At 66.9% G+C, this 56,017-nt stretch carries 53 protein-coding genes, 1 tRNA gene and 1 riboswitch (2 of these 55 running past the window's edge); of the genes, 38 read left to right on the forward strand and 16 right to left on the reverse strand.

Annotated features, from left to right (window positions below):
* On the forward strand, nt 1-284 hold the 3' portion of the coding sequence (locus tag SB751_RS15675) for a thiamine phosphate synthase (protein WP_313818087.1). 886 nt of this gene lie to the left of the window's left edge; the window shows 284 of its 1,170 coding nt (coding positions 887-1,170); the start codon falls outside the window, past its left edge; it ends in the stop codon at nt 282-284.
* A 109-nt stretch (nt 285-393) separates the two neighbouring features.
* Nucleotides 394-828: a PaaI family thioesterase gene (locus SB751_RS15680; protein ID WP_144199125.1), complete on the forward strand. Its 435-nt coding sequence runs from the start codon at nt 394-396 to the stop codon at nt 826-828.
* A gap of 6 nt (nt 829-834) precedes the next feature.
* On the opposite strand, the gene SB751_RS15685 is transcribed toward SB751_RS15680, so the two are convergent.
* Both SB751_RS15685 and thiD read right to left on the reverse strand, forming a co-directional pair.
* Nucleotides 835-1,251, reverse strand: a complete 417-nt coding sequence (locus tag SB751_RS15685) for a PGDYG domain-containing protein (protein ID WP_144199123.1) — start codon at nt 1,249-1,251, stop codon at nt 835-837.
* Nucleotides 1,252-1,260: 9 nt separating this feature from the next.
* Nucleotides 1,261-2,112, reverse strand: coding sequence for a bifunctional hydroxymethylpyrimidine kinase/phosphomethylpyrimidine kinase (gene thiD / locus SB751_RS15690; RefSeq protein ID WP_144199121.1), 852 nt, complete (start codon nt 2,110-2,112; stop codon nt 1,261-1,263).
* Between the two features lie 98 nt (nt 2,113-2,210).
* Nucleotides 2,211-2,282: riboswitch (S-adenosyl-L-homocysteine riboswitch) on the forward strand.
* A gap of 110 nt (nt 2,283-2,392) precedes the next feature.
* Here thiD and ahcY point away from each other — a divergent pair.
* From ahcY to SB751_RS15710, 4 genes are all read left to right on the forward strand, one after another.
* Nucleotides 2,393-3,811 (forward strand): adenosylhomocysteinase, encoded by a 1,419-nt coding sequence (gene ahcY, locus SB751_RS15695; protein ID WP_144199117.1) that lies wholly within the window; start codon nt 2,393-2,395, stop codon nt 3,809-3,811.
* 80 nt (nt 3,812-3,891) lie between these two features.
* Nucleotides 3,892-4,239 carry a phage holin family protein gene (locus SB751_RS15700; protein ID WP_092291458.1) on the forward strand — a complete coding sequence of 116 codons (348 nt, stop codon included), beginning with the start codon at nt 3,892-3,894 and terminating at the stop codon, nt 4,237-4,239.
* Between the two features lie 12 nt (nt 4,240-4,251).
* Nucleotides 4,252-5,082, forward strand: coding sequence for a methylenetetrahydrofolate reductase [NAD(P)H] (gene metF, locus SB751_RS15705; RefSeq protein WP_144199115.1), 831 nt, complete (start codon nt 4,252-4,254; stop codon nt 5,080-5,082).
* Nucleotides 5,083-5,120: 38 nt separating this feature from the next.
* The gene (locus tag SB751_RS15710) at nt 5,121-5,882 is read left to right on the forward strand and encodes a Mut7-C RNAse domain-containing protein (RefSeq protein ID WP_250025010.1); all 762 of its coding nucleotides are present in this window, start codon (nt 5,121-5,123) and stop codon (nt 5,880-5,882) included.
* Here SB751_RS15710 and SB751_RS15715 read toward each other — a convergent pair.
* A complete protein-coding gene (locus tag SB751_RS15715) occupies nt 5,879-6,472 on the reverse strand; it encodes a 5-formyltetrahydrofolate cyclo-ligase (protein WP_144199111.1) in 594 nt (197 codons plus the stop codon). The two genes, SB751_RS15710 and SB751_RS15715, sit on opposite strands and share 4 nt — an antisense overlap.
* A gap of 118 nt (nt 6,473-6,590) precedes the next feature.
* On the opposite strand from SB751_RS15715, the gene SB751_RS15720 reads away from it, so the two are divergent.
* The 4 genes from SB751_RS15720 to SB751_RS15735 all read left to right on the forward strand — a co-directional run bounded on the left by SB751_RS15720 (nt 6,591) and on the right by SB751_RS15735 (nt 11,776).
* Entirely contained in the window at nt 6,591-8,576 is a 1,986-nt protein-coding gene (locus SB751_RS15720; protein WP_144199109.1) for a lytic transglycosylase domain-containing protein, read from the forward strand.
* Nucleotides 8,577-8,660: 84 nt separating this feature from the next.
* A complete protein-coding gene (locus SB751_RS15725) occupies nt 8,661-9,683 on the forward strand; it encodes a complex I NDUFA9 subunit family protein (protein WP_092291468.1) in 1,023 nt (340 codons plus the stop codon).
* A gap of 145 nt (nt 9,684-9,828) precedes the next feature.
* Nucleotides 9,829-10,518, forward strand: a complete 690-nt coding sequence (locus SB751_RS15730) for a glutathione S-transferase family protein (protein WP_092291470.1) — start codon at nt 9,829-9,831, stop codon at nt 10,516-10,518.
* A 7-nt stretch (nt 10,519-10,525) separates the two neighbouring features.
* Complete coding sequence (locus SB751_RS15735) at nt 10,526-11,776, forward strand: multifunctional CCA addition/repair protein (RefSeq protein WP_144199107.1); 1,251 nt, start codon at nt 10,526-10,528, stop codon at nt 11,774-11,776.
* 10 nt (nt 11,777-11,786) lie between these two features.
* Here the strand turns inward: SB751_RS15735 and SB751_RS15740 are convergent, their stop codons facing one another.
* Together SB751_RS15740 and SB751_RS15745 are read right to left on the reverse strand one after the other, a co-directional pair.
* Complete coding sequence (locus SB751_RS15740; protein ID WP_144199105.1) at nt 11,787-11,981, reverse strand: DUF2905 domain-containing protein; 195 nt, start codon at nt 11,979-11,981, stop codon at nt 11,787-11,789.
* 12 nt (nt 11,982-11,993) lie between these two features.
* Nucleotides 11,994-13,172, reverse strand: a complete 1,179-nt coding sequence (locus SB751_RS15745; RefSeq protein ID WP_410748217.1) for a class I SAM-dependent methyltransferase — start codon at nt 13,170-13,172, stop codon at nt 11,994-11,996.
* Nucleotides 13,173-13,188: 16 nt separating this feature from the next.
* Here SB751_RS15745 and SB751_RS15750 point away from each other — a divergent pair, with 16 nt between their 5' ends.
* The 3 genes from SB751_RS15750 to ttcA all read left to right on the forward strand — a co-directional run bounded on the left by SB751_RS15750 (nt 13,189) and on the right by ttcA (nt 15,479).
* Nucleotides 13,189-14,007 carry an SDR family oxidoreductase gene (locus tag SB751_RS15750; protein WP_144199103.1) on the forward strand — a complete coding sequence of 273 codons (819 nt, stop codon included), beginning with the start codon at nt 13,189-13,191 and terminating at the stop codon, nt 14,005-14,007.
* A 64-nt stretch (nt 14,008-14,071) separates the two neighbouring features.
* Nucleotides 14,072-14,464, forward strand: coding sequence for a dihydroneopterin aldolase (locus tag SB751_RS15755; RefSeq protein WP_144199101.1), 393 nt, complete (start codon nt 14,072-14,074; stop codon nt 14,462-14,464).
* A gap of 70 nt (nt 14,465-14,534) precedes the next feature.
* On the forward strand, nt 14,535-15,479 hold the full coding sequence (gene ttcA / locus SB751_RS15760; protein ID WP_144199098.1) for a tRNA 2-thiocytidine(32) synthetase TtcA: 945 nt from the start codon (nt 14,535-14,537) through the stop codon (nt 15,477-15,479).
* On the opposite strand, the gene SB751_RS15765 is transcribed toward ttcA, so the two are convergent.
* Nucleotides 15,472-16,284: a DUF6279 family lipoprotein gene (locus SB751_RS15765; RefSeq protein ID WP_144199096.1), complete on the reverse strand. Its 813-nt coding sequence runs from the start codon at nt 16,282-16,284 to the stop codon at nt 15,472-15,474. The two genes, ttcA and SB751_RS15765, sit on opposite strands and share 8 nt — an antisense overlap.
* A gap of 254 nt (nt 16,285-16,538) precedes the next feature.
* Here SB751_RS15765 and glmU point away from each other — a divergent pair, with 254 nt between their 5' ends.
* From glmU to SB751_RS15810, 9 genes are all read left to right on the forward strand, one after another.
* Nucleotides 16,539-17,909 (forward strand): bifunctional UDP-N-acetylglucosamine diphosphorylase/glucosamine-1-phosphate N-acetyltransferase GlmU, encoded by a 1,371-nt coding sequence (gene glmU / locus SB751_RS15770; RefSeq protein ID WP_211943041.1) that lies wholly within the window; start codon nt 16,539-16,541, stop codon nt 17,907-17,909.
* A gap of 107 nt (nt 17,910-18,016) precedes the next feature.
* Nucleotides 18,017-19,855: a glutamine--fructose-6-phosphate transaminase (isomerizing) gene (gene glmS / locus SB751_RS15775; RefSeq protein ID WP_144199092.1), complete on the forward strand. Its 1,839-nt coding sequence runs from the start codon at nt 18,017-18,019 to the stop codon at nt 19,853-19,855.
* A 211-nt stretch (nt 19,856-20,066) separates the two neighbouring features.
* Nucleotides 20,067-22,289, forward strand: a complete 2,223-nt coding sequence (locus SB751_RS15780; protein ID WP_211943042.1) for a catalase — start codon at nt 20,067-20,069, stop codon at nt 22,287-22,289.
* Between the two features lie 235 nt (nt 22,290-22,524).
* Complete coding sequence (gene ribA / locus SB751_RS15785) at nt 22,525-23,121, forward strand: GTP cyclohydrolase II (RefSeq protein ID WP_144199088.1); 597 nt, start codon at nt 22,525-22,527, stop codon at nt 23,119-23,121.
* Nucleotides 23,122-23,298: 177 nt separating this feature from the next.
* Nucleotides 23,299-23,754: a PA2169 family four-helix-bundle protein gene (locus SB751_RS15790; protein ID WP_144199086.1), complete on the forward strand. Its 456-nt coding sequence runs from the start codon at nt 23,299-23,301 to the stop codon at nt 23,752-23,754.
* A 263-nt stretch (nt 23,755-24,017) separates the two neighbouring features.
* Nucleotides 24,018-24,506: a bacterioferritin gene (gene bfr, locus SB751_RS15795; RefSeq protein ID WP_144199084.1), complete on the forward strand. Its 489-nt coding sequence runs from the start codon at nt 24,018-24,020 to the stop codon at nt 24,504-24,506.
* A 99-nt stretch (nt 24,507-24,605) separates the two neighbouring features.
* Nucleotides 24,606-24,680: transfer RNA gene (locus SB751_RS15800), tRNA-Cys, on the forward strand.
* Between the two features lie 328 nt (nt 24,681-25,008).
* Nucleotides 25,009-25,452 (forward strand): GNAT family N-acetyltransferase, encoded by a 444-nt coding sequence (locus tag SB751_RS15805; protein ID WP_144199082.1) that lies wholly within the window; start codon nt 25,009-25,011, stop codon nt 25,450-25,452.
* A gap of 95 nt (nt 25,453-25,547) precedes the next feature.
* Nucleotides 25,548-26,531 carry a quinone oxidoreductase family protein gene (locus SB751_RS15810; protein WP_211943043.1) on the forward strand — a complete coding sequence of 328 codons (984 nt, stop codon included), beginning with the start codon at nt 25,548-25,550 and terminating at the stop codon, nt 26,529-26,531.
* 15 nt (nt 26,532-26,546) lie between these two features.
* Here SB751_RS15810 and dmeF read toward each other — a convergent pair whose 3' ends face one another.
* Both dmeF and SB751_RS15820 read right to left on the reverse strand, forming a co-directional pair.
* Nucleotides 26,547-27,560 (reverse strand): CDF family Co(II)/Ni(II) efflux transporter DmeF, encoded by a 1,014-nt coding sequence (gene dmeF, locus SB751_RS15815; protein WP_410748218.1) that lies wholly within the window; start codon nt 27,558-27,560, stop codon nt 26,547-26,549.
* Between the two features lie 94 nt (nt 27,561-27,654).
* Entirely contained in the window at nt 27,655-28,572 is a 918-nt protein-coding gene (locus SB751_RS15820) for a LysR family transcriptional regulator (RefSeq protein ID WP_144199076.1), read from the reverse strand.
* 163 nt (nt 28,573-28,735) lie between these two features.
* Between SB751_RS15820 and SB751_RS15825 the strand changes: the two genes are divergently transcribed.
* Together SB751_RS15825 and SB751_RS15830 are read left to right on the forward strand one after the other, a co-directional pair.
* A complete protein-coding gene (locus SB751_RS15825) occupies nt 28,736-29,614 on the forward strand; it encodes an alpha/beta fold hydrolase (RefSeq protein WP_144199074.1) in 879 nt (292 codons plus the stop codon).
* Nucleotides 29,615-30,058: 444 nt separating this feature from the next.
* Nucleotides 30,059-30,646 (forward strand): acyloxyacyl hydrolase, encoded by a 588-nt coding sequence (locus SB751_RS15830; RefSeq protein ID WP_144199072.1) that lies wholly within the window; start codon nt 30,059-30,061, stop codon nt 30,644-30,646.
* A gap of 18 nt (nt 30,647-30,664) precedes the next feature.
* Here the strand turns inward: SB751_RS15830 and SB751_RS15835 are convergent, their stop codons facing one another.
* A complete protein-coding gene (locus SB751_RS15835) occupies nt 30,665-32,104 on the reverse strand; it encodes a PLP-dependent aminotransferase family protein (protein ID WP_144199070.1) in 1,440 nt (479 codons plus the stop codon).
* 300 nt (nt 32,105-32,404) lie between these two features.
* On the opposite strand from SB751_RS15835, the gene SB751_RS15840 reads away from it, so the two are divergent.
* Both SB751_RS15840 and SB751_RS15845 read left to right on the forward strand, forming a co-directional pair.
* Nucleotides 32,405-33,736, forward strand: a complete 1,332-nt coding sequence (locus SB751_RS15840) for an aspartate aminotransferase family protein (protein WP_211943045.1) — start codon at nt 32,405-32,407, stop codon at nt 33,734-33,736.
* Between the two features lie 27 nt (nt 33,737-33,763).
* Nucleotides 33,764-35,290 (forward strand): CoA-acylating methylmalonate-semialdehyde dehydrogenase, encoded by a 1,527-nt coding sequence (locus SB751_RS15845; RefSeq protein WP_410748219.1) that lies wholly within the window; start codon nt 33,764-33,766, stop codon nt 35,288-35,290.
* 57 nt (nt 35,291-35,347) lie between these two features.
* Here SB751_RS15845 and SB751_RS15850 read toward each other — a convergent pair whose 3' ends face one another.
* The 3 genes from SB751_RS15850 to SB751_RS15860 form a co-directional block, all read right to left on the reverse strand.
* Nucleotides 35,348-35,638 (reverse strand): contact-dependent growth inhibition system immunity protein, encoded by a 291-nt coding sequence (locus SB751_RS15850; RefSeq protein ID WP_144199064.1) that lies wholly within the window; start codon nt 35,636-35,638, stop codon nt 35,348-35,350.
* A 6-nt stretch (nt 35,639-35,644) separates the two neighbouring features.
* The gene (locus SB751_RS15855; protein ID WP_144199062.1) at nt 35,645-36,475 is read right to left on the reverse strand and encodes an RNase A-like domain-containing protein; all 831 of its coding nucleotides are present in this window, start codon (nt 36,473-36,475) and stop codon (nt 35,645-35,647) included.
* Between the two features lie 227 nt (nt 36,476-36,702).
* Nucleotides 36,703-37,119, reverse strand: a complete 417-nt coding sequence (locus SB751_RS15860; RefSeq protein ID WP_144199060.1) for a hypothetical protein — start codon at nt 37,117-37,119, stop codon at nt 36,703-36,705.
* Nucleotides 37,120-37,269: 150 nt separating this feature from the next.
* On the opposite strand from SB751_RS15860, the gene SB751_RS15865 reads away from it, so the two are divergent.
* Complete coding sequence (locus SB751_RS15865; RefSeq protein WP_211943047.1) at nt 37,270-38,679, forward strand: amino acid permease; 1,410 nt, start codon at nt 37,270-37,272, stop codon at nt 38,677-38,679.
* Here the strand turns inward: SB751_RS15865 and SB751_RS15870 are convergent.
* On the reverse strand, nt 38,625-40,082 hold the full coding sequence (locus SB751_RS15870) for a PLP-dependent aminotransferase family protein (RefSeq protein WP_410748220.1): 1,458 nt from the start codon (nt 40,080-40,082) through the stop codon (nt 38,625-38,627). The two genes, SB751_RS15865 and SB751_RS15870, sit on opposite strands and share 55 nt — an antisense overlap.
* A 177-nt stretch (nt 40,083-40,259) precedes the next feature.
* Between SB751_RS15870 and SB751_RS15875 the strand changes: the two genes are divergently transcribed.
* The 4 genes from SB751_RS15875 (at nt 40,260) to SB751_RS15890 (ending at nt 45,572) form a co-directional block, all read left to right on the forward strand.
* The gene (locus SB751_RS15875) at nt 40,260-40,598 is read left to right on the forward strand and encodes a DUF2917 domain-containing protein (protein WP_144199054.1); all 339 of its coding nucleotides are present in this window, start codon (nt 40,260-40,262) and stop codon (nt 40,596-40,598) included.
* 234 nt (nt 40,599-40,832) lie between these two features.
* Nucleotides 40,833-44,144 carry a fused isobutyryl-CoA mutase/GTPase IcmF gene (icmF, locus tag SB751_RS15880; RefSeq protein WP_410748221.1) on the forward strand — a complete coding sequence of 1,104 codons (3,312 nt, stop codon included), beginning with the start codon at nt 40,833-40,835 and terminating at the stop codon, nt 44,142-44,144.
* A gap of 84 nt (nt 44,145-44,228) precedes the next feature.
* Nucleotides 44,229-44,666, forward strand: coding sequence for an HIT family protein (locus tag SB751_RS15885; RefSeq protein ID WP_410748222.1), 438 nt, complete (start codon nt 44,229-44,231; stop codon nt 44,664-44,666).
* 51 nt (nt 44,667-44,717) lie between these two features.
* Nucleotides 44,718-45,572 (forward strand): 3-hydroxybutyryl-CoA dehydrogenase, encoded by an 855-nt coding sequence (locus tag SB751_RS15890; protein ID WP_144199048.1) that lies wholly within the window; start codon nt 44,718-44,720, stop codon nt 45,570-45,572.
* A gap of 44 nt (nt 45,573-45,616) precedes the next feature.
* On the opposite strand, the gene SB751_RS15895 is transcribed toward SB751_RS15890, so the two are convergent.
* Nucleotides 45,617-46,285, reverse strand: coding sequence for a Crp/Fnr family transcriptional regulator (locus SB751_RS15895; protein ID WP_211943053.1), 669 nt, complete (start codon nt 46,283-46,285; stop codon nt 45,617-45,619).
* Nucleotides 46,286-46,516: 231 nt separating this feature from the next.
* Between SB751_RS15895 and SB751_RS15900 the strand changes: the two genes are divergently transcribed.
* From SB751_RS15900 to SB751_RS15930, 7 genes are all read left to right on the forward strand, one after another.
* The gene (locus tag SB751_RS15900) at nt 46,517-48,481 is read left to right on the forward strand and encodes an AMP-dependent synthetase/ligase (RefSeq protein WP_250025015.1); all 1,965 of its coding nucleotides are present in this window, start codon (nt 46,517-46,519) and stop codon (nt 48,479-48,481) included.
* 13 nt (nt 48,482-48,494) lie between these two features.
* Entirely contained in the window at nt 48,495-49,415 is a 921-nt protein-coding gene (locus SB751_RS15905) for an ABC transporter ATP-binding protein (protein ID WP_144199044.1), read from the forward strand.
* 10 nt (nt 49,416-49,425) lie between these two features.
* A complete protein-coding gene (locus tag SB751_RS15910) occupies nt 49,426-50,340 on the forward strand; it encodes a branched-chain amino acid ABC transporter permease (RefSeq protein ID WP_144199042.1) in 915 nt (304 codons plus the stop codon).
* Nucleotides 50,341-50,360: 20 nt separating this feature from the next.
* The gene (locus tag SB751_RS15915; RefSeq protein WP_144199040.1) at nt 50,361-51,437 is read left to right on the forward strand and encodes a branched-chain amino acid ABC transporter permease; all 1,077 of its coding nucleotides are present in this window, start codon (nt 50,361-50,363) and stop codon (nt 51,435-51,437) included.
* Nucleotides 51,438-51,496: 59 nt separating this feature from the next.
* Nucleotides 51,497-52,834, forward strand: a complete 1,338-nt coding sequence (locus SB751_RS15920) for an ABC transporter substrate-binding protein (RefSeq protein ID WP_144199038.1) — start codon at nt 51,497-51,499, stop codon at nt 52,832-52,834.
* 72 nt (nt 52,835-52,906) lie between these two features.
* Nucleotides 52,907-53,722 carry an ABC transporter ATP-binding protein gene (locus SB751_RS15925; RefSeq protein WP_144199036.1) on the forward strand — a complete coding sequence of 272 codons (816 nt, stop codon included), beginning with the start codon at nt 52,907-52,909 and terminating at the stop codon, nt 53,720-53,722.
* 20 nt (nt 53,723-53,742) lie between these two features.
* The gene (locus SB751_RS15930) at nt 53,743-54,993 is read left to right on the forward strand and encodes a phenylacetate--CoA ligase family protein (RefSeq protein ID WP_144199034.1); all 1,251 of its coding nucleotides are present in this window, start codon (nt 53,743-53,745) and stop codon (nt 54,991-54,993) included.
* Nucleotides 54,994-54,999: 6 nt separating this feature from the next.
* On the opposite strand, the gene SB751_RS15935 is transcribed toward SB751_RS15930, so the two are convergent.
* Nucleotides 55,000-55,512 carry a YbaN family protein gene (locus tag SB751_RS15935; RefSeq protein WP_377731806.1) on the reverse strand — a complete coding sequence of 171 codons (513 nt, stop codon included), beginning with the start codon at nt 55,510-55,512 and terminating at the stop codon, nt 55,000-55,002.
* A 40-nt stretch (nt 55,513-55,552) separates the two neighbouring features.
* Nucleotides 55,553-56,017 carry the end of an NAD(P)H-dependent flavin oxidoreductase gene (locus SB751_RS15940; protein WP_144199030.1) on the reverse strand. It continues 513 nt past the right edge of the window, so 465 of the gene's 978 nt are visible here — the last part of the coding sequence; its start codon lies beyond the right edge, outside the window; its stop codon occupies nt 55,553-55,555.

Below are 56,017 nucleotides of genomic sequence, written 5' to 3' on the forward strand. Positions count from 1 at the left end.
GCGTGGCCGCCATCGGCCCCAGCTATCTGGCGCTCGGGGCCATTTTCCCGACCACGACCAAGGTCATGCCGACCGCGCCGCAGGGCATGGGCCGCTTCCGGGCCTATGTGGCGCTGATGCAGCCGGTGGTGCCCGCGCTGGTGGGCATTGGCGGGGTCAACGGGAGCAACCTGCGCGAGGTGCTCGACGTGGGCGTCGGCAGCGCCGCCGTGGTGCGGGCGGTTACCGAGGCCAGCGACGTGCCGGCGGCGGTGGCCTCCCTTACCGCATTGTTTGGGCGCTGACCGCCCAGCCGGCTGGCACGGCCCCTGAAATCCGCATATCCTCTCCGCTCCACCGACACAATGGATCGAGGTTCCGCCATACGGAACCCGGAGCAGAGAGGAAACAGCCGTGAACGAGATCAAGCCCGCCGCCCCTGGCACGCCGGAAAAGCCGTATTTCGGCATCGACATTCCGCTGATGCGGCATCTGGGCCTGCAGCCGGAACATATGGAAGAGGGGATGTGCCGCACGCGCCTGCCGGCCAATCCGTCGCTCGTGAACAGCCGGGGCGATGTGCACGGCGGCACGCTGATGGCCGTGCTCGATTTCACGCTCAGCGGCGCGGCGCGCTCCTACTCGCCGCTCGATGTGGGCGTGATCACCATCGACATGTCCACGCATTTCCTCGCCGCCGCGCGCGGCGAACTGACCTTCGAGTCGCGCTGCATCCGGCGCGGCGCCAAGATCGCCTTCTGCGAAGGCGAGGCGCGTGACGCGGCCGGCACCGTGGTGTGCGTGGCCCGCGCCGCGTTCAAGCTCGTGCAGCTGGCCGGCGGCAACTAAGTCCGCCTAGTCCTCCATTCGGCGGTACACCGCCAGGAAGCGCGCGCGCTCGGTGATGCCATAGTCGCCGGGCGCGTATTGCATCAGCCAGTCGCCGGCCTTGCCGGTCAGCACGTCGCCCCCGGCCGAGCGCGCGATGGCGAACGGCGCCGCCATCTCCTTCGCCAGCACCGGCACCGGCCGGTTGCGCCAGCCACCGCCGTCCACGGGCAGGTAGCGCGCGTCGAAGCGGTCGCGCGAGACCACCCAGCGGTCGCCCGTGGCGCCGGTCACGATGGCGTCGCCGGGCTGGTAGCGGTTGGGGCCTTCCCGGCTCACCAGCTCGCCGGGCTCTGCGGCAAACGTCACCTGGACCACTTCCTCCTTGATATAGCGGGCCGCGGCCGGATCGGTGCGCAGGTCGATATCGCTCAAAGTCTGCATGGTCGGTCCTCAGCCCAGCGCGCGCGGCGCGAAGGCATGGTTCAGCGGGCCGTTGCCGGCCCCGATGCGCAGGCGGGCCCCGGCGGCGATGGCCTGCGCGACGTAGTCCAGCGCGGTGCTGATGGCGTCGGCCAGCGCGTCGCCACGGGCCAGTTGCGCGGCGATGGCGGCCGCCAGCGTACAGCCGGTGCCGTGCAGGTTCGGCGTGTCGATGCGCGGATGGGTGAACACGCGCACCGTGCCGTCGGCCAGCATCAGCAGGTCATCCAGCCCCCGGCCGTGCGGGCCATCGTTCCGATCGGCTTCCAGATCGTCTTCCAGATGGCCGCCCTTGAGCAGCACGGCCCGGCAGCCTAGCGCGAGCAGGTCCGCGGCGGCGGTTTCCATGTCCGCGCGGCGCGCGATGCGGCGGCCGAGCAGGTAGGAGGCTTCCGGCAGGTTGGGCGTGACCACCAGCGCACGCGGGAACAGCAGCCGCACCATGGCCTGGCTGGTGGCGTCGTCGGAGAGCGTGGCGCCCGAGGTGGAAATCATCACCGGGTCCACCACCAGCTGGCGGATGCCGTGCCGGTCCACCGCATCGGCCACGGCCTCGACGATGGCGGCCGTGCCGAGCATGCCGGTCTTGGCGGCGTCCACGCCAATGTCCGTGGCGACGGCATCGATCTGGGCGGCCACCAGGTCGGCCGGAATGGCGTGCACGCCAGTCACGCCGAGCGTGTTCTGCGCCGTGATGGCGGTGATCGCGCTCATGCCGAAGCAGCCGAGTGCGCTGAAAGTCTTCAGGTCTGCCTGGATGCCGGCACCGCCGCCGGAGTCGGAACCGGCGATGGTCAGCGTGCGGGGTGGCGTGGAAAGCATGTGGGCGGGCAGGATGGCAGGGAGGCTGGAAGTGGAATAGACGGGAAAAAAGTCCGTTTCTCGCGCCGCAGGCGCGGACAGGCACGCTACAATACCGCCACTCCGAGGAGCGTTGCAACGGATGGCCCTCATCCGCCAGGCTCGGAATGTTTCAACGGCGCTCGCTGATCCGTGGTCCGCACGGAGGCGAGTCGACCTATCCGCCCGTTCCGCAATTCGCGCGGGATGCGGCCGTTGTCCCCCCTCGTCACCTGCGTGCCACTCTTCACCGGAGTGAAACATGAACGCTGTGACCGAACTCAAGCAAGACTACCTCGTGGCCGACATCGGCCTGGCCGGCTGGGGCCGCAAGGAAATCGCCATCGCCGAGACCGAAATGCCGGGTCTGATGGCCATCCGTGACGAATTCGCCGCCGCGCAGCCGCTCAAGGGCGCCCGCATCGCCGGTTCGCTGCACATGACCATCCAGACCGCCGTGCTGATCGAGACGCTGGTGGCACTGGGCGCCGACGTGCGCTGGGCCTCGTGCAACATCTTCTCGACGCAGGACCACGCCGCCGCCGCCATCGCCGCGTCCGGCGTGCCGGTTTTCGCGTTCAAGGGCGAGTCGCTCAAGGAATACTGGGACTTCACGCACCGCATCTTCGACTGGGCCGACGGCGGCACGCCGAACATGATCCTGGACGACGGTGGCGACGCCACGCTGCTGCTGCACCTGGGCGCCCGTGCCGAGAAGGATGCGTCGCTGATCGCCAAGCCGACCAGCGAGGAAGAAACCTACCTGTTCGCCGCCATCAAGGAAAAGCTGGCCAAGGACCCGAGCTGGTACAGCCGTAACCTGGCCGCCATCCGTGGCGTGACCGAGGAAACCACCACCGGCGTGCACCGCCTGTACCAGATGGCACAGCGCGGCGAACTGAAGTTCCCGGCCATCAACGTGAACGACTCGGTGACCAAGAGCAAGTTCGACAACCTGTACGGTTGCCGGGAATCGCTCGTGGACGGCATCAAGCGTGCCACGGACGTGATGATCGCCGGCAAGGTGGCCGTGGTGGCTGGCTACGGTGACGTGGGCAAGGGCAGCGCCCAGGCCCTGCGCGCGCTGTCGGCCCAGGTCTGGGTGACCGAGATCGACCCGATCTGCGCGCTCCAGGCTGCCATGGAAGGCTACCGCGTGGTGACCATGGACTACGCCGCCGAGCACGGCGACATCTTCGTCACCTGCACCGGCAACTACCACGTCATCACGCATGACCACATGGTCAAGATGAAGGACCAGGCCATCGTCTGCAACATCGGTCACTTCGACAACGAGATCGACATCGCCTCGGTGGAAAAGTACCAGTGGGACGAGATCAAGCCGCAGGTGGACCACGTGGTGTTCCCGGACGGCAAGAAGATCATCCTGCTGGCCAAGGGCCGCCTGGTGAACCTGGGCTGCGCCACGGGCCACCCGTCGTACGTGATGAGCAGCTCGTTCGCCAACCAGACCATCGCCCAGATCGAACTGTGGGCCGAGCGTGACAGCGGCAAGTACCCGGTGGGCGTGTACACGCTGCCGAAGCACCTGGACGAGAAGGTGGCGCGCCTGCAACTGAAGAAGCTGAACGCGCAGCTGACCGAGCTGACCGACCAGCAGGCCGCCTACATCGGCGTGCAGAAGCAGGGTCCGTACAAGGCCGACCACTACCGCTATTGATTGGCGGGAGGTGTCCCCCTCTCCCGTGCGCGGGGAGGGGGAATTCGACAGGCAACCTGGAAAAGGGAAAAGGAGTCGCAATGAGACTGTTGGCCGTTTGGATCATCAACGCCGCCTCGCTGTTCCTGGTCGGAAGCGTCATCTCCGGCATCTCGCTGGGCGGGTTTGGCTCGGCGATGATCGCCGCGCTGGTGCTGGGCCTCGTCAACACGCTGATCCGGCCTATCCTGGTCATTCTGACGCTGCCGGTCACGCTGCTGACGCTGGGCCTGTTCATCTTCGTCATCAACGCGCTGCTGTTCCTGTTCGTCGGCAACCTGCTGTCGGGCTTCGTGGTGCAGGGCTTCGGCGCCGCGCTGCTGGGCTCCATCCTGTACAGCGTGATCTCGTGGGTGCTGTCGAGCCTGTTGCTCGGCGACCGCGACTGAGACTTTATTCGCATGACAGACCGCTACTACAGCTTCGAATTCTTCCCGCCGAAGACGGCGGAAGGCACGGAGAAACTGCGCAACACGCGCGCGCAGCTGGCTCCGCTGCAACCCAAGTACATCTCGGTGACGTTCGGCGCCGGCGGCACCACGCAGCAGGGCACGCTGGACGCCGTGCTGGAGATCCAGCGTGACGGCATCGAGGCCGCGCCGCACCTCTCGTGCGTGGGCTCCACGCGCGACAGCATCCGCCAGATCCTGAAGACGTACCGCGACGGCGGCATCCGCCATATCGTCGCGCTGCGTGGCGACATGCCGTCCGGCATGGGCGAAATCGGCGAATTCCGATACGCCAACGAACTCGTGGAATTCATCCGCGCCGAGACCGGCGACTGGTTCCACATCGAGGTGGCGGCGTACCCCGAGTACCACCCGCAGGCCAAGTCGCCGCGCCACGACCTCGACAATTTCGTCCGCAAGGTCCGTGCAGGCGCCGATTCGGCGATCACCCAGTACTTCTACAATGCCGACGCCTACTTCCGCTTTGTGGACGAGGTGCGCGCGCAGGGCGTGGACGTGCCGATCGTGCCGGGCATCATGCCGATCACGAACTACTCGCAACTAATGCGTTTTTCGGAAATGTGCGGTGCCGAAGTACCGCGCTGGGTGGCCAAGCGGCTGGAGTCGTTCGGCGACGACCGGGAGTCCATCCGCGCATTCGGCCTGGACGTGGTGACGGGTCTCTGCGAGCGGCTGCTGGCAGCCGGCGTGCCGGGCCTGCACTTCTACACGCTCAACGCGGCCGGCGCCACCAAGGCGGTCTGGGAACGTCTGAAGCTGTAACTTCCATCGGACGGGGTCATGGGGGCATACTGCGCCCCATGGTTCCCGCCACCGTCACCGCCACCTTCCGCTTCTACGAGGAGCTGAACGATTTCCTGGCGCACACCCGACGCCACCAGGACATCGTCGTGCCCTGCGCCCGCGCGGCCACGGTCAAGCACATGATCGAGGCGCTTGGCGTGCCGCACACCGAGGTGGAGTTGATCCTGGTCAATGGCGAATCGGTGCCGTTCGACCGCCCCCTGCAGGACGGCGACCGCGTGGCCGTCTATCCCACCTTCGAGGCGTTCGACATCTCGCCGCTGCTGCGCGTGCGCGATCAGCCACTGCGCGAGACCCGTTTCGTTGCCGATGCCCATCTGGGCGGCCTGGCGCACCTGCTGCGCATGACCGGCTTCGATACGCTCTACGACAATCATTTCGAAGACAGCGAGATCGCGCGGATTGCCGCCGAGGAGGGCCGCATCGTGCTCACGCGCGACCGCGAACTGCTCAAGCGGCGTGGGGTGACGCACGGCTGCTATGTGCGGGCGATCAAGTCGTCGCTCCAGGTGCGGGAGGTCTTCCGGCGGCTGGACCTGGCCCGCAGCGCGCGGCCGTTCGCGCTGTGCCTGGACTGCAACGTGCCGCTGCACCGGATCGACAAGTCTGACGTGGATGGCCGCGTGCCCGAGGGCGTGCTGGCGCGGCACGCGCGCTTTGTTACCTGCACGCACTGCCGGCGGGTGTTCTGGGAAGGGTCGCACTGGCGCAAGATGCGCGCGCTGGTGGACGAATTGCTAGGGGAAGCGAACGCTTAAAACGCGCCGCCTTCGGTGACGATCCAGTCCATCGGCAGGTCGTGCGGCTGGGCCTGCAAGGGAATCTCGCAGGCCGCGAAGCCGATGCCGATCGCCACTGGGGTGTCTGCGCGGGCCGCCAGCGTGCGGTCATAGAAGCCGCCGCCGTAGCCGAGGCGGAACTTATCGCGGCTGAAACCGACACAGGGAATGAGCAGCGCGTCGGGCAACACGGCCTCGGTGCCATCGGGCACGGGAATGTCGTAGTGGCCGGCGCGCATTGTCGTCTCGGGCGTCCAGGCGTGGAAGTCCAGCGGCGTGCCGGGGCGGCTGACCACGGGCAGCGCGGCCTGGCGGCCCGGCATGCCGTCCAGCCATTGGGCGATGACGGCGCGTGCGTCGAATTCGCCCTGGATCGGCCAGTAGAAGCCCACGCGCCGCGCGCCAAGGCGTTCGAGCAGGGGCGCCAGCGCGGCGCCGATGCGCGCGTCGGCATTGGCGCGATCCGGCAGGCCGGCGCGCAGCGCGAGCAGCCGCCGGCGCAGCGCGCGGCGCTCTTCGAGGAATGGCAGGTTTTCTGCCCCGTTGTCTGGGGCCTGTTCAGGCTGCATGGCGTGCAATAATGGCCGGCACCGCGATCGATCGATGGATCGACATCCGAATACCAACACGCGCGGGGCGCGACCGGGAATCCCGGCGCCGCGCGCGGACCAACAAGGGATAGCAAGAATGCCGAAGGGAGTATATCTGCGCCGTGCGCAACGCGCCGCGTGGCTGGCAGGGCTGGGGGCGTTGACAGGTGCATTGCTGGCCACGCCGGCCTACGCCCAGAAGCGCCCGGCGCCGCAGCCGGCCGCGTTGACCATCCCCAGCAATCCGGACGAGGCCTTTGTCGCGCTGCGCGAGGCCGCCCGCAAGAACGATGTGGACCGCACGGCCGCCATCTCGGCCACGCTGGTGGACTACCCAATTCCGTCGTACGTGGAGTATTTCCGCATCAAGCCGCAGATGTTCGATGCCAGCGGCCTGGCCCGCATCGACGCGCCCGACGAGCAGGTGCGCGTGTTCCTGAAGCGCTACCAGGGCGAGGCGATTGCCGACCGGATGCGCAACGACTGGCTGCTGGTGCTGGGCAAGAAGCGCGACTGGGCGAACTTCGACGTCGAATACCCGCAGTTCGTGCTCAAGGACGACACGCAGGTGGAGTGCTACGCGCTGCTGTCGAGTGCGCTCAAGGGCAAGAACGTGGCCGCCGAATCCCGCGCGGTGCTGGCGGACCCGCGCTACTACGGCGAGGGCTGCGTCGACCTGATCAGCTACCTGGCCCAGAGCCAGCAGATCCAGCGCAGCGACGTGGCGTTCCAGGCACGCCAGGCGCTCGAGCTGAATTTCACCACGCTGGCGGCAAAGATCGCCGCAACCGTGCCGGATACACCATCGGCGCCCACGGCGCCGGGGGCGCGCGTGGACAGTGACACGCTGGCCACCGTGGTCAAGATGGCCCGCAGCGATCCGGCCCAGGCTGCCGCCTACCTGACCGCCACGGGCGGCGCGCTGTCACGCGACGAGCAGGGCGCCGGCTGGGGCGTGATCGGCCAGTACGCGGCCAAGAAGCTGATGCCGGAAGCGGCTGGCTACTACAAGAACCAGATGACGCTGGGCGGCAACCAGTGGCTGTCCGACGAATCGCAGGAATGGCGCGTGCGCGCCGCGCTGCGCCAGGGCGACTGGAAGCAGGTGCGCCAGGCCGTGGAACTGATGCGCCCCGAGCTGCGCACCAAGGACCCGGCATGGATCTACTGGTACGCCCGCGCGCTCAAGGCCGATGGCCGTACCGCGGACGCGCAGACGCAGTTCCAGACCATCGCCGGCCAGTTCAACTTCTACGGCCAGCTGGCCACCGAGGAACTTGGCAACCGCATCACGCTGCCGGCGCGCACCACGGTCTCGGATGCCGAGGCCATGGCCATGCGTACGCGGCCCGGCTTCGTGCGCGCGCAGAAGTTCTATGAACTGAACCTGCGCTTTGAAGGCAATCGCGAGTGGAACTGGGAGCTGCGCAGCATGAGCGACCGCGAACTGCTGGCCGCCGCCGAGTACGCGCGCAAGATCGAACTGCTCGACCGCACCGTCAACACGGCCGACCGCACCAAGGCGGAGCACGATTTCTCGCTGCGCTTTGTGATGCCGTACCGGGACATCATGCAGCGCGCGACCGATGACGTGGGCCTGGACATGGCCTGGGCCTATGGCCTGATCCGCCAGGAATCGCGCTTCATCATGAATGCGCGCTCGTCGGCCGGCGCGCATGGCCTGATGCAGGTGATGCCGGCCACGGCCAAGTTCGTGGCGCGCAAGATCGGCATGACCGACTTTTCGCCGTCGATGATGAGTGACCCCAATATCAACATCCTGCTCGGCACCAGCTACATGAGCATGGTGCTGACGGACCTGGACAGCTCGTGGACCCTGGCCTCGGCGGGCTACAACGCCGGCCCGGGGCGGCCCAAGAACTGGCGCAGCAGCCTGTCCCGGCCGGTGGAAGGCGCGATCTTTGCAGAGACGATTCCGTTCACGGAAACGCGAACTTATGTCAAGAATGTGCTTTCCAACGCTACGTACTATGCTGCATTGATGAGCGGCCGGCCCCAGTCTCTCAAAGACCGCCTGGGAACAGTCGCACCGTCCTCGATCACGACCACCAGCCTGCCTTGATGTAAGCGGGGCCAGCAGGGGGCGCCGTGACCCCGGGCGCGCATCGTGAGATGCCAGCGTTACGTGACCGTCACGGAGCCCACCATGCTGACCAGCAATGTCCTTGTGATCGGTGGCGCCGGATTCATCGGCAGCCACCTCGTCTCCCGCCTTGCCGGCGCGGCCTCCGCCTCCGGGGTGCCGCGCAACCCCGCCACCAATCCCGACAGCCCCATCGCGCCCGAGCGCATCCTGGTGGGCACGCGCCATGCCGAGCATGCCCAGCACCTGTTGCTGCTGCCGCGCGTGGAGGTGTGCGAGCTGGGCCTGGCCGATGCCGCCGCGCTGGACGACGCCATCGGCTCGGTCGGCATGGATGGCATTGTGGTCAATCTCGTTGGCGTGCTGCATGGCGACCGGGGCGACCCATATGGCCCCCAGTTCGCCGCCGCGCATGTGGACCTGCCGCGCCAGATCGTGGCTTCCTGCCAGCGCACCGGCGTTCGCCGGCTGATCCACATGAGCGCGCTCGGCGCGGACCCGCAGGGGCCGTCGATGTACCTGCGCAGCAAGGGCGAGGGCGAGCGCGTGGTGCGCGAGAGCGGGCTCGACTGGACCGTCATGCGGCCGTCGGTGGTGTTCGGGCCGGACGACCACTTCCTGAACCTGTTCGCCCAGATGCAGCAGATGGCGCCGGTGGTGCCGCTGGCCTGCGCCCAGGCGCGCTTCCAGCCGGTGTTCGTGATGGATGTGGTGGAGGCTTTCCTGCGCGCGATGGTCAATCCGGCCACGGTGGGCCAGGTCTACGAGGTGGGCGGGCCGCAGGTCTATACGCTCGAGGAGCTGGTGCGCTTCGCGGGGCGGGCGTCGGGCCATCCGCGCCCGGTGATCGCGCTGCCTGATGCGCTCGCGCGCGTGCAGGCGGCCGTGCTCGAACACATGCCCGGCGGGCCGGTCATGTCGCGCGATAACCTGGACTCGATGCGGCTGGACAACGTGCTGCACGCGCCGATGTCAGCCGAACTCGGCCTGGAGCCGTCCAGCCTGGAGTCCGTGATGACCGATGTGCTGGGTGGCCGCAACCGCGAGGCGGCACTCCAGGCCATGCGGGAGAGCGTGCATCGCTGACACCGCCAGGCCGCCCCCTCCGACGCCGATGTGACTTGCGCTCACAGCCTTGCGAGCGCAATTCATTTGGAGGTGGCGCGGCCCAATGGCTAGAATCATCGGTTCAGGCCATTTTCCCTCCCCCGCCCCCCCCCAAGGATTCGCGATGAAACTCGTCATCGGCAACAAGAACTACTCGTCCTGGTCGCTGCGCCCCTGGCTGCTGCTGCGCCAGGCTGGCATCGCGTTCGAGGAGATTCCCGTGCGGCTGGGCACGCCCGGCTTCGCCGCGCAGATCGCCCAGTACTCGCCGGCCGGCAAGGTGCCGACGCTGGTGGATGGCGACATCACGGTCTGGGATTCCCTGTCGATCTCGGAATACCTGGCTGAACGCTTCCCCGAGAAGGCCCTCTGGCCGGCCGACCCCGCTGCGCGCGCGCTGGCCCGTTCGGTCTGCGCCGAGATGCATTCTGGCTTCGCCAACGTGCGCAACCAGCTGCCGATGAACGTGACCGCCGTGCTGCCCGGCTGCGGCTGGAACGTGGCCGTGCAGCGCGAGGTGGAGCGCATCGCCGCGATCTGGACCGACCTGCGCACGCGCTTTGGCGCCGAAGGCCCGTTCCTGTTCGGCACCTTCACGGTGGCGGACGCGTTCTACGCGCCCGTGGTCTCGCGCTTCGCCACCTACGGCATCCACCTGCCCGACGCGGCCAAGCAATACGCCGATTTCATCCTCGCCCTGCCGGCCATGCAAGAATGGATCGCCGCCGCGCGCGAGGAACGCGATTTCCTGGCCGACGACGAGCCGTACCGCACCGTGCCGGACCATCCGGACGCCATCATCATCCATCACTAGGAATTTCATGCAGGTCTATGCCGTGGGCGGCGCCATCCGCGACCAGTTGCTGGGCAAGCCAAGCCAGGACCGCGACTACGTGGTGGTGGGCGCCACGCCGGCCGAGATGGAGGCGGCCGGCTACAAGCCCGTGGGCAAGGACTTCCCGGTCTTCCTGCATCCGCGCACCAAGGAGGAGTACGCGCTCGCGCGTACCGAGCGCAAGACGGCTGCCGGCTACAAGGGCTTCGCGTTCTACTGCGCGCCCGATGTCACGCTGGAAGACGACCTGGTCCGGCGCGACCTGACCATCAACGCGATGGCGCAGGCCGTGGACGATGCCGGCCAACTGGTCGGCCCGGTCATCGACCCGTATGGCGGCCAGCGCGATTTGGCCGCGCGGCTGTTCCGGCATGTCTCCGATGCCTTTGCCGAAGACCCGGTGCGCATTCTGCGCGCGGCGCGGTTTGCCGCGCGCTTCCATGATTTCTCCGTGGCGCCCGAGACCGTGGCGCTGATGCGCGCGATGGTCGAGGCGGGCGAGGTCGATGCGCTGGTGCCGGAGCGCGTGTGGCAGGAACTGGCGCGCGGGCTGATGGAGGCGAAGCCGTCCCGGATGTTCGACGTGCTGCGCGAATGCGGCGCGCTGGCGCGGCTGCTGCCGGAGCTGGACCGGCTCTGGGGCGTGCCGCAGCGCGCCGAGTATCACCCCGAGGTGGACACGGGCGTGCACGTGATGATGGTGGTCGATCATGCGGCCGCGACGGGCGCGTCGCTGCCGATCCGCTTCGCGGCGCTGGTCCACGACCTCGGCAAGGGCACCACGCCGGCAGACGTGCTGCCGCGCCACATCGGCCATGAGCAGCGCAGCGTGAAGCTGCTCGAGGCGGTCTGCGAGCGGCTGCGCGTGCCGAACGACTGCCGCGACCTGGCAGTGCTGGTGGCGCGCGAGCACGGCAATATCCATCGATCGATGGAATTCGGCGCCGCCGCGCTGACCCGGCTGGTGGAGCGCTGCGACGCGCTGCGCAAGCCGGACCGCTTCGCGGAGGCCCTGCGGGCCTGCGAGGCCGACGCGCGCGGCCGGCTGGGTTTCGAGGATCGCGATTATCCGCAGACCGAACGCCTGCTGGCGGCGCGGGCGGCCGCGGCCTCTGTCGATGCCGGCGCGATTGCCAAGGCCTGCGCGGACCGGCCCGATCTGATCAAGGAACGCGTCCACAAGGCCCGCATCGCGGCGGTGGCGGAGCAATTGGGACTGGGCGCGGAGCCCGCCTGACGGGCTTCCCCTACAGCAGCTTGCCAATCGCCAGCGCGATCAGCGACAGCAGGATCGTCGAGGCGAACGGCAGCACGAACTCGCGCTTGAATAGCCGGAAGCGCACGTCGCCCGGCAGGCGCCCCAGGCCGATCTTCTGCAGCCACGGCAGCGAGGCCGAGAGCACGATCACGCAGAGGAAGATGGTGAATGTCCAGCGCAGCATGGCGGCTGTTCCTCAGAGTGCGTGAACGCGATCGCCGCGTGCGAAGCCTGCCAGCGGCAGCGCGTCATCCAGGCCGCGCGTGAGCACGATCACCTTGAACAGCTCGCCCATCTCGGCCTCGGACAGCAGCTTCTGCACCGCGTTGGCGTGGGGCAGGAAGGCGCGGGCGTCGGTCGGGTCCAGTTCCATCAGCAGCTCGGTGATCCCGGCATTCATCAGGAAGCGCGCCTGCGAGGCGAAGCCGGCCACGGACAGCCCTGCGTCCACCGCCGCCTCGGCGATGCCGCTGAAATTGACGTGCGCGGTGATGTCCTGCAGCCCCGGGTACAGGAACGGATCGGGGTGCGCGTGGTGGCGGTAGTGGCACATCAGCGTGCCCTCGGCGCGCTGCGGATGGTAGTACTCGGCCGCCGGGAAGCCGTAGTCGATGAAGAAGGCGGCGCCGCGCGTCAGCATCGCGCCCACCGCCCGCGTGAAGCCTTCGGCCTCGGCATGGGTTTCGGTGACCATGTCGTGGTCGCCTGGCAGCGCGCGCAGGGCGTCGGGGATGGCGTTGTCCGCCAGCGGACGGTCCTCGAACGTGAACTTGCCGTCGGCCAGCGCCACGCCGCGCTCGTGCCAGCGGCCGCCCAGGCGCGCGAACAGGCGCACCGGCATGGCGTCGAGCACCTCGTTGCCGACGATAACCCCTTCGAATTGCGCAGGAAGTTCGTCCAGCCACTGCACGCGGCCAGCCAGATGCGGCGCGCGGGCGGCCAGCGTTTCCTGCTGGCGCACGCGCAGCTCGCCCGACAATTCGACGATCTGGTAGGTCTCGGGCAGCGCACCTTCGGTTTCAAGGCCGAGCAGCAGGTCCGCCGCGAGCCGGCCCGTACCGGCGCCGAATTCGAGCACGCGTGGCAGGTCCATGGCGATCAGCGGCGCGAACTGGCGTGCCAGCGTGCGGGCGAAGAAGGGGGTCAGCTCCGGGGCGGTGATGAAGTCGCTGCCGTCCCGGGCATCGCGGCCGAACTTGGCGGCGCCGCCACTGTAGTAGCCGAGCCGGGGGGCGTAGAGCGCCAGCGCCATGTAGCGATCGAAGCCGATCCAGCCGCCGGCGGCCTCGATGGCGTCGCCAATACAGGTGGAAAGGGCCGCGGAGGCGTCCAGCGCGTCGGCGGGGGGAAGGGGTAGACTAGCGACTTTCTGCATACCGCGAATTGTAGCAATGCCAGATTCCCTGACTGCTGGCGCCTCCGGCGCCCATCCTGCCGCCGCGCGCGGCGTCGCCCTCGTGACCGGCGGCGCACGCCGCCTGGGCCGTGCCATCGCGCTGGAACTTGCCACGCGAGGCTGGGACGTGGCGATCCACTGCAACCGCTCGCGCGACGAAGCCGAGACGCTCGCCACGCAGATCCGCGGCCTGGGCCGCCGGGCTGCCGTGCTGCAGGCCGACCTGTCCGACGAAGCGGCCACCGCCAAGCTGATCGCCGCCTGCGCCGACGCGCTCGGCGTGCCGACCTGCCTGGTCAACAACGCCTCGCTGTTCCAGTACGACGTGGCGACGAGCTTCTCCTACGCCTCGCTCGACACCCACATGCGCACCAACGTGGCCGCGCCGCTGCTGCTGGCGCGTGAGATGCACAAGGCGCTTGGCGCCGATGGCAACCAGACCGCCCAACGCGGCGTGGTGATCAACCTGCTCGACCAGAAGCTCAACAACCTGAACCCGGACTTCCTGTCGTACACGCTGTCCAAGGCCGCGCTGCAGACCGCCACGGTGCAGCTGGCCCAGGCGCTGGCGCCCCGGCTGCGGGTGGTGGGCGTGGCGCCCGGCATCACGCTGGTGTCCGGCGAGCAGTCCGACCCCGGCTTCGTCCGCGCGCATGGCATGACGCCACTGGGCAAGTCGTCCACGCCGGACGACATCGCCCAGGCTGTGGCCTACCTCGCCGGTGCCCAGGCCGTGACCGGCACCACGCTGTATGTGGATGGCGGCCAGCACCTGATGCCGCTGGCCCGCGACGTGATGTTCCTGACCGAGTAATCCCGATCCCCGGTCTTTTTCAAGCTTTTTCCGATTTACCGCAGCACCTGCCCGACGCCCCACCATGACCTTTGCCGCGCTTTCCCACCCCAGTCTGCAAGACTGCCGCCGCCTGTTCCTGCGCAATTACGAAGTGCAGATCAATATCGGCGTGCACGAATTCGAGAAGAAGGGCGAGCAGCGCGTGCTGGTCAATATCGACTTGTTCGTGCCGCTGGCCCAGAGCACGCCGCAGGCCGACAAGCTCGACGAAGTGGTGGACTACGACTTCATGCGCAGCACCGTGGCTGCGCGCATGGCCCAGGGCCACATCCACCTGCAGGAAACGCTGTGCGACGACGTGGCGCGTGCCATGCTGAAGCATCCCAAGGTGCGCGCCGTGCGCGTTTCCACGGAAAAGCCCGATGTCTACCCGGATTGCGATTCGGTCGGCGTCGAGGTGTTCCACGTCAAGTAAAATACGGGCCCGTCCGACAGGGTCATCCGACGGGCTTCCCAAGGCCCGCGCCCCGCATCAGGTATGTCTTATGAGTCACTCCGCTAACTTCTATCGCCTCGAAACCCGCCTCCAGTCGCTGACCGGCAAAGCCATCGGCGATTTCGGCATGATCGAGGACGGCGACACCGTGCTGGTCTGCATGAGTGGCGGGAAGGACTCGTACACCATGCTGTCGGTCCTGATGGCGCTCCAGAAGCGCGCGCCCATCAACTTCAAGCTGATCGCGATGAACCTGGACCAGAAGCAGCCAGGTTTCCCGGAACACATCCTGCCCGAGTACCTGAAGTCCACCGGCGTGGAATATGTGATCGTCGAGGCGGATACGTATTCGATCGTCAAGGAGAAGGTGCCCGAGGGCAAGACCACCTGCTCGCTGTGCTCGCGGCTGCGCCGGGGCGTGATCTACCGCACGGCCAAGGAGCTGGGCGCCAACAAGATCGCGCTGGGCCACCATCGGGACGACATCGTCCAGACCTTCTTCCTGAACATGTTCTTCGGCGGGAAGATGAAGGCGATGCCGCCCAAGCTGTCCACCGATGACGGCCAGCACATCGTGATCCGGCCGCTGGCGTATTGCGCGGAGAAGGACATTGCGTCCTACGCGCGGGCCATGGCCTACCCGATCATCCCCTGCAACCTGTGCGGCTCGCAGGAGAACCTCCAGCGCAAGAAGGTCAGCGAGATGCTGCAGGGCTGGGAGCGCGAGAACCCGGGCCGCATCGACAATATCTTCGCGTCGCTGCGCAACGTGGTGCCGTCGCACCTGGCCGATACCGAGCTGTTCCCGTTCACCGGGCTGGCCACCGGCCTGGCCAAGGTGGACGAGGCTTCGCTGTTCGGCGAGACCACCTTCACCCAGCAGGCGCTGACCTTCACCGGCAGCGCCGAGCCGAACCGGATGGAGTTCGTCCGGTTCGACAAGCTGGCGGAGAAGATCCCCAGCGCCGATAACCCGGCCAGCCCCCTTATTTAGACGCCTGCGACGGGCCGGCCTCGCGCATCAGCGAGCGGGCATCGTCGATCCATTTCTGGAAGCGGTCCACGGCGTGGGCCTTCTGCGCCGGGGTGGTCAGGTTGGCGATGGTCACGGTCAGGTCCACCCCGGCCTCGTTGGCCTGCCGGATCTGCGTGCGCTCGGCGGCCGGGCGCTGCCAATGGTCGGCGTACTTGCGCAGCATGTCTTCCACCTGCGCCTTGGGCGGATGGGTCGTCGAGACCTCCCGGGCAATCGCCAGCCATTCCTGCTGCCGCTTTACGCGCTCCGCGTAGCGGGCGTCGGCGCCCTGCATGTACGGCGCCATTGCGGCGCGGATCTTCTGCTCCTGATCGTCCGAGAACTTGCCATATACCAGCTTGGCATAGTCCATGACCTTGTCGAAACGGGCGTTTGTGCGCGCCTGCGGGTCCGATTTCAGGAATTCCTTGCGATATTTGGCATTGCTTTCGCCGAATTTCGACTCCATGCGCTGGATCTGCTCAGGCGTCAGCGTCAGCATCAGGTCGGCCAGGTCGGGGATGGCGTTCTCGAAGGCCTGGCGGCCCAGCCGCTGGGTGTCTTCGCGCGCGTGGCGCACCATCGACGGATCCACCGGGCCGGCCACCTCGGTCTTGACCCGGGTCAGCACGGTGGCGATCTCGGGCAGCTGGGCGCGGCGGTGCCAGGAGAAGAACCGGGCGATGGCCTCGCGGGTCGGCGGTTCCTGGTCGTCTGTGACATCCACATAGCGGTCTACCCACCAGTAGGCGAGCCGGTCGCCCTGCTGGTAGCCGAGTTTCATGGCGTTACAGCCACCCAGGGCCAGGACGACGGTAAATGCTGCAAATCCTGCAAAAATGCGCCGCCGCCAAATGTGAAAAACGGAAACCACCGGCGGTCGGGCGCAAGGCGCCATGCTAAAATCGCCGCGCATGTTTTCCCGCCCGGCAGATCGCCCGCCAGCCCAGTCCTGACAAGGGTTTGGAGGGATTGAAGAGATCGCTTGGCACGGGTTATCGCGCTTATTATCAGACACACTCACTTAGGGACCTCCTTGTGAATATCGTCATTCTTGCCGCAGGGATGGGAAAACGGATGAATTCCGCCCTGCCCAAGGTCCTGCACCCGGTTGCCGGGCGGCCGATGCTCGCCCATGTGCTCGACACCGCCCGCACCCTGTCGCCGTCGCGCCTCGTCGTGGTGGTCGGCCACGGCGCGGAGCATGTGCGCGAGGCGGTGGGCGCGCCGGACGTGGCGTTCGCCGAGCAGACCCAGCAACTTGGCACCGGCCACGCCGTGATGCAGGCGCTGCCGCTGCTCGATGACAGCCAGCCCACGCTGGTGCTCTACGGCGACGTGCCGCTGACCACCGCCGCCACGCTCGAGGCCCTGGTCCATGCAGCCGGCGCCGAGCGCCTGGGCGTGCTGACCGTCGAGATGCCCGATCCTACCGGATACGGGCGCATCGTACGTGACGCCGCCGGCAACATCGTGCGCATCGTCGAACAGAAGGATGCCAGCGACGAGATCCGCGCCATCCGCGAGATCAACACCGGCATCATCGTCTGCCCGACCGGCCACCTGCGCCGCTGGCTTGCCACGCTGGGCAACGACAACGCGCAAGGTGAGTACTACCTCACGGACACCATCGAGCGCGCCGCCAACGAGGGCGTGGAGATCGTCTCCGCCCAGCCGGCGGCCCTGTGGGAGACGCTGGGCGTCAACAGCAAGGTCCAACTGGCCGAGGTGGAGCGCATTCACCAGCGCAACCTCGCACAGCGCCTGCTCGAGGCCGGCGTGACGCTGCCGGACCCCGCGCGCATCGATGTGCGCGGCCAGCTCACGTGCGGACGCGATGTGACCATCGACGTGGGCTGCGTGTTCGAAGGCCGCGTGCATCTGGACGATGGCGTGCACATCGGCGCGCATTGCGTGATCCGGAATGCCACCATTGGGGCCGGCGCGCGCGTGCAACCGTTCTGCCACATCGAGGAAGCAAAGATCGGGCCGGCGGGCCGGATCGGGCCGTACGCGCGGCTGCGCCCCGGCACCGAGCTGGGCGAGGACGTGCATATCGGCAACTTCGTCGAGGTGAAGAACAGCCAGGTCGGGGATCACAGCAAGGCCAACCACCTGGCCTATGTGGGCGATTCCACGGTGGGCCAGCGCGTCAACATCGGCGCGGGTACCATTACCTGCAACTACGATGGCGTGAACAAGAGCCGTACCGTGATCGAGGATGACGCGTTCATCGGCTCGGACACGCAGCTGGTGGCGCCGGTGACGGTGGGCCGTGGCGCCACGATCGGCGCCGGCACCACGCTGACCAAGGACGCACCGGCCGGCAAGCTGACGCTCTCGCGGGCCAAGCAGATGACGCTGGACGCGTGGCAGCGCCCGGTGAAGCAGCCGAAGCAGTCGAAGTAAGCGTAGTCAGTCAAAGTCAGTCAGGCCGGGCCCGGGGAGGGCCGGCCATCATCATTCAGCGGGTTGCGCCGCGCGGCGCGACGCAACCCAAACGGGGGGTTCACAAGATGTGTGGCATCGTCGGCGCGGTTTCCACGCGCAATATCGTTCCGGTCCTGATCGAAGGCCTGCGTCGCCTGGAGTACCGCGGCTATGACTCGTGCGGCGTGGCCATCGTGCGCGACGAGACGCTGGAGCGCGCGCGCACCGTCTCGCGCGTGGCCGATCTGGACACGCAGACGCAGTCGTCCGGCCTGGCCGGCACGCTGGGCATCGCCCACACGCGCTGGGCCACGCACGGCAAGCCCGATACGGTCAACGCCCACCCGCATTTCTCGGACGAGACCATCGCGCTGGTGCATAACGGCATCATCGAGAACTACGAACCGCTGCGCGAGGAACTGCGCGCCGTGGGCTACGGTTTCGAGTCGCAGACCGACACCGAGGTGGTGGCCCACCTGATCCACCAGGCCTACACCTACCCGAGCAGCGCCACGCGCGGCAATCTGTTCGGCTCGGTGCGCGTGGTGACCAAGCGCCTGCACGGCGCCTACGCGATTGCCGTGGTGGCCAAGGACAACCCCGACGTGGTGGTGGGCGCGCGCGCCGGCTCGCCGCTGGTGGTGGCGCTGGGCGAGAACGAGTCCTTCCTGGCCTCCGATGCGCTGGCCGTGGCCGGCACTGCCAACCGCATCGTCTATCTGGAAGAGGGCGATGTGGTGGAGCTGACCCGTGCCGGCGCCACCATCCGCGACGTGAACGACGTGGAAGTCGTGCGCGAGGAACGCGTGGTGGAAGCCCACGCGGCGGCCGTCGAGCTGGGCCCGTACCGCCACTTCATGCAGAAGGAAATCTTCGAGCAGCCGCGCGCGCTGGGCGACACGCTGGAAGGCATCGTCGCCATCACGCCTGAACTGTTCGGCGAGAAGGCGGCCTCGGTATTTTCCGAAATCGACAGCGTCCTGATCCTGGCCTGCGGCACCAGCTACTACTCGGGCTGCACGGCCAAGTACTGGCTCGAGTCCGTGGCGAAGATCCCGACCCAGGTGGAAGTGGCCAGCGAATACCGCTACCGCGACACCGTGCCGAACCCGCGCGCGCTGGTGGTGGTGATCTCCCAATCGGGCGAGACCGCCGACACCATGGCCGCGCTGCGCCATGCCCGCGACCTCGGCCACACCCACACGCTGGCCATCTGCAACGTGGCGACCAGCGCGATGGTGCGCGAGACCGAAATGCGCTTCCTGACGCGTGCCGGCACCGAGATCGGCGTGGCCTCGACCAAGGCGTTTACGACCCAGCTCGCCGCGCTGTACATGCTGACGCTGGCGCTGGCCAAGGTGCGCGGCCGGCTGACCGAGGCCGAAGAGGCCGCCGCGCTGACCAACCTGCGCCACCTGCCCGTGGCGCTGCATGGCGTGCTGGCGCTGGAGCCGCAGATCATCGCCTGGTCGGAAGACTTTGCGCGCCGCGAGAATGCGCTGTTCCTGGGCCGGGGCCTGCACTACCCCATCGCCCTGGAAGGCGCGCTGAAACTCAAGGAAATCTCATATATCCACGCGGAAGCCTACCCGGCCGGCGAGCTGAAGCACGGCCCGCTGGCGCTGGTCACGGAGGCGATGCCGGTGGTGACCGTGGCGCCGAACGACGCGCTGCTGGAGAAGCTGAAGTCCAACATCCAGGAAGTGCGCGCGCGCGGCGGCCGGCTCTATGTGTTTGCCGATGCCGACACGCATATCCAGTCGTCCGACGGCATCCAGGTGATCCGCCTGCCCGAGCACTACGGCGCGCTGTCGCCGATCCTGCACACAGTGCCGCTGCAACTGCTGGCCTATCACACGGCCTGCGCACGCGGCACGGACGTGGACAAGCCTCGTAATCTGGCTAAATCGGTGACGGTGGAATAAGGCGGAACCGGCAGGCGGTTTTACAAGCCGGATGTAAAAGGAAGCCACGGTGTGCACGCATCGTGGCTTTTTTTTTGTCGCCCAAAATCCCTGCTTTCCAGACGTGGCGCGGCCTGGCGGGGAGCCGGCGCACGCCCGGCCCCCGGTGGCACGGTATCTGCGGAAGCCATGGGCTCCAATCCGCTCCATACCGCCACCGAGGGCACCCCCCATGACCAAGAAGACCGCACCGTCCGCCGCCCAGCCACCCGGAAAGAAGGGCGACACCACGCCTCCCAAGCCGCAGGGCATCGGCAACAACAACGACGGCAGCTATGAGCGCGCCGTGGCAGACCGGCTGGCCGAGCGGCCCAGGCAGCTCGGCTCGGACTCGGTCGGCAATATCGTCTCGAACCGTGACCGCACGCTGACCACGAACCAGGGCCTCCAGATTCCGCAGGACGACGACTCCCTCAGGCTCGGCCTGCGCGGCCCCACGCTGCTCGAGGACTTCCACCTGCGCGAGAAGATCACGCACTTCGACCACGAGCGCATTCCCGAGCGCGTGGTCCACGCGCGCGGCGCGGCGGCCCATGGCTATTTCGAGCTGACCGAGTCGCTCGCCGATGTGACCACCGCCGAGCTGTTCACCCAGGTCGGCCAGAAGACGCCGGTGTTCGTGCGATTTTCGACCGTGGCCGGCTCGCGCGGCTCCGCCGATCTGGCGCGCGACGTGCGCGGCTTCGCCACCAAGTTTTATACGAGGCAGGGAAACTTCGATCTGGTCGGCAACAACATCCCGGTGTTCTTTATCCAGGACGGCATCAAGTTCCCGGATTTCGTCCATTCCGTGAAGCCGGAACCGCACAACGAGATCCCGCAGGCCGCGTCGGCGCACGACACGTTCTGGGACTTCGTCTCCCTCCAGCCCGAGTCGATGCACATGGTGCTGTGGACCATGTCCGGCCGCGCCATCCCGCGCAGTTTCCGCACGATGGAAGGGTTTGGCGTGCACACCTTCCGCTTTGTCGATGCCGAGGGGCAGGGCACGCTGGTCAAGTTCCACTGGAAGCCGGTGGGCGGCGCGCATTCGCTGGTCTGGGACGAGGCGGTCAAGATCAACGGCAAGGACCCCGATTTCCATCGGCGCGACCTCTACGACGCGATCGAGGCGGGCCAGTTTCCCGAGTACGAGTTCGGCGTGCAGCTGGTGCCCGAGACCGACATGCTCAAGTTCGGCTTCGACCTCCAGGACCCGACCAAGCTCATTCCCGAGGAACTGGCGCCGGTACGGCGCGTGGGCCGGATGGTGCTGAACCGCAACCCGGACAACTTCTTCGCCGAAACCGAGCAGGTGGCGTTTCACCCCGGCCACATCCTGCCGGGCATGGATTTCACCAACGATCCGCTGCTGCAGGCGCGGCTGTTCTCGTACACCGATACCCAGCTCACGCGGCTCGGCGGGCCGAATTTTCATGAAATTCCGATCAATCGCCCGCTTTGCCCGGTGCATAACAACCAGCGCGATGGCTTCGGCCGGCAAACCGTGGTGCAGGGCAAGGAGAGCTACCAGCCGAACTCGGTCAGCGGCGGTTGCCCGTTCCTGGCCGGCGATGCGGACGCCTACCGGCACTTCGCCGCCGCGGCCGAGGATGGCGCGGTGAAGGTGCGCATGCGCGCGCAGACCTTCGCCGATCATTTCTCGCAGGCCAACCTGTTCTGGCGCAGCCAGTCCGACGTCGAAAAAAGGCAGATCGTCGATGCGTACGCGTTTGAACTCTCCAAGGTCTTCGACCCCGCCATCCGCGCGCGCGTGGTGGGGCAGATCCACCATATCGCCGTGGAACTGGCGGAGCGCGTGGCGCAGAAGCTCGGAATTCCCGTGGAGCCGGTCGGGCCGAACGTGCAGATCAACGACTACGGCGTACCGGCATCGCCCGCGCTGAGCCTGGACGCCCAGCCGAAGGGCGACATCACGGGCCGCAATATCGCCGTGCTGGTCAACGATGGGGTGGACGACGCGGCCATCGCCTCGCTCCAGCAACTGGCCCAGGCGGCGCGCGCCAACCTCAAGATCATCGGCCCGCGCGCGGCCAGCGTGACCACGGCGAAGGGCGCGGCGCTGCCGGTGGACCATGCGCTGTCCTCGGTCGGCTCGGTGCTGTTCGATGCGGTGTACGTGCCCGACGTGGCCAAGCCGCCGGCCGAGCCCGATCCGGACGCGCTGCTGTTTATCAAGGAAGCCTACAAGCACTGCAAGGCGGTGGGCGCGGGCGGCGCTGGTGCCGTGTTGGTGGCCGAGGCCGCGCGCTGTGCGGGGCTGGCCGGCGGCTTCGCGGGGCCGGGCGTGGTGATCGCCAAGACCGAGGACCCGGCGCGGCATCGGGAATTCCTGGATGCCGTGGGCCAGCATCGCTGGTGGCAGCGGCCGGACGCGATGCGCATTCCAGCCTGAGCGCGGGCGGCGCAAAAGCGTCTTCCAGGGCACTCCCCGGGCGGCCCCGCAGGCGCCCGAGAGTGCCCGCTCGGCATAGGGGTACCTGCAGCGATACCTATAGGAATACGCGTTTCGCGGTATCCTTGCCGGCATGCCGCGCGCCATAACCCCCTCAGGGTGGCGCGCAGTGCGCCTGTCCCGGCCCGCATCATGCGCGCCCGGGCCCCACGGCGCCCCCCGCGATCACAGGAATATGAAAGACCTAGAAAGTGAGCTGATCGGCTCCGCACGGCTGCCGACCCGCTACGGCGAATTCACCGCCCATGCCTTCCAGGGCGTGGACAGCCGCACCGAACACCTGGCGCTCTCCATGGGAGACATCTCGGGCGAGAACGTCCTCGTCCGCCTGCATTCCGAATGCCTGACCGGCGATGTCTTCGGCTCGTGCCGCTGCGACTGCGGCGAGCAGCTCGACCTCGCCATGCAGAAGATTGCCGAGGAAGGCCGCGGCATCCTGCTCTACCTGCGCGGCCACGAGGGCCGGGGCATCGGCCTCTCGAACAAGATCCGCGCCTATGCGCTGCAGGACGGCGGGCTGGACACGGTCGACGCCAATCTCGCGCTCGGCCAGGCCATCGACGCCCGCACCTACGCGTTCGCGGCGGACATGCTGCGCCAGTGGGGCGTGAAGTCGGTTCGCCTGATGAGCAACAACCCGATCAAGATCCGGGCGCTCGAAGACGCCGGCCTGGCCGTGACGGAGCAGATGCGTCACATCGTGCCCGCCAACGCCGAAAACGAGAAATACCTCGCCACCAAGCGGTCTCGCATGGGTCACCTGCTGGACTGATGCAGCGGGTGTAGGCGCAGGCCGACAACCGCTTGCGCGGCCTCCCGACAGCCTGCGCGCTGCGACTCTCCTATCGTGGATATAAGGTCCGCGCCATGCTCGGCATGGTGCGGGATGTTCCACGCGAAGTGTCGCCGTGACCTCACGGCGCGCCTCCGATGTGAGAGGAGTCCAACAATGGCTGATAACAACGTTTCGGTACTGAACGAGTTGATCGAAGTCTCGCGCGACGGCGAGGAGGGCTTCCGCAAGGCGGCTGAGGACGCCAAGAATCCGGAGCTGAAGACGCTGTTCTCGAGCCGCGCCACCGAGTGCGGCGCGGCGGTACGCGAGTTGCAGAGCCAGGTGATGACCCTCGGCGGCAAGCCCGAGGACCATGGCAGCATTGCCGGCGCGCTGCATCGCGGCTGGGTGAGCCTGCGCAGCGCGGTGGCCGACCGCACGGACCTCGCCATCCTCGAGGAAACCGAGAAGGGCGAGGACGTCGCCAAGAAGAAGTATGGCGACGCGCTCCAGGAAACCGACCTGAGCTTCGACATCCGCGCACTGATCGAGCGCCAGTACCAGGGGGTGCTGCGCAACCACGACCTGATCCGCGATCTGCGCAACCGCTATCGCGCGAGCGGCGAATAACCGTTTCCACCGCTTACCGGCCGGCACGAAGGCGCTTCCCTAGGGAGGCGCCTTTTACATTGGGGATTATGTTCGCGCGTGCCGAAAGGTAGCTGAATCGGAATCGCAATCATCCGCAAAATCATCCGCATCGTGTCGTAAAGCCCCGTCTGGCAAGGGATTTATTATCGCGATTTGCCATATGGATGCTTGATCTTCTGGCCTCGGCCATTAACATGAAAAATCGTCCACCGTGGTGTGCAAGGCGTTTTGGGGTCGATGTCATGAAAGGCGACAAGAAAGCTATCCAGTTACTGAACGGCCAGCTGCGTCATGAGCTGACCGCGATCAACCAGTATTTCCTGCACGCGCGCATGTACCGGCACTGGGGATTGAACGCGCTGGGCAAGCATGAGTACGAGGAGTCCATCGAGGAGATGAAGCACGCGGACAAGCTGATCGAGCGCATCCTGATGCTCGACGGCCTGCCCAATCTCCAGGATCTGGACAAACTGCTACTCGGCGAAAACGCCGAGGAGATGCTCGGGTGCGACCTGAAGCTGGAGCTGGTGTCCCAGACGAGCTGCAAGGGCGCCATCAAGTACTTCGAGTCGATTGGCGACTATGTGTCGCGCGATGTGGTGACCGATATCCTCTCGGACACCGAGGATCACATCGAATGGCTCGAGACGCAGCTGGAACTCGTGCGCAAGGTGGGCGTGCAGAACTACCTGCAATCCGCGATGGGCGAACTCGGCGAGTCCGACGCCTAGGGGGCACGCAGGCAGGCGCTCTGCAGAGTTCCAAATCTTCGGCTACACTGCGCCCCGCACACTGAATGCAAGGCGCCCGCCAGGGCGCCCAGACTCCGGGGCGGGGTGGCAGAGTGGTGATGCGACGGCCTGCAAAGCCGTTTACGACGGTTCGATTCCGTATCCCCGCCTCCATTCCCCTCCTGCCGTTTTCCCCTCTTTATTGCCTTCGACGGATCTGACCAATCTGTCATTTTCCCCGGCTATCATTTTCTCCAGCGCATGCCGTGATATGTCGTGGCATGCCGCCGGCGCGCTGGCGCATTTCATGCTCGCTCCGCAGGGCAGGTGCGCCGCAAGCGTTGAGTACGCCGCAACGCGGAGTTTCCCTGTGGATATAGCGCCCCGATTACGATAATGTTTGCCGCGCGTGCACCAAGTGTCAGCACGTGAGGCAGGTTTCACCATGCAGGGCTTCCATGGCGTTTCCGTCCCGGTGCGATGAGAGAAACAGAGGCTCCCGATGATTAAAGATCTGCGAGTGCGTGCGGCGCAGCCGTCGGATATGCCTGCCATCGCGGCAGTGCTGGAGCGCTGCGGCCTGCCGGTGGACGAGTTGCCGCGCCTGGTGGGCGAGTTCCACGTGGCCCTGATGGAGTCTGAGCTGGTCGGCTGCGCCTGCGCCGAGCGCTTCGGCGACACGGCCATCGTCCGCTCGGTGGCCGTGCTGCGCGAATGGCGCGACCAGGGCGTAGCCAGCCATCTCGTCAACGCGGTGATGATGCGCGCCCGCGCCAACGGCACGCGCCGCGCGGTGCTCCTGACCTCGAGCTGCCCAAGCTACTTCGCCCGCTACGGGTTCTCGCTGATCCACGCCTCCAAGCTGCCCACAGAAGTCCTCGAGAGCGAGGAATTCCAGCGCCTGCGCAATACCAGCGCGCTGTGCATGTGCGCCATGTTGTCCTGATCTGGTTTCTCCCTGGATGACCCGCCGTCGGCAAGGTTTTGCAAAAGCGACAATAATCGGGGCTCCAATTCTGCAAGCCTGACCAGGGAGACCCCATGACGACCACTGTCCGTGCCATCCGCCTCCAGGAATTTGGCGCGCCCGAAGTGATGCAGCTCACGCCGGTCGAGCTGCCGGCCCCGGCGGCCGGCGAGGCGCGCGTGCGGCATACCGCCATCGGCTTCAACTTCATCGATGTGTACCAGCGCCGCGGCACCTATCCGCTGCCGGTGGGCACGGGTCTCGGCCACGAGGCGGCCGGTGTGGTGGAGGCGGTGGGCGCGGGCGTGACGGACATCGCCGTGGGAGATCGCGTGGCGTACATGAACGCCGGCCTCGGTGCCTATGCCGAGGCGCGCAACGTGCCGGCGGACAAGCTGGTCAAGCTGCCCGACAACCTCAGCGACGAACAGGCCGCTGCCGTGATCTTCAAGGGCATGACCGCGCAGTATCTGGTGCGCCACACGCACGCCGTGAAGCCCGGTGACACGGTGCTGGTACACGCCGCCGCCGGTGCCGTGGGCCAGATCCTGGCCGGCTGGGCGAAGGCGCTCGGCGCACGCGTGATCGGCACGGCCGGCGGCGCGGCCAAGTGCGAGCGCGCCCGCGCGGCGGGTTGCGACATCGCCATCGACTACAGCCAGGGGGATTGGGTCAGGCAGGTGCGCGACGCCACCGGCGGCCAGGGCGTGACCGTGGTCTACGACGCCGTGGGCAAGGACACCTTCATGGGCTCGCTCGATTGCGCCCAGACCTTCGGGCTGGTGGTGCTGTACGGCGGCGCGTCCGGCCCGGCGCCGGCCATCGAGCCGGAAATCCTCAACAAGAAGGGCTGCCTGTTCCTGACCCGGCCCTCGGTGTTCCCGCACAACGCGGACCCGGCCCGCTTCCGCGCCAATGCGAAGGATTTGTTCGATGCCATCGCTGCCGGCCATGTGAAGGTGGAGATCGGCGCCCGCTTCCCGCTGGCCGAGGTCGCCCGCGCGCACGAGGCCGCCGAGCGCCGCGAGACCACCGGCGCCATTCTGCTGCTGCCGTAATTCGACGAATTTCGACTAGTGGGAATGATAGGGATGACGATGACGGGCGGGCCGGCGCGGTGCCCCGTCATCGCACAGGCTGATCTCCACGCTCACGTGGGCCAGTTCCTCGTGGATCGATAGCGCCTGCCGTACACGCTGCGGCGTGAGCGTGGTGTCGTGCGTGACCAGGCTGGCGATACAGGCGAACTGCTCGCGGCCCACGCGCCAGACGTGCAGGTCGGTGACGCGCGTGCCGTCTTCGCCCTGCTGGAAGCCGGCCAGCACCTCTCGTACTTCGTCCACCACCGGGTGGTCCATCTCGCGGTCCAGCAGCACCGTGCCGCTTTGCCGCATCAGGCCGATGGCCCAGCGGCCGACCAGCGCCGCGCCCACCAGCCCCATCACCGGATCGAGCCGGCTCCAGCCCAGCCACCAGCCGCCGGCCAGCGCCACGATGGCCAGCACCGAGGTGGCCGCATCGGCCATCACGTGGAGATAGGCCGAGCGCAGGTTGATGTCGTGATGGTGGTGACCGGGATGTCCGTGGTGATGGTGCCCATGCTCATGACCATGGTCGTGCCCGTGATGATGGTGCGCGCCGCCGAGGATGAACGCGCAGCCCAGGTTCACCAGCAGGCCGATGGCGGTGACGGCCATCGCCTCCTGGTAGTGGATGGGCTGCGGGCTGAACAGCCGTTCCACCGATCCGAACACCATCAGCGCGGCCACCCCCAGCAGGAAGATGGAGCTGGCGAAGGCCGCCAGCACCTCGATTTTCCACGTGCCGAAGGTGAAGCGCCCATCCGCGGCCAGCCGGCGCGCGGCGGCGTAGGCGAAGGCCGAGAGGCCAATCGCCAGCGCGTGCGAACTCATGTGCCAGCCGTCGGCCAGCAGGGCCATCGAGTTGAACCAGAGGCCGGCGGCAATCTCCACCACCATCGTGGCGAGTGTGATCCACATGACCAGGCGTGTGCTGCGCTCGGCAGCCTGGTTGCCGGCATCGAAGACGTGGGAATGGGTCCACGCGGACAGATCGTGCGTGTGCATGTCGGGAAGGGGTTGGGGGATGCCGCCCAAGGGTACCAGCCATGGCGCGCCTGGTCACCCGCCACCCTGCCTGCGGCAGGGGTAGCCGAGGCGGCTACCAGCCGTGGTAGGGCGCGGTCTGCTCGTACGCGCCGAGCCGTTCGGCCAGAAAGTCGACAAAGGCGCGCACGCGGGCCGAGAGTTTGTCGCGCGTGAGATACACCGCGTAGATGTCCGCCGGGGGCGAGGCCCAGTCGGCCAGCACCTGCCGCAGCCGGCCCGAGCGCAGCAGCGGCGCCACCTCCCATTCCGAACGCAGCACGATGCCATGCCCCTGGAGCGCCCAGTTCGCCGCCGCCTCGCCATCGTTGGTGGCGGCATGGCCGCGCACCTTCACGGTCTCCTGCCGGCCTGCCGACTGGAGATGCCAGGTGCCATAGGCCGATTCGCTCTCCCGAATCACAATGCAACGATGCTGTTGCAATGCACGGGGCGAGGCCGGCTCGCCGTGTCGGGCGAGGTAGGCCGGGGACGCGCATAGCAACCGGCGGTTCGGCGCCAGCAGGCGGGCGTTGAGCCGCGCATCGGGCAGGTCGCCGAGGAGGATGCCGACGTCGTAGCCTTCCTCGGCAAGGTTCATTGCCCGGTCGGTCAGCTGCAACTGCACTTCGACATCGGGATACGCCTGCAGGAAGTCGCTGACCAGCGGTGCGATGTGGCGCCTGCCGAAACCGAGCGTCGCATTCACCCGCAGCAGCCCGCGCGGCGCCACCCGGCTGCCGCCCAGGCCCTGTTCGAGTTCCTCCAGTTCGGCCAGGATACGCCCGCCCTGGGCCAGGTAGGACTCGCCCTCGGGCGTGACCGACAGCCGCCGCGTGGTGCGGTTGAGCAGCCGCACGCCCAGCCGCGCCTCCAGCGCCGCCAGCCGCTTGCTGGCCGCCGAAGGCGTGACGCCAAGCTGTTGCGCCGCGCCGGCAAGGCTGCCGCGCTTGACCAGCAGGACGAAGAAGGCGAGATCCGAGAAGGCGTCCATGGATAGCGGCAATTCGTGAATCGAGCGCACGAATGAAGTTCAGTTTGCGCAATTATAGCGATGGATTCCGCGATTACACTCCCCGCGCGATGCGCATCCCACGCGCGGCGACTACCATGGCACGGCTTGCCGCATCGACGCATCAAGACCAAGGAGACAGCCGATGTTTGAAGGATTCAGGACGCACCGGATCGACAGCCAGGGCGTGGCGATTCATGCCGTGGTCGGCGGGGAGGGCCCGCCGCTACTGCTGCTGCACGGCCATCCGCAAACGCATGTGATCTGGCACAAGGTGGCCGGTGAGTTGGCGCGGCATTTCACGGTAGTGGCCACGGACCTGCGCGGCTATGGCGACAGCGACAAGCCCGCCGGGCTGCCCGACCACGCAAACTACAGCAAGCGCACCATGGCGGCCGACCAGATGGCGGTGATGCGGGCGCTCGGCTTCGAGCGGTTCCGCGTGCTGGCCCATGATCGCGGCGCGCGCGTGGCGCACCGGCTGGCGCTCGACCATCCGCAGGCGGTGGAAAAACTCGTCACGCTGGACATCGCCCCGACGCTGGCGATGTATGCCCAGACCTCGGAAGCCTTCGCGCGCGCCTACTGGCACTGGTTCTTCCTGATCCGGCCCGCGCCGTTCCCCGAAACGCTGATCGAGGCCGACCCCGACCTCTACCTGCGCCAGACCATGGGCACGCGCAGCGCGGGCCTCGCGCCGTTCACCGAGGCCGCACTGGCTGAATACCTGCGCTGCCTGAAGCTGCCCGGCGCCGCCCACGGCCTGTGCGAGGACTACCGCGCCAGCGCCGGCATCGACCTGGAGCACGATCGCGCCGACGCCGCGGCCGGACGCCAGGTGGAGTGCGAGATGCTGGCCCTATGGGGCGCCGACGGCGCGGTCGGCAAGTGCTTCCAGCCGCTGGAAGCGTGGCGCAAGGTGGCGCGCCGGGTGACGGGCCATGCCCTGCCGAGCGGTCACTATATTGCGGAGGAAGTGCCGGAACAGTTACTTGCGGAAGTGCTGCCGTTCCTGAACGGCTAAGGGAGCGCTAGCCGGGGCGGATTATGTGCGGCGGGGGAACAGTGTGTTGTCCGATCCGCCCCGTTTGGCTCAGTGCACGGTTCGCCGCTCACTGGCATTATGGCGAACTGAGGACTTTTGGCATGGTCTGACTGCGCAGTATCTGACCCGGCAGGTTTGGGGCAAACATACATTCACGGATGGATGTATAATCCGCGCACATTTTCGTTCCAAGACCCCCTCAGAAGTCCATTTCCACAATGACGTACCGATTTATTGCAGGTTGCCTCGCCGTCTGGCTCGGAATTTGCGTTGCCGCGAGCTGGCTGGTCGAGCGACTCTGGGCCTGATCGCCCGCGTTCCTCCTCGGGAAGCGGGCAGGGCCTGTCAATCGCGCCGAGTTGTGTTGTCGAGTCATCTCTCTTCGTCGTCTTCCCCGGGAAGACAGAACAACAAGAACGCCGCATGCATCCCGCCCTCTCTGCTCGCACCCTGTTTATCACCCGGACTCTTGCCGTTGCCGCGCTGGCCGCGGGCGCCACGTCGCCCGCCAGCGCCGAGGAACTGGTCGGCTGGAGCCATCCCGCCGTGCACGTGGCCTATGGCCGTGATCCCGGGCATAACATCAACAAGTACGAACTCGGGCTGAACTACAACACCCCGCTCCAATACGGCAATCCGCAGGGCTGGCTGTTCCGCCTGCAGGCCGAATTCAACGTCGCCGGATGGGATGCACGTAGCGGCACCAACCAGCAGAACCTGTTCGAGTTTGGCGTGTCGCCGATCCTGCGCGTGGAAAAGCGGGGCGGCTATTTCGTGCCGTTCGCCGAGGCGTCGGTGGGTCTGCGCGTGCAATCCCACACCGGCACGTCCGACGAGCACCGTTCGGGCACTGCGTTCCAGTTCTCCGACATGGTCGGTATTGGCGTGGGCTTCGGCAAGAATGCCAACACGGAAGCGGGCTTCCGCTTCCAGCACATCTCCAACGCCAGCATCAAGGGGCCGAATCCGGGCAGTAATTTCTACACCGGATACGTGCGCTATCGCTTCTGAGGATGTGTTGGCGCGTGCCTAGGCCGCACGCGCCAGCGGCAGCCGCCCGGCACGGCAGGCCTCGAAGAACGCCCACAGTTCCGGGGCATCACTCGTTGCCACGTTGAAGCGAATCCACGGGGAATCGGTCTCGTCGGGCTCGAAGTACGAGCCCGGTGCCAGCCAGATGCCGTGGTCCAGCGCCAGCGTGGCGAGGCGGCTCGCGGGCGGCGCGTCGTCGCCGCGCAGCCGCGCCCAGGCGAACATCCCCCCTTCGGGCCGCAGCAGTACCTCCAGCCCGTGCGCCTCCATCTTTTCCGTCACAAGATCCTGTTGTCCGCGTAGCCGTTCGGCCAGTGCCGCCACGTGGCGGCCGTAGTGGCCGCTGGTCAGCACGGAATACACCAGTCGCTCCGTGACCTCGGACGAGGTCAGTCCCACCGCCATCTTGGTCCGCGCGAAGGCCTTCGCCAGGTCCGGGCTCGCCGCGAGGTAGCCCACGCGCAGCGACGGCGTGATGGTCTTCGAGAATCCGTTCACGTAGACCACCTGCGAGAGGCCGTCCATCGCCGCCAGCATCGGCGACCCGGCCGGGGCCAGCTCGCGGTAGATATCGTCCTCCACCACCAGCAGCCGATGCTGCTCGGCCAGTTGCAGCACACGGAAGGCGTTCATGCTGGTCAGGCTGGCGCCGGTGGGGTTCTGCAGCACCGTATTGACGAACAGCGCGCGCGGGTTGTGCTGGCGGATGGCGTCTTCGAGCGCGTCGGTATCGAGCCCGGCCGCGGTGCGCGGCACGCCCACCACGCGCAGCCCGGCCAGCCGCAGGATCTGCAACAGATTGCAATAGCAGGGCGCTTCCACGAGGACCGTCTCGCCGGGGCGCAGCAGCGTGCGCACCACGAGGTCCAGCGCCTGCGTGGCCCCCTGGGTCAGTACCACCTGCTGCGCCTGCACCGGCATGCCGTACTGGCTCATATGCGTGGCGATGTGTTCGCGCAGCGGCGCGAAGCCATACGGATGGCCGTAGCCCGAGACCTGCGCCGCCGGCACACGCGCGGCGCTGCGCATGGCCTGGTGCAGCCCTTCCTCGTTGAGCCAGTCGCCGGGCAGCCAGCCCGCGCCGGCCTTGATCGGCACGGAATGGTCGGCGAATACATCGGAAAGCAGCCACGCGGCGTTGAGCCCCGGCGCCTCCCAGTGGGGGGCGCGGGCATGGCCGGCCGGTGCGTGGCGGTGCGCCACCGTGTAGCCGGAGCCGGGGCGCGCCGCGAGGTAGCCCAGCGCGGTCAACCGGCCGTAGGCTTCCGCCACCGTGAATGTGCTGACGTTGTGCTGCTGCGCAAAGCGGCGCACCGACGGCAGGGGCGTGCCGGCGCGCAGCGCGCGGCGATCCACCAGCGCGGCAATGCCGGCCACGATCTGTTCGGTCAGGGTGTCGCCGCCACGGCGGCTGCGGACAAGGTTCAGGTTGAGCATGAGGCACTCGGCAGGGCGCGAAACCTGTACAGTGTACTGGCAAGTACGCCGCCTGGCCGGGCGTCTCGCCGATTGGTGCAGCGCAGCGGTGACACGCCGTTTTTGCCGTCGACCCAGGCGCCGGCGCGCGTGCGCAGCGCAATCCGCTATCTGTACAGTCGAGGCTGACTACACTGTACGGTAAGGCAGCGATCTCCCGACCGTATATTCGTGCGGCCCGACCGCGCCGGTAGAGTTGCCGGAATCCGTGCCGGGGCGCTTTGCCCCGCGCCCCCCACACCCCGATTCTGAGGAGAAAGTATGGACGCCGCCAAGACCGTGATCCCCGATATGGATGCCCTGTGGATGCCGTTCACCGCCAATCGCCAGTACAAGGCCGCCCCGCGCCTGCTGGCCTCGGCCAGCGGCATGCACTACACCACCCACGACGGCCGCAAGGTCCTGGACGGCTGTGCCGGCCTCTGGTGCGTGGCCGCCGGCCATGGCCGCCAGGAAATCGTCGATGCCATCGCGCGGCAGGCTGCCACGCTGGACTACGCGCCACCGTTCCAGATGGGCCATCCGCTCTCGTTCGAGGCTGCCACCAAGCTGGCCGCGATCATGCCGAAGCCGCTGGATCGCATTTTCTTCACGAACTCGGGTTCGGAGTCGGTCGATACCGCGCTGAAGATCGCCCTGGCCTACCACCGTGCGCGCGGCGAGGGCCAGCGCACGCGCATCATTGGCCGCGAGCGCGGCTATCACGGGGTAGGCTTCGGCGGCATGGCCGTGGGTGGCATTGGCCCGAACCGCAAGACCTGGTCGGCCAACCTGATGCCGGGCACGGACCACCTGCCGGCCACGCTGAACATCGCCGAAGCCGCTTACTCGAAGGGCCAGCCGCAGTGGGGCGCCCATCTGGCCGATGAACTCGAACGCATCATCGCGCTGCACGATGCCTCGAACGTGGCCGCCGTGATCGTCGAGCCGCTGGCCGGTTCGGCGGGCGTGCTGGTGCCGCCGGTCGGCTATCTGGAGAAGCTGCGCGAGATCACCAGCAAGCATGGCATTTTGCTGATTTTCGATGAGGTCATCACGGCGTTCGGCCGCCTGGGCGCCGCCACCGCCGCCGAGCGCTTCAACGTGACGCCGGACCTGATCACCATGGCCAAGGCCATCAACAACGCGGCCGTGCCGATGGGCGCCGTGGCCGTGCGCCGCGAGGTGCACGACACCGTGATCAACGCCGGGGCGCCGAACGGCATCGAACTGCTGCACGGTTATACGTACTCGGGCCACCCGCTGGCGTGCGCGGCAGCCATCGCCACGCTGGACCTGTACCAGCGCGACAACCTGTTCGGCCGTGCCGCCGAACTGGCGCCGAAGTTCGAGTCGGCCGTGCATGACCTGCGCGGCGCGCCGCATGTGAAGGACATCCGTAACCTGGGGCTGGTGGCCGGCGTGGAGCTGGAACCGCGCCCCGGCCAGCCGGGCGTGCGCGCCTACGAGGCCTTCCTGAAGTGCCTCGAGCGCGGCGTGCTGGTACGCTACACCGGCGACATCCTGGCGTTCTCGCCGCCGCTGATCATTTCCGAGGCGGAGATCGACCAGTTGTTCGATACCGTCAGGCAAGCGCTGAACGACGTGCAGTAAGCCAAGACAGACTGAGAGGAAGACGCAGTGAACATCGCTGAAAACCGGCAGATCGCCGAAATCCATCACTACATCGGCGGCAGCGTCCGCCGCGCCGCCGCCGAGGGCGCCGGCCGCTTCGCCGACGTATTCAACCCCGCCACTGGCGAGGTGGCCGCGCGCGTGGCGCTGGGCAGCGCCGACGATGTCGGTGCCGCCGTGGCCGCCGCCAAGGCCGCGTTTCCGGCGTGGTCCGAACTGGCCCCGCTGCGCCGCGCGCGCATCCTGTTCAAGTTCAAGGAACTGCTGGACAAGCACCATGACGACCTGGCCGCGCTGATCACGCGCGAGCACGGCAAGGTGTTTTCGGACGCCAAGGGCGAGGTCACGCGCGGCATCGAGGTGGTGGAGTTCGCCTGCGGCATCCCCAACCTGCTCAAGACCGACTTCACCGACAACATCGGCGGCGGCATCGACAACTGGAACCTGCGCCAGCCGCTGGGCGTGGTGGCCGGCATCACGCCGTTCAACTTCCCGGTGATGGTGCCGATGTGGATGTTCCCGGTGGCGCTGGCCTGCGGCAACACCTTCGTGCTGAAGCCGTCCGAACGCGACCCTTCGCCGAGCCTGCTGATCGCCGACCTGCTCAAGCAGGCCGGCCTGCCCGATGGCGTGTTCAACGTGGTGCAGGGCGACAAGACCGCCGTGGACGCGCTGCTGGCCCACCCGGACGTGCAGGCACTGTCGTTCGTCGGCTCCACGCCGATCGCCGAGTACATCTACACGGAAGGCACGAAGCACGGCAAGCGCGTGCAGGCGCTGGGCGGCGCCAAGAACCACCTCGTGGTGATGCCGGACGCGGACCTGGACCAGGCCGTGGACGCGCTGATCGGTGCCGCCTACGGCTCCGCCGGCGAGCGCTGCATGGCGATCTCGGTTGCCGTGGCCGTGGGCGACGTGGCCGACAAGCTCGTGCCGCGCCTGGCCGAACGCGCCCGCGCGCTGAAGATCCGCAACGGCATGGACGCCGACGCTGAAATGGGCCCGCTGGTCACCGGCGTGCACAAGGCGAAGGTCGAGGGCTACATCGCCAAGGGCGAGGCCGAAGGCGCCACGCTCGTCACGGACGGGCGCGGCCACAAGGTGGACGGCCACGACGGCGGCTTCTTCGTCGGCGGCACGCTGTTCGACCACGTGAAGCCGGACATGACGATCTACAAGGAAGAGATCTTCGGCCCGGTGCTGTCCGTAGTGCGCGTGCACGACTTCGCCGAGGCGGTGGACCTGATCAACGGCCACGAATTCGGCAACGGGGTGTCCTGCTACACCAGCGACGGCGGCATCGCCCGCGCGTTCTCGCGCCAGATCCAGGTGGGCATGGTGGGCATCAACGTGCCAATTCCAGTCCCCATGGCCTGGCACTCGTTCGGCGGCTGGAAGCGCTCCCTGTTCGGCGACCACCACGCCTACGGCGAGGAAGGCGTGCGGTTCTACACGCGCTACAAGAGCATCATGCAGCGCTGGCCCGACAGTATCAGCAAGGGCGCCGAATTCACGATGCCGGTGGCGAAGTGATGGGGTAGGGAAAGGTCGTAGAAGTGCGAAACGGCAGGGTTTTGACCCTGCCGTTTTTTATTGTCGAAGCACCCTTGCAATCTCATTCAGGAACGATTGCGTGGTGTAACCCCATAACGCCGGGTCAGGCTCACCGCCAAACAGATTCTCAAATGCTGCATCCAGATCGAAAGGGTGGTCTGCCTTTATGTTTTCTATCTCGCGCATCACGCTCTTGCGCATGTCAGGATCCGATTGACGCATGTAGGTCTCGACGATTTCCTCGATATTTTCTCCCCACATGTCCGCGTCCTCGTTAAAGTAGCCGATGATAAGGTGCCAAAGTTGAGGGTATTTGGGTGTCGCCATCTGGAGTCAAAGTCCGGTATAGGCCGTCACTATATAGAACGGCATGTCGTTGTAGCTGACGGGTTCCAGCACTACAGTAACGCTAGTGGCGTCATGCATCTTGCCTGAATTCCGAAACAGCACTTTCCCTACAGGTTTCCCCAAGCTAGATGTGAGGACCAGTCGGCCTTTTCCGGTGGCGGCCCATCCCGCTATTCGATTTTGCTCCCGACGCATGACGTCGGAAATCGCCCATTCGGCAGTGTGCAGATTGGTGAATGTCGATACCCTACCCCGCTTCGACTCCCGTACCAAACGGGCGCGCAATTGGGCTTCAGTTTGCCCGATGTGTTTCAGGATCGTATGCCCGCCCAAGCCGCCCGCAGTTTTCGCTTCATGCTGCATCAAATTGATGCGCCCCAGCGTAATGCTCGCCACCCGCGCGGCCTTCAACATCCCCGCAAGCCCGAAGCCTACGCCGATGTCCAGCGACAGCCCGATGTTGTTGGCCATATCGGGCGGCGCCCGCATTGTGTGGGCCAGCTTGGCGGCGCCCCGCTGGGTCAGGGTTGCCGTGTCGCGCCCGGTCCATGCCTGCCGCATGCCCCGCCAGGCGGTGTCGGCGCCATGCATGCCAAAGGCGATGCAACCTGCCTTGGTGACCCCGGTCGGCTCCGGTGCGATGCATAGCACCCCGGCACCGACCATCTCCAGCACGCCGCCGACGATGTCCAGGCCGCCCCACAGGCGGTTGCTCATCGTTTCAGCGGGGCTGATCGAGCGATGCGCAAGCACCGCAGCCAACTGCGGCGCGCTCAGGACTACGCGCACGCCTTCCATCTCGTCCAACTGAGCCATTGCAACCTACCTCCTGTCAGAAAAGGAGGATCGACGCTAGCTGTTCAACGGCCAGACACATTTGAGATATCTCAAACCGCGCGGGTTCGTAATGAAAATGTTGCAGTGGCCTGAGGCTGGCTTGGTTCTACACGCGCTGCATGATGCCGGTGGCGAAGTGATGGTGAGAAGTGCGGAATGGCGGGTGTGTGGACTCCGCAGTTTCTTATTGAGGCAGCCTAGATGGCTCAACCAGAAAAGGACAGAAGCGCGTCGATCCCTCGCAGAAGTTCGCCTAGGAAGGACTGATCCAGCCCACATTGCCCTGTAATCCATGCGCCAACGGGTGGTGCTGGCTGAAACCGCCAGTCGCCAATGATCTGCCCTTGATCAAGCGTTCGCAATATCAGCGAAAAGCCAGCTTCAACACCTGCCAACTCGGCTGTTTGTCCCACCTGGAGTTGGGTTTGCATGGTCTCCAGCTGTTGTTGAAACTGCCGCAATTCCCCAGGCATGACACTCCATGCCCCCTCGGCGCGAATGCCCGGGGCAGTCAAGTCGATCCGGACATCGATCCATTCGAGATAGGGGCCTCCCGGCTCTTCACGCCGCGCGGAAACCGGCCTGATTTGAAGCTTGAAGTCGTCTGTGTCAAGGGTCAGCATGGGCCAATAGTACATAGCGCAACGCACTGAAATGTTGAAAATGTCATCAGAGGGAGTCAATGCGTGCGAGAGACCCAGCCGATATTCCCCTTCCCCAAACCGTCCCCAAGCACAACAATGATCTGACCCACCCCCGTCGGAGCCCTCGCCATGAGTCTGTTTCGCACCAAGAACATCGATGCCATGCTCGAGGTCAGCGCGCACGACGGGTTGCGCAAGGTGCTCGGGCCTGTGGATCTGGTGATGATGGGGATTGGCGCCATCATCGGCACCGGGATCTTCGTGTTGACGGGGACCGGGGCGCTCACGGCGGGGCCGGCGTTGACGGTGTCGTTCGTGATCGCGGCGATGGCGTGCGGGTTTGCGGCGCTTTGCTATGCCGAGTTTGCGTCGGCCATCCCGGTGTCGGGGTCGATCTATACCTATAGCTACGCCACGCTGGGGGAGATCGTGGCGTGGATGATCGGGTGGGATCTGCTGCTCGAATATGGGCTGGCCACGTCGGCGGTGTCGGTGGGGTGGTCGGGGTACTTCCAGTCGCTGGTGGCCGGATTCGGGATTCGGCTACCCGTGGCGCTCACGGCGGCGCCGGGGGCGGTGCCCGGCGTGGAGACCGTGCTGAACCTGCCGGCCGTGCTGATCATGCTGGCGATTACCTGGGTGGTGTCTTACGGCGTGCGCGAGTCGGCGCGGCTCAATAACGTGATGGTGGCGATCAAGGTCAGCGTGGTGCTGCTGTTTATCGTCGTCGGCGTGTGGCATGTGCGGCCGGTCAACTGGGAGCCGTTCGCGCCGTTCGGCATGACCGGCATCTTCAACGCCGCCGCGCTGGTGTTCTTCGCGTTCATCGGCTTCGACGCGGTGACTTCGGCGGCGGAGGAGGTGCGCAACCCGCGCCGGGACCTGCCGATCGGCATCATCGGCTCGCTGGCGGTCTGCACCATTCTCTATGTGGTGGTGGCCGCCATCATGACCGGCATCGTGCCGTACGCGAAATTCGCGGGGGTCGATCACCCGGTGTCGCTGGCGCTCCAGTACGCCGGGCAGAACTGGGTGGCGGGGTTTGTCGATCTCGGCGCCATCCTCGGCATGACCACGGTGATCCTCGTCATGACCTACGGGCAGACGCGGATCATCTTTGCGATGTCGCGCGATGGGCTGCTGCCCGAGGCGCTCTCGGCCGTCCATCCCGTGCACGCCACGCCGTTCGTCGCCACCTGGACGGTCGGGCTGATCTTCGCCGCCATCGCCGGCTTTGTGCCGCTGAACGTGCTGGCCGAGCTGATCAATATCGGCACGCTGGCAGCCTTCACGCTGATCTCGATTGCCATCCTGGTGCTGCGCCGCACCCGGCCGGACCTGCCGCGCGGCTTCCACTGCCCCGGCGTGCCCGTGGTGCCGCTGTTGGCGGTGGGGTTCTGCCTGTTCCTGATGGCGCACCTGCAATGGCTGACGTGGGTCGCCTTCCTGTGCTGGCTCGCGCTCGGGCTGGTGGTCTACTTCGCCTACTCGCGCCGCAACGCCGTGCTGCACAACCACGGCGGCGACGCGGAGGGATAGCTGTCTCGCGATCCGGCATCGGCCAGGAACGCGCGCGAGCGCGCCTCGCCGGCATAGGCCGAGTTGATGCGCACCCAGGGCGTGGTCTCGCCGGCCGGGCGGAAGAAGTGCCCCGGCGCCAGCGCGATCCCGTACTGCTCGCCGAGCGTGACGAGGTCGCGCGAGTCGGCCATGCCGCGCGGCCGGGCCCACAGGAAGTTGCCGCCCGCCGGCTCGCAGAACACGTCCCAGTTGCTCTCGCCGAGGATCTTCACCGCATCGGCGGTGACCTCGCGGGTGCGCACGCGCAGCCGCTCCACATATTTGCGATAGGCGCCGCGTTCCAGCATTGTCGCCGTCACGGCTTCGGCGAAATGCGAGCCGGCCACGCTGGTCAGTACCTTCACGTCGATCAGGTCCTTGACCAGCGCCTTGTCCGCCACGAGGTAGCCCACGCGCAGCGCCGCCGACACGGTTTTTGAGAACCCGCCTATATAGATAACGTGCTCGAGCTGGTCGAGCGTCGCCAGCCGGTCCGTAAAGGTGAGCTGGAAGTCCGAGAAGATGTCGTCCTCGACGAAGCGGAAGTTGTGCCTGCGCGCCAGTTCGAGCAGCCGGAACGCCACCGGCGGCGTCAGCGTGGAGCCGGTGGGGTTCTGGAGGATGCTGTTGGTGAAGAACAGCTTGGGCTTGTGGTCGCGCAGCAGTCGCTCGCAGGCTTCCGGATCGGGCCCGTTCGGGGTGTGCGGCACGCCCACCAGCTGCACGCCGTGCAGCCGCAGCAGGCCGAACAGGTTGTAGTAGCCGGGATCCTCCACGAACACGGTGTCGCCGGGCTTGAGCAGGTGCCGCACGACGAGGTCGAGCGCCTGGCTGGCGCCCGTGGTGATCAGCACCTGCGACAGCTCGGCCTGCACGCCCACCTGCCGCACGCGCGTGAGCACCTGCTTGCGCAGTTCGGGGTGGCCGAGCGGCGTGGCGTAGTGGATCACGCTGTCGATGTCATGCCGGGTGATATGGCGGATGGCCTGCGTCAGCCCCTCCACGTCGCGCCATTCCTCGGGCACGAAGCCGCCAGCCAGCTTCAGCGCGCCGCTGGGGTGGTGGAACTGGTCGATGATATGGACCGACAGGTCTTCGGCCAGGCTCGGATCGGACCAGCCCCGGCCGCTGCGGCCGGCCAGCGTGCTGTCCGCCACGTAGAAGCCCGAGCCCTGGCGGGAATCGAGCAGCCCCTGGGAGACCAGTCGGTCATAGGCCTCGATAACCGGGAAGCGGCTGATGTGGTGTTCGGCGGCCAGCTGGCGGATCGACGGCAGGCGGGCGCCCGGCAGTGCTTCCCGCGAGCTGATCCAGGCTTTGACGGCGAGCACGATCTGCTCGGTCAGCGGTACACCGGTGGAGGGGTCGAGGACGAGCTTCATGGCGGGGGCGGTGGGGCGAGGGGGGCGAACTGTCAGCAAAAACTACTGAACAGTTCATCGAAAACTGTTCGGAACTGTGCATGGGATTGTAATCCTCGCCATGAATAATGGAAGCGTGGCGGAGGCGTCCGCGTAGACCATCGACGCCGCTCCGCCGGGCAGAACGAGGAGACCCCCATGCGTGAACTCAGGACCTTTGAACTCGATGAACCGGGCAAGCCCGTAAGCTGGCGCGTCCGGCATGGCCAGAGCGTCGCCGTGCTCGAAGGCCGGCTGTGGCTGACCATCGAAGGGCAGGCCGCCGATATCTGGCTGCGGCCGGGTGACGTCTTCGCGCTCCCCGAGGGCGCGCAGGTCTGGCTGTCGGGCGAGTCGCCGCTGGCCCGCTTCCAGCTGGCCGAGACCCCCGCGCCCCTATCGCTCGAGCGTGCCGCCGCCATCGCCCGCCAGTTGCTGCGCCGCTGGCGCGCCCGCAAGACGGACGCCTTCGGCGACTGCCCGCAGATCCACGCCTGAGCCTCCGCAACATCACGCGGCGGGCAAGTGCCTGCCGCGCTCCATCCGGGCCAACCCCGCTGGTCCAATCCCTCCCGCCATGCGAGGATGCCGCCATGACCCTTGGCGCGCAGCCTTCCTGCCCGCCTTGCCTTACGTTAACGTAAACGTCATATAATCGTCCGGCCCCGTCAGTGCGGTCGTCAGAACCGCCGGCGCGTGGCACGCCAGCCACATATCCGAGCGGTGGAGACAATGACTGATCTTTCCGATGTGAGCAGGACCGCGCCCAAGCCGCGCGCAGCCACGGGCAAGGGCGCCATTTCGCCCACCACGCCCGCTTCGCCGACCAACAAGGTGCGGTTTGTGACCGCCGCGTCATTGTTCGATGGCCACGACGCCTCGATCAACATCATGCGGCGCATCCTCCAGTCCCACGGCTGCGAGGTGATCCACCTGGGGCACAACCGCTCCGTGCACGAGGTGGTGACCGCCGCGCTGCAGGAAGACGCCCAGGGCATCGCCATCTCCAGCTATCAGGGCGGGCACGTCGAATACTTCAAATACATGATCGATCTGCTGCGCGAGCACGGCGGCGAGCACATCCAGGTGTTCGGCGGCGGCGGCGGCGTGATCGTGCCGGACGAGATCCGCGAACTGCAGGCCTACGGCGTGGCGCGCATCTACAGTCCCGAGGACGGCCAGCGCATGGGCCTGGCCGGCATGATCGCCGACATGGTGCAGCGCTGCGACATCGACCTGACCCGCTACGCGCCCACCTCGCTCGATGCCCTGGCCGGCGGCGACCGCCGCGCGCTGGCCCAGCTGATGACCGCGCTCGAGAACGGCCGCGCCGACCCGGCGCTGGTCGAGACCCTCCATGCCCAGGCGAAGACCGCCACCACGCCGGTACTCGGCATTACGGGGACGGGCGGTGCCGGCAAGTCGTCGCTGACGGACGAGCTGATCCGCCGTTTCCGGCTGGACCAGCAGGACGCGCTGTCGGTCGCGGTGATCTCGATCGATCCGTCGCGGCGCAAGTCCGGCGGTGCGCTGCTGGGCGACCGCATCCGCATGAACGCGATCAACCATCCGAACGTGTTCATGCGCTCGCTGGCCACGCGCGAGGCCGGATCGGAGATTTCCCAGGCGCTGCCGGACGTGATTGCCGCCTGCAAGGCGGCGCGCTTCGATCTGGTGATCGTGGAGACGTCCGGGATCGGGCAGGGCGATGCGGCCATCGTGCCGCACGTGGACTTGTCGCTCTATGTGATGACGCCCGAGTTCGGCGCGGCGAGCCAGCTCGAGAAGATCGACATGCTCGACTTCGCCGACTTCGTCGCCATCAACAAGTTCGACCGCAAGGGCGCGCAGGACGCCTGGCGCGACGTGGCCAAGCAGGTGCAGCGCAACCGCGAGCAGTGGCACAGCAAGCCCGACGAGATGCCGGTCTATGGCACGCAGGCGTCGCGCTTCAATGACGACGGCGTGACGATGCTCTATCAGGGGCTGGCCGCCGCCCTGGCCGAGCGTGGCCTGGCGCTGAAGCCCGGGGTGCTGCCGGCCACCAGCGGGCGGATCTCGACTGGCCAGAACGTGATCGTGCCGCCGGCGCGCAGCCGCTATCTGGCCGAGCTGGCCGACACCGTGCGCGCCTACCATCGCCGCGTGGCCGAGCAGAGCCGGCTGGCGCGCGAGCGCCAGCAACTGCGTGCCGCCGGGGCGATGCTGAAGCAGTCCGACGCCAGCGGCGATACCGCCGCGCTGGACACGCTGGCCGCCGACCGTGACGCCGCGCTCGGCGCCGTGGAGCGCAAGCTGCTGGCGATGTGGCCGCAGATGCAGCAGGCATACAGCGGCGACGAATACGTGGTGAAGATCCGCGACAAGGAGATCCGCACGGGGCTGGTGACCACCACGCTCTCCGGCACCAAGATCCGCAAGGTGGTGCTGCCGCGCTTCGAGGACGACGGCGAGATCCTGAAATGGCTGATGCGCGAGAACGTGCCGGGCAGCTTCCCGTACACGGCCGGCGTGTTCGCGTTCAAGCGCGAGGGCGAGGACCCCACCCGCATGTTCGCTGGCGAGGGTGATGCATTCCGCACAAATCGCCGTTTCAAGCTGGTGTCGGAAGGGATGGACGCCAAGCGCCTTTCCACCGCGTTCGACTCGGTCACGCTCTACGGCGAAGACCCGCACCTGCGCCCGGACATCTACGGCAAGGTCGGCAACTCGGGCGTCAGCATCGCCACGCTCGACGACATGAAGGTGCTCTACGACGGCTTCGACCTGACCAGTCCGAGCACGTCCGTGTCGATGACCATCAACGGACCCGCGCCGACCATCCTGGCGATGTTCATGAACACCGCCATCGACCAGAAGCTGGACAAGTTCCGCGTCGACAACGGCCGCGAGCCGACCGCCGACGAGGAATCGAAGATCCGCGCCTGGGTGCTCCAGAACGTGCGCGGCACGGTGCAGGCAGACATCCTCAAGGAGGATCAGGGCCAGAACACGTGCATCTTTTCCACCGAGTTCTCGCTGAAGGTGATGGGGGACATCCAGGAGTACTTCGTCCACCATCAGGTGCGCAATTTCTACTCGGTGTCGATCTCGGGCTATCACATCGCCGAGGCCGGCGCGAACCCGATCTCCCAGCTGGCGTTCACGCTCTCGAACGGCTTCACCTACGTGGAGGCCTACCTCGCGCGCGGCATGCATATCGACGACTTCGCGCCGAACCTGTCGTTCTTCTTCTCGAACGGCATGGACCCCGAGTACAGCGTGCTGGGCCGCGTGGCGCGCCGCATCTGGGCCGTGACGATGCGCGACAAGTACGGCGCCAACGACCGCAGCCAGAAGCTCAAGTACCACATCCAGACCTCGGGGCGCTCGCTGCACGCGCAGGAAATCGACTTCAACGACATCCGCACCACGCTGCAGGCGCTGATCGCCATCTACGACAACTGCAACTCGCTGCATACCAACGCCTATGACGAGGCGATCACCACGCCGACCGGCGAGTCAGTGCGCCGCGCGCTGGCGATCCAGCTCATCATCAACCGCGAATGGGGCGTGGCGAAGTGCGAGAACCCGAATCAGGGCAGCTTCCTGATCGAGGAGTTGACCGACCTCGTGGAAGAGGCCGTGCTGCAGGAGTTCGAGCGCATCGCCGAGCGCGGCGGCGTGCTCGGGGCGATGGAAACCGGCTACCAGCGCGGCAAGATCCAGGAGGAGTCGATGTATTACGAGCAGCTGAAGCACGACGGCACGCTGCCGATCATCGGCGTGAATACGTTCCGCAATCCGGAAGGCGACCCGACGCCGCAGAAGCTGGAGCTGGCGCGTTCGAGCGAGGACGAGAAGCAGAGCCAGCTGAACCGCCTGGCGGAATTCCAGCAGGGCCACACGGCGGACGCCCCGGCGATGCTGGAGCGGCTGCGCCAGGCCGTGATCGCCAACCAGAACGTGTTCGCAGTGCTGATGGACGCCGTGCGCGTGTGCTCGTTAGGGCAGATCACGCACACGCTGTTCGAAGTCGGCGGGCAGTATCGGCGCAACATGTAGCCACGGGGTGTTATGAACCGGGGGAGGACGTTAAACTGCCCCCATCGCCCGCCGCGAGGCGGGCTTTTTCTTCCCGAGACAGCCATGCAAGCCGAGTACGACAACCAGAACATCTTCGCCCGCATCCTGCGTGGCGAACTCCCGTGCTTCAAGATCTACGAGGACGCGGACACCATCGCGTTCATGGACATCATGCCGCAGACCGACGGCCACGCGCTGGTCGTGCCGAAGGAGCAGGCAGTGGACCTGTTCGGCCTGTCCGAGGCCGGCGCGGCGGCGGCGATCAAGTCCACGCAGCGCGTGGCGCGTGCCGTGCGCGAGGCCTTCCAGCCGGACGGCATGGTCATCACCCAGTTCAACGGCGTGGCGGCGGGGCAGACCGTGCCGCACATCCATTTCCACATCGTGCCGCGCTACGCGGACCAGCCGATTCGCGGCCATGCGCGCGAGCAGCAGGACATGGCCGTGCTCAAGGAGCACGCCGAACGCGTGATCGAGGCGCTGGCGAAGCTGCCGGCCTGATCGGTCCCGATTTCATTCCCGGATACACGTAACGACACAAGGAAGTTCGACATGGCAATCAAGACAGTAGGCATCGTCGGTGCCGGCACGATGGGCAACGGCATCGCCCAGGCCTGCGCAGTAGCTGGCCTGGACGTGGTGATGGTCGATATCAGCGACGCCGCCGTGCAGAAGGGCATCGCCACGGTGGCCGGCAGCATGGACCGGCTGATCAAGAAGGAGAAGGCGACCGAGGCCGACAAGGCGGCAGCGCTGGCGCGCATCCACGGCAGCACCGCCTACGATGACCTCAAGAAAGCCGATATCGTCATCGAGGCCGCCACCGAGAACCATGAGCTGAAGCTCAAGATCCTCAAGCAGATCGACAGCATCGTCGGCGCGCACGTGATCGTGGCGTCGAACACCTCGTCGATCTCGATCACCAAGCTGGCTGCGGCGATCTCGCGCCCGGACCACTTCATCGGCATGCACTTCTTCAACCCGGTGCCGATGATGGCGCTGGTGGAGCTGATTCGCGGCCTGCAGACCAGCGATGCCACGCATGCGGACGTCGAGGAGCTGGCCAAGCGGCTGGGCAAGTATCCGATCACGGTGAAGAACAGCCCGGGCTTCGTGGTGAACCGCATCCTCTGCCCGATGATCAACGAGGCATTCTGCGTGCTGGGCGAGGGCCTGGCGTCGCCGGAGGAAATCGACGAGGGGATGAAGCTGGGCTGCAACCATCCGATCGGGCCGCTGGCGCTGGCGGACATGATCGGCCTGGATACGATGCTGGCGGTGATGGAAGTGCTCTACACCGAGTTCGCCGATCCGAAGTACCGTCCGGCGATGCTGATGCGCGAGATGGTCGCCGCCGGCTACCTCGGCCGCAAGACCGGGCGTGGGGTTTACGTGTACAGCAAGTAAGCCGATCGCTGCCCCCCCCTCTTCCAGGAGGAGGGGGGAGACCCTCACTCCCCGTACTGCCGCAGCCCCTCCAGGTCGAGTACCTCGATCACTCCGTAGTCCACCCGCACCAGCCCCTGCTGCTCCAGCACCTTCAGCGCCTGGTTGGCGCGCTGCCGCGAGATGCCGGCGAGCAGGCCGATCTCCTCCTGCGAGATCTCCAGCGTATTCCCCAACCCCGGATACAGGTGTTCGTTGAACAGTGACGACACCGCGCGCGCCACGCGCGAATCGATGTCCAGCAGCCGTTCGTACTCCACCGCCGCAATGAACTGCCCGAGCCGCTCGTTGAACTGCATCAGCAGGAAGCGCGTGAACGGCAGGCTGGTATCCAGCAGCCACTGAAAAGTCTCGCGCGGGATGAACGCGATGCGCGAGCGGCGCAGCGCCATCACGTCGTACTTGCGGATCTCCGACTTCAGCACCGCGCCTTCGCCGAACCAGCCGCCGGTCGGCACGCCGGTGAAGGTGACCGACTTGCCCGAGGGCGACACCGTGGTGATCTTGATGATGCCTTCCACCACCCCCAGCCAGTGCTCGGCCAGGTCGCCCTTGTGGCAGACATAGTCGCCCTGGCTGTACTCGCGCACGGTAGTCACGCGCTTCACACGGTCGCGCTGGGCCGGGCTGAGGTCGACGGCCCAGGCGCAGCGGTCGATGAAATCATGGGAAATCGCCATTCGGTGCTCCCGTAGGGATTAACCCGGAATTGTCATCGGCGTGACAACCCGGGGGGATGGCATCGGCTATCTTACGATCACAACGGAACCGGCCCGGCCTGATCTCACAAGGCTTGGCGGCTTGATGCGGTGCGAGAAGCGCCGCCTGGCGCCCAGTATAGCGACCGGTCCGGCGGCTTGATACCCGGCGTGGCCCCTACGCCCCCTGGGGGAGAGGAGACAGCGATGCAGGAATCGTCGGCAACGACCTTCCCGCGATGCCTGCTGGCGCACGCCACGCAGCGGCCGGATCATCCGGCCCATCGCGAGAAGGATCTCGGGATCTGGCAGACATACAGCTGGTCGCAAGCCGCGCGCGAGGTGCGCGCGCTCGCCTGCGGGCTGGCCGCGCTTGGGTTCCGGCGCGGCATGAACCTGGCCGTGGTGGGTGACAACCGCCCGCGTCTCTACTGGGCGATGACCGCCGCGCAGGCGCTCGGCGGCGTGCCTGTGCCGCTCTACCAGGACGCCATCGCCAACGAGATGGTCTATGTGCTGGAAGACGCCGAGATCGAATTCGCCGTGGTCGAGGACCAGGAACAGGTGGACAAGCTGCTCGAGGTGGAGGCCCAGCTCGCCGCGCGCGGCCGCGCCGTGCGCCATCTGATCTACGAAGACCCGCGCGGCCTGCGCGACTACGACCATCCCTCGCTGCTCTCCTACGAACGCCTCCAGGAGATCGGCCGCGAGTACGATGCCGCGCACCCCGGCTTCTTCGACGAGCAGGTGCAGGCCGGCCAGCCCGACGACACCGCGATCATCCTCTACACCTCTGGCACCACCGGCAAGCCCAAGGGCGTCTGCCATTCGCACCAGGGGTTGATCGGCGCGGCGCGCAACGGCTGCCAGTTCGACAAGCTCGGCCCCGACGACGACGTGCTTTCCTACCTGCCGATGGCCTGGGTGGGCGACAACCTGTTCTCGTACGCGCAGGCGCTGGTCGCCGGCTTCACGGTGAACTGCCCGGAGTCGCGCGAGACCGTGATGACGGACTTGCGCGAGATCGGCCCCACCTACTACTTCGCCCCGCCGCGCATCTATGAAGGGCTGCTGACGCAGGTGATGATCCGCATGGAGGACGCCGGCTGGGTCAAGCGCCGCCTGTACGACTGGGCGATGGGCGTGGCGCGCCGCTGCGGCGCGGACATCCTCGACAAGCGCCCCGTGCCGCTGGCGGACCGGCTGCGCTACACGCTGGGCGAATGGCTGATCTACGGCCCGCTGCGCAACGTGCTCGGCATGAGCCGCATCCGCGTGGGCTACACCGCCGGCGAGGCCATCGGCCCGGACCTCTTCCGCTTCTATCGCTCCATCGGCGTGAACCTGAAGCAGTTCTACGGGCAGACCGAGACCTGCGCCTACGTGTGCCTGCAGCCGGACGGGCAGGTCAAGTTCGACTCCGTCGGCCCGGCCGCGCCGGGCATGGAGATCCGCATCGCCGACAACGGCGAGGTGCTGGTGCGCGGCGTGGGGCTGCTCAAGTCCTACTACAAGCGCGACGACGCCACGCGCGAGGCCATTAACGACGAGGGCTACTTCATGACCGGCGACGCCGGCGTGATCGACGCCGACGGCCACCTCAAGATCATCGACCGCGCCAAGGACGTCGGCAAGCTGGCCGACGGGTCGATGTTCGCGCCGAAGTACATCGAGAACAAGCTCAAGTTCTTCCCGTACATCAAGGAGGCGGTGGCCTTCGGCACGGACCGCGAGTCGGTCTGCGCCTTCATCAACATCGATTTCGATGCGGTGGGCAACTGGGCCGAGCGCCGCCACCTGGCCTATGCCGGCTACGTGGACCTGGCCGCCCAGCCGGATGTGATCGCGATGATCGCCGAGTGCGTGGAGCAGGTGAACGCCGACCTGGCGGCGGACGCCATGCTGGCCGGCTCGCAGGTGGCGCGCTTCCTGATCCTGCACAAGGAACTGGACCCGGATGACGACGAGTTGACGCGCACGCGCAAGGTGCGGCGCGGCTTCATCGCCGAGAAGTACGCGGTGCTGGTGGATGCGCTGTACGCGGGCAAGCCCGAGCAGTTCATCGAGACGCGCGTGAAGTTCGAGGATGGCCGCGAGGGCAGTGTCTCGGCCACGCTGAAGCTGGTGGACGTCAAGCGCTTCCCGCCCACGGGCGGCGCGCGCGCGGCATGAACAGGGGAATGGCATGACGCAGATGACATGGCGCGTGGACGCCACGGGCACGATGGCGCCGGCGGGCACGATCGCCGCGCCGGGGCACGCCGACGGCGTGCAGCACGAGGGGCTGCGCACCGGCGATGCGCTGGAGCCGGACTCCACCCTGCACACCCGCACCCGCGGCGACGTGATCCTGGACCTCCAGCACATCTCGCTCGCGTTCGGCGGCGTGAAGGCGCTGACCGACATCTCGTTCGACGTCTGCGAGCACGAGATCCGCGCGATCATCGGCCCGAACGGCGCGGGAAAGAGTTCGATGCTGAACGTGATCAACGGCGTCTATCACCCGCAGCAGGGCCGCATCGTGTTCCGGGGCGAGGAACGGCGCCAGATGCATCCCACCGCCGCCGCGCGGCAGGGCATTGCGCGCACGTTCCAGAACATCGCGCTGTTCAAGGGCATGACCGTGCTGGACAACATCATGACCGGCCGCAACACCCAGTTCCGCACCGGGCTGTTCGCGCACGCGCTGTGGTGGGGCCCGGCGCGCGCCGAGGAGATCCGGCACCGCCACAAGGTGGAGGAGGTGATCGACTTCCTCGAGATCCAGGCTATCCGCAAGACCCCGGTGGGGCGCCTGCCGTACGGCCTGCAGAAGCGCGTGGAGCTGGCGCGCGCGCTGGCGGCGGAGCCGTCGATGCTGCTGCTGGACGAGCCGATGGCCGGCATGAACGTGGAGGAGAAGCAGGACATGTGCCGCTTCATCCTCGACGTGAACCAGCAGTTCGGCACCACCATCGTGCTGATCGAGCACGACATGGGCGTGGTCATGGACATCTCCGACCGCGTGGTCGTGCTCGACTACGGCAAGAAGATTGGCGACGGCACGCCCGAGGAGGTCAAGGCCAATCCCGACGTAATCCGTGCCTACCTCGGCACCTCGCACTGAGCGCCCCATCATGACCTTCTTCTTCGAAATCCTGATCGGCGGGCTGCTCTCCGGGCTGATGTACTCGCTCGTGGCGCTGGGCTTCGTGCTGATCTACAAGGCGTCCGGCGTGTTCAACTTCGCGCAGGGGGCGATGGTCTACTTCGCCGCGCTGGCCGTGGTGGGGCTGATGGACAAGGGCATGCCGATGTGGGCGGCGTTCATCGGCGCGTTCGTGGTCATGGTCATCGTGGGCATCAGCACCGAGCGGCTGGTGCTGCGCAAGCTGGTCAACCAGCCGCCGATCACGCTGTTCATGGCGACCATCGGGCTGTCGTTCTTCCTGGAAGGACTCGGGCCGCTGCTGTTCGGCAACGAGGTGCGGCCGATCAACCTCGGCATCGTGGACGAGCCGATCGAGGCCATCCTCACCCGCTTCAACATCGTCCTCTCGAAGTTCGACCTGGCCGCCGCCGCGATTGCCGCCGTGCTGGTGGCCGCGCTGGCGCTGTTCTTCCAGTACACCAAGGTGGGCCGCGCGCTGCGCGCGGTGGCGGATGACCATCAGGCGGCGCTCTCGCTTGGCATTCCGCTCCAGCACATCTGGGCGATTGTCTGGGGCGTGGCCGGCTTCGTGGCGCTGGTGGCGGGCATGCTCTGGGGCTCCCGCAACGGCGTGCAGTTCGCGCTGACGCTGACCGCGCTCAAGGCGCTGCCGGTGCTGATCCTGGGCGGCTTCACCTCGGTGCCGGGGGCCATCGTCGGCGGGCTGATCATCGGCGCGTCCGAGAAGCTGGCCGAGATCTACATCCCGCCGGTGTTCCAGTCGATGTTCGGCGGCAACTTTGGCGGCATCGAAGGCTGGTTCCCCTATGTATTCGCCTTGCTGTTCCTGCTGGTGCGGCCCGAAGGGCTGTTCGGCGAGAAGCACATCGACCGCGTGTAACCCGTCCGGAGACCGACACCATGCTCTATCGTGAAGCCGGGCAGTTCAAGACCAGCTACATCGCCGACAGCCAGATCTTCCCGATCCGGCAGGACCGCATCGGCTTTGCCGTGCTGATGGCGGTGGCCTTCGTCGCGGTGCCGTTCACGGCCTCGGAATACTGGTTCAGCGCGATCCTGATCCCGTTCCTGATCTTCTCGCTCGCGGCGCTGGGGCTGAACATCCTGACCGGCTACGCCGGCCAGCTCTCGCTGGGCACGGCGGCCTTCATGGCCGTGGGCGCGTACGCGGCGTACAACTTCCAGTTGCGGATCGAAGGCATCCCGGTGCTGGCCACCTTTATCCTGGCCGGGCTGTCGGCGGCGCTGGTGGGCGTGGCGTTCGGGCTGCCCTCGCTGCGGATCAAGGGTTTCTACCTCGCCGTGGCCACGCTGGCGGCGCAGTTCTTCGTGGTCTGGGCGCTGACCAAGTTCCCCTGGCTGTCGAACAACAGCTCGTCGGGCGTGATCACCGCGCAGCGGCTGGACCTCTTCGGCTTCGCCATCGACACCCCGGTGCGCAAGTACCTGTTCGTGCTGGCCTTTGTCACGGTGCTGGCGTTCGTCGCCAAGAACCTGGTGCGCTCGGCCACCGGCCGCGCCTGGATGGCCGTGCGGGACATGGACGTGGCCGCCGAGGTCATCGGCATTCCGCTGATGCGCACCAAGCTGCTCGCCTTCGCGGTCAGCTCGTTCTACTGCGGCGTGGCCGGCGCGCTCTATGCGTTCTGCTACCTGGGCTCGGTGGAGCCGGACGGCTTTTCGCTGGACCTCTCGTTCCGCATCCTGTTCATGATCATCATCGGCGGGGTGGGCAGCATCCTCGGCTCCTTCCTCGGCGCCGCGTTCATCCTGCTGCTGCCGATCTTCCTCGACAACGTGCTGCCCGGCCTGGCCGCGCTGCTGCATCTGCCGTTCACGAACGCCACGGTGTCGCACATCCAGCTGATGGTGTTCGGCGCGCTGATCATCTTCTTCCTGATCGTGGAGCCGCACGGCCTGGCGCGGCTGTGGCAGATCGCCAAGGAGAAGCTGCGGCTCTGGCCGTTCCCGCATTGATTCATCGTCGTAGCCCATAACAACGCCCGTCTACGAGGCGAAAGGTCAAGGAGACTGTCATGACAACCCTGATTCGCAATGTGCAGCGCGCCGCCCTGGCGGTTGGCGTGGCGGCGGCCCTGCTGGCACCGTCGCTGCCGGCGCTGGCACAGGCCAACGAGCAGTTCGTGGCGCTGCCAAGCTACCGCGTGGGGCCCTACGGCGCCAACGGCCAGTCGTTCTACGGCGGCTTCATCGACTACCTGAACTACGTCAACCTCAAGGACGGCGGCATCAACGGCGTGAAGCTGGGCTGGGAAGAGTGCGAGACCGAATACAACAACGCCAAGGGCGTGGAGTGCTACGAGCGGCTCAAGTCGAAGAACCCCACGACCAAGGGCACGGCGTATCACTCGATGTCCACCGGCATCTCCTACGCGCTGGTCGACAAGACCGCCGCCGACAAGGTGCCGCTGGTGATGATGGGCTACGGCCGCACGGATGCCGTGGACGGCTCGGTGTTCCCGTACGCCTTCCCGCTGGTCACCACGTACCAGATGCAGGTGTCGGCCATCGTCAAGTACCTGGCCACCAAGAGCGGCGGGTCGCTGAACGGCAAGAAGATCGTCTACCTGTACCACGACTCGGCCTACGGCAAGGAGCCGATCGTCGCCCTGCAGGCCGAGGCGCGGCTGAACAAGTTCAACCTGGTGGAGATTCCGGTGGCGCACCCGGGCAACGAGCAGGGCGCCCAGTGGCTCAAGATCCGCCAGGAGAACCCGGACTACGTGATCTTCTGGGGCTGGGGCGTGATGAACCAGACCGCGCTGAAGGCGGCGCAGAAGGTGGGCTTCTCGCGCGACAAGATGATCGGCTCCTGGTGGGCCGGCTCCGAGGAAGACACCGTGCCGGCCGGCGACGCCGCCAAGGGCTACATGAGCGCGACATGGAACGTGGCGGGCCGCAACGTGCCGCTGATCGCCGATATCGACAAGGTGGTCTACGGTGCCGGCAAGGGCAATATGCAGGATCGCAACAAGGTTGGCTCGGTGCTCTATAACCGGGGCGTCTCGGCGGCCGTGGTGACGGTGGAGGCGGTCCGCGTGGCGCAGGACAAGTTCGGCAAGGGCAAGATGATGTCCGGCGACCAGATGCGCTGGGCCTTCGAGAACCTGAACGTGACCAACGCGCGCCTGCAGCAGCTGGGCGCCACCGGCCTGCTGCCCGAGATCAAGACCAGCTGCGACAACCACGAGGGCTCCGGCAAGGTGAAGATCCAGCAGTGGGACGGCGCCAAGTGGGTGGTGGTGTCGGACTGGATCGAAGGCAACAAGGCGCTGATCCACCCGCTGTTCAAGGCCAACGCGGCGCAGTACGCGAAGGAGAAGGGTATTACGCCGGCCTGCGCGAAGTCCTGAAGCGCGGCGGTGCTTGTCTCCCCTCTCCCGCTGGGTGAGGGGAGCGAATCGGCAGCATACGAGGCGTGACCCATGACCCTGCTATCCGTCAACAACATCGAAGTCATCTACGACCACGTGATCCTGGTGCTCAAGGGGGTCTCGCTGGAGGTGCCCGAGGGCCGCATCGTGGCGCTGCTGGGCGCCAACGGGGCCGGCAAGACCACCACGCTCAAGGCGATCTCGAACCTGCTCCACGCCGAGCGCGGCGACGTGACCAAGGGCTCCATCGAATATCGCGGCCACCGCGTGGACCAGCTCACACCCAACGACCTCGTCAAGCGCGGGGTGATCCAGGTCATGGAGGGGCGCCATTGCTTCGCCCACCTGACCATCGAGGAAAACCTGCTCACCGGCGCCTACACGCGCGGGCTGTCGCGCGCAGACACGCGCCACGAGCTGGAGAAGATCTACACCTACTTCCCGCGCCTGCAGACGCGGCGCAAGTCCCAGGCCGGCTACACCTCGGGCGGCGAGCAGCAGATGTGCGCGATCGGGCGGGCGATGATGGCCAAGCCGGCGATGATCCTGCTCGACGAGCCGTCCATGGGCCTGGCCCCGCAGATCGTCGAGGAGATCTTCGAGATCGTGCGCGACCTGAACACGCGCGAGAAGGTGAGCTTCCTGCTGGCCGAGCAGAACACGATGGTGGCGCTGCGCTACGCCGACTACGGCTACATCCTGGAGAACGGCCGCGTGGTCATGGACGGCGAGGCCGAATCGCTGCGCACCAACGAGGACGTCAAGGAGTTCTACCTGGGCGTGGCCGCCAACGATGCCGATGGCGCCGCGCGCAAGTCGTTCCGCGATGTGAAGAGCTATCGGCGCCGCAAGCGCTGGCTGGCCTGAATTCCTACCCCTCCCGCACCATGGCTGACTATTTCGATTCGCTGGAAACGCGCACGCCGGCCGAGCGCGAGGCCGCGCTGCTGGCCGCCCTCGCGCGCCAGGTGGCGCACGCGCAGGCCCACGCGCCTTACTTCGCCGAGGTGCTGTGCGACGTGGACCCGCGCGACCTCACCTCCCGCGCCGCGCTGGCCGCGCTGCCGGTGACGCGCAAGTCCGAGCTGACCGCCCGCCAGCGCACCGCGCCGCCGCTGGGCGGACTCAACGCCACCCCGATCGGCGGGCTGCGGCACGTGTTCCAGTCCCCGGGGCCGATCCATGAGCCGGATGGCCATGCCGATGACTGGTGGCGCATCGCGCGTGCCATGTTCGCGGCCGGCTTTCGCGCCGGGGAACTGGTCTACAACACCTTTTCGTACCACTTCACGCCAGCCGGCATGATGATGGAATCGGGCGCGCACCGGCTGGGCTGCTGCGTGTTCCCGGCTGGCGTCGGCCAGACCGAATCGCAGGTGCAGGCCATGGCGGCGCTGCAACCGTCCGCCTACGCCGGCACGCCATCGTTCCTGAAACTGCTGATCGAGCGGGGGGGCGAGCTGGGCCTGCCGTGCGCAAGCCTGTCGAAGGCGCTGGTCACCGGCGAAGCCTGCCCGCCGCCACTGCGTGCATGGTTGCAGGACCATGGCGTGACCGTGAGCCAGATGTACGGCACCGCCGACGTGGGGCTGATCGCCTACGAAACCGGGGGTGGCGACGGCTGGGTGGTCGATGAAGGCGTGCTGGTGGAGATCGTCGAGCCGGGCGGCACGCAGCCGATGCCCGAGGGCGAGACCGGCGAGGTCGTGGTGACGGTGCTCGGCAACGGCGACTATCCGCTGATCCGTTTCGGCACGGGCGACCTGTCGGCCATCGTCAGTGATTCCTCGCACCGCGCCAGCCCGTGCGGGCGCACCAATATCCGGCTTAAGGGCTGGCTGGGGCGCGCGGACCAGACTACCAAGGTCAAGGGGATGTTCGTCCATCCGGGGCAGGTGGCGGACGTGGTGCGCCGCCATCCCGAGATCCGCGCCGCGCGGCTGGTGGTGACCGGCATGGTCGGCGCGGACACCATGACGCTGCACTGCGACGCCACGCGCGAGGATGCCGCCCTGGCGCAAGCCATCGCCGATTCGATCCGCGACGTCATGCGCCTGCGCGGCGAGGTGCGATTTGTGGCGGCTGGGTCGCTGCCGCAGGATGGCAAGGTGATCGAGGACGCGCGCCGTTACGACTGAGGCGGCTTACTGGGAAGAGCGCGGCGGCTGGGGCGACTCCCCGCCCGCCTCGCCATAGCCACCGCGGGGCCGGGTAGGCAGCCGCACCATCCAGATGGTCACGGCGGCACCTACCGCCAGCAGCGTCAGCGAGGACACCGGCCGCCCGCGCAGCAGCCAGGCGGTGGTCCCCATCGAGATCCACATCATCGAGAGCGCCAGGCACTTGGCGCGCAGCGGAATGCTGCGATGCGTCTGCCAGTCCCGCACCAGCGGGCCGAAGCGCGGGTGCGAGACCAGCCAGTCGTGGAACCGCTCCGAGCCGCGCGCGAAGCAGGCAGCGGCCAGCAGGACAAACGGGGTGGTTGGCAGCAGCGGCAGGAAAATGCCGATGAAGCCGAGCACCAGCGACACCACGCCGCAGGTGACCCAGAATGCCCGGATCACGCGCTCACGGTGCGTGAGCGCGTCGCTGACGTTGCCTGGGGAGCGGGGCCGGCGGGTGTCGCCGGCGGGGCGTTCGGAGTCGGTCGGTTGCAAAGGAAGACCAAAAGGGACGATAGGGGGCGAAAAAACGCCCCTATCGTACCAGTCCGAGCCGGGCGCGCGCGGCGTCGTACTCGGTCTTCATGCGCGCGATGATCTCGCCGGCCGTGGCAATGTCCTCGATCTGGCCCACGCCCTGGCCGGCGCCCCAGATGTCCTTCCACGCCTTGGTCTTGGAGCTGCCGCTCGAGAAATCCATCTTGGTCTTGTCCGCCACGGGCAGGTTGTCCGGATCGAGCCCCGAATTGCTGATGCTCTCGCGGATGTAGTTGCCGTGCACGCCCGTGAACAGGTTCGTGTAGACGATGTCGGAGGCCGCCGCGCTGGTGATCGAATGCTTGTACTCGGCGCTGGCGTGGGCTTCCTGCGAGGCGATGAAGCGCGTGCCCACGTAGGCGAAGTCGGCGCCCATGGCCTGCGCGGCCAGCACGGCGTCGCCGGTGGCGATGGAGCCGGACAGCGCGATGGGGCCGTCGAAGATCTTGCGCACCTCGCCCAC

This window comes from Cupriavidus sp. SIMBA_020 (assembly GCF_046535395.1).
Classification (GTDB): Bacteria; Pseudomonadota; Gammaproteobacteria; order Burkholderiales; family Burkholderiaceae; genus Cupriavidus; species Cupriavidus campinensis.

Excerpts from the sequence above, each read along its gene's own strand:
- SB751_RS15685 (WP_144199123.1), bottom strand. The coding sequence starts at position 1,251 with ATGCAGACTTTGAGCGATATCGACCTGCGCACCGATCCGGCCGCGGCC.
- thiD (WP_144199121.1), bottom strand. The coding sequence starts at position 2,112 with ATGCTTTCCACGCCACCCCGCACGCTGACCATCGCCGGTTCCGACTCC.
- ahcY (WP_144199117.1), top strand. The coding sequence starts at position 2,393 with ATGAACGCTGTGACCGAACTCAAGCAAGACTACCTCGTGGCCGACATC.
- SB751_RS15700 (WP_092291458.1), top strand. The coding sequence starts at position 3,892 with ATGAGACTGTTGGCCGTTTGGATCATCAACGCCGCCTCGCTGTTCCTG.
- metF (WP_144199115.1), top strand. The coding sequence starts at position 4,252 with ATGACAGACCGCTACTACAGCTTCGAATTCTTCCCGCCGAAGACGGCG.
- SB751_RS15710 (WP_250025010.1), top strand. The coding sequence starts at position 5,121 with ATGGTTCCCGCCACCGTCACCGCCACCTTCCGCTTCTACGAGGAGCTG.
- SB751_RS15715 (WP_144199111.1), bottom strand. The coding sequence starts at position 6,472 with ATGCAGCCTGAACAGGCCCCAGACAACGGGGCAGAAAACCTGCCATTC.
- SB751_RS15720 (WP_144199109.1), top strand. The coding sequence starts at position 6,591 with ATGCCGAAGGGAGTATATCTGCGCCGTGCGCAACGCGCCGCGTGGCTG.
- SB751_RS15725 (WP_092291468.1), top strand. The coding sequence starts at position 8,661 with ATGCTGACCAGCAATGTCCTTGTGATCGGTGGCGCCGGATTCATCGGC.
- SB751_RS15730 (WP_092291470.1), top strand. The coding sequence starts at position 9,829 with ATGAAACTCGTCATCGGCAACAAGAACTACTCGTCCTGGTCGCTGCGC.
- SB751_RS15735 (WP_144199107.1), top strand. The coding sequence starts at position 10,526 with ATGCAGGTCTATGCCGTGGGCGGCGCCATCCGCGACCAGTTGCTGGGC.
- SB751_RS15740 (WP_144199105.1), bottom strand. The coding sequence starts at position 11,981 with ATGCTGCGCTGGACATTCACCATCTTCCTCTGCGTGATCGTGCTCTCG.
- SB751_RS15745 (WP_410748217.1), bottom strand. The coding sequence starts at position 13,172 with ATGCAGAAAGTCGCTAGTCTACCCCTTCCCCCCGCCGACGCGCTGGAC.
- SB751_RS15750 (WP_144199103.1), top strand. The coding sequence starts at position 13,189 with ATGCCAGATTCCCTGACTGCTGGCGCCTCCGGCGCCCATCCTGCCGCC.
- SB751_RS15755 (WP_144199101.1), top strand. The coding sequence starts at position 14,072 with ATGACCTTTGCCGCGCTTTCCCACCCCAGTCTGCAAGACTGCCGCCGC.
- ttcA (WP_144199098.1), top strand. The coding sequence starts at position 14,535 with ATGAGTCACTCCGCTAACTTCTATCGCCTCGAAACCCGCCTCCAGTCG.
- SB751_RS15765 (WP_144199096.1), bottom strand. The coding sequence starts at position 16,284 with ATGAAACTCGGCTACCAGCAGGGCGACCGGCTCGCCTACTGGTGGGTA.
- glmS (WP_144199092.1), top strand. The coding sequence starts at position 18,017 with ATGTGTGGCATCGTCGGCGCGGTTTCCACGCGCAATATCGTTCCGGTC.
- SB751_RS15780 (WP_211943042.1), top strand. The coding sequence starts at position 20,067 with ATGACCAAGAAGACCGCACCGTCCGCCGCCCAGCCACCCGGAAAGAAG.
- ribA (WP_144199088.1), top strand. The coding sequence starts at position 22,525 with ATGAAAGACCTAGAAAGTGAGCTGATCGGCTCCGCACGGCTGCCGACC.
- SB751_RS15790 (WP_144199086.1), top strand. The coding sequence starts at position 23,299 with ATGGCTGATAACAACGTTTCGGTACTGAACGAGTTGATCGAAGTCTCG.
- bfr (WP_144199084.1), top strand. The coding sequence starts at position 24,018 with ATGAAAGGCGACAAGAAAGCTATCCAGTTACTGAACGGCCAGCTGCGT.
- SB751_RS15805 (WP_144199082.1), top strand. The coding sequence starts at position 25,009 with ATGATTAAAGATCTGCGAGTGCGTGCGGCGCAGCCGTCGGATATGCCT.
- SB751_RS15810 (WP_211943043.1), top strand. The coding sequence starts at position 25,548 with ATGACGACCACTGTCCGTGCCATCCGCCTCCAGGAATTTGGCGCGCCC.
- dmeF (WP_410748218.1), bottom strand. The coding sequence starts at position 27,560 with ATGCACACGCACGATCTGTCCGCGTGGACCCATTCCCACGTCTTCGAT.
- SB751_RS15820 (WP_144199076.1), bottom strand. The coding sequence starts at position 28,572 with ATGGACGCCTTCTCGGATCTCGCCTTCTTCGTCCTGCTGGTCAAGCGC.
- SB751_RS15825 (WP_144199074.1), top strand. The coding sequence starts at position 28,736 with ATGTTTGAAGGATTCAGGACGCACCGGATCGACAGCCAGGGCGTGGCG.
- SB751_RS15830 (WP_144199072.1), top strand. The coding sequence starts at position 30,059 with ATGCATCCCGCCCTCTCTGCTCGCACCCTGTTTATCACCCGGACTCTT.
- SB751_RS15835 (WP_144199070.1), bottom strand. The coding sequence starts at position 32,104 with ATGCTCAACCTGAACCTTGTCCGCAGCCGCCGTGGCGGCGACACCCTG.
- SB751_RS15840 (WP_211943045.1), top strand. The coding sequence starts at position 32,405 with ATGGACGCCGCCAAGACCGTGATCCCCGATATGGATGCCCTGTGGATG.
- SB751_RS15850 (WP_144199064.1), bottom strand. The coding sequence starts at position 35,638 with ATGGCGACACCCAAATACCCTCAACTTTGGCACCTTATCATCGGCTAC.
- SB751_RS15855 (WP_144199062.1), bottom strand. The coding sequence starts at position 36,475 with ATGGCTCAGTTGGACGAGATGGAAGGCGTGCGCGTAGTCCTGAGCGCG.
- SB751_RS15860 (WP_144199060.1), bottom strand. The coding sequence starts at position 37,119 with ATGCTGACCCTTGACACAGACGACTTCAAGCTTCAAATCAGGCCGGTT.
- SB751_RS15865 (WP_211943047.1), top strand. The coding sequence starts at position 37,270 with ATGAGTCTGTTTCGCACCAAGAACATCGATGCCATGCTCGAGGTCAGC.
- SB751_RS15870 (WP_410748220.1), bottom strand. The coding sequence starts at position 40,082 with ATGAAGCTCGTCCTCGACCCCTCCACCGGTGTACCGCTGACCGAGCAG.
- SB751_RS15875 (WP_144199054.1), top strand. The coding sequence starts at position 40,260 with ATGCGTGAACTCAGGACCTTTGAACTCGATGAACCGGGCAAGCCCGTA.
- icmF (WP_410748221.1), top strand. The coding sequence starts at position 40,833 with ATGACTGATCTTTCCGATGTGAGCAGGACCGCGCCCAAGCCGCGCGCA.
- SB751_RS15885 (WP_410748222.1), top strand. The coding sequence starts at position 44,229 with ATGCAAGCCGAGTACGACAACCAGAACATCTTCGCCCGCATCCTGCGT.
- SB751_RS15890 (WP_144199048.1), top strand. The coding sequence starts at position 44,718 with ATGGCAATCAAGACAGTAGGCATCGTCGGTGCCGGCACGATGGGCAAC.
- SB751_RS15900 (WP_250025015.1), top strand. The coding sequence starts at position 46,517 with ATGCAGGAATCGTCGGCAACGACCTTCCCGCGATGCCTGCTGGCGCAC.
- SB751_RS15905 (WP_144199044.1), top strand. The coding sequence starts at position 48,495 with ATGACGCAGATGACATGGCGCGTGGACGCCACGGGCACGATGGCGCCG.
- SB751_RS15910 (WP_144199042.1), top strand. The coding sequence starts at position 49,426 with ATGACCTTCTTCTTCGAAATCCTGATCGGCGGGCTGCTCTCCGGGCTG.
- SB751_RS15915 (WP_144199040.1), top strand. The coding sequence starts at position 50,361 with ATGCTCTATCGTGAAGCCGGGCAGTTCAAGACCAGCTACATCGCCGAC.
- SB751_RS15920 (WP_144199038.1), top strand. The coding sequence starts at position 51,497 with ATGACAACCCTGATTCGCAATGTGCAGCGCGCCGCCCTGGCGGTTGGC.
- SB751_RS15925 (WP_144199036.1), top strand. The coding sequence starts at position 52,907 with ATGACCCTGCTATCCGTCAACAACATCGAAGTCATCTACGACCACGTG.
- SB751_RS15930 (WP_144199034.1), top strand. The coding sequence starts at position 53,743 with ATGGCTGACTATTTCGATTCGCTGGAAACGCGCACGCCGGCCGAGCGC.